The sequence below is a fragment of the Vibrio sp. MEBiC08052 genome (assembly GCF_001506075.1).
GTDB lineage: Bacteria > Pseudomonadota > Gammaproteobacteria > Enterobacterales > Vibrionaceae > Vibrio.
In genome coordinates, this window is sequence record NZ_KQ947475.1 from 1440767 (window position 1) to 1498437 (window position 57671).

Annotated in this window: 52 protein-coding genes (1 of these 52 cut by a window edge); 17 read left to right on the forward strand and 35 right to left on the reverse strand. The window is 46.5% G+C overall.

Features of this window, described 5'->3' with window-relative positions; translation table 11 throughout:
• Positions 1–113 precede the first annotated feature (113 nt).
• From VRK_RS06355 to VRK_RS06400, 10 genes are all read right to left on the reverse strand, one after another.
• The gene (locus VRK_RS06355) at positions 114–929 is read right to left on the reverse strand and encodes a phosphodiesterase (protein ID WP_059120593.1); all 816 of its coding nucleotides are present in this window, start codon (positions 927–929) and stop codon (positions 114–116) included.
• Positions 923–2026 carry an ABC transporter ATP-binding protein gene (locus VRK_RS06360; RefSeq protein ID WP_059120594.1) on the reverse strand — a complete coding sequence of 368 codons (1104 nt, stop codon included), beginning with the start codon at positions 2024–2026 and terminating at the stop codon, positions 923–925. The genes VRK_RS06355 and VRK_RS06360 overlap by 7 nt, the downstream gene beginning before the upstream one ends.
• A 28-nt stretch (positions 2027–2054) precedes the next feature.
• Positions 2055–2840, reverse strand: coding sequence for an ABC transporter permease (locus VRK_RS06365; RefSeq protein WP_059120595.1), 786 nt, complete (start codon positions 2838–2840; stop codon positions 2055–2057).
• 3 nt (positions 2841–2843) lie between these two features.
• Positions 2844–3656 (reverse strand): ABC transporter permease, encoded by an 813-nt coding sequence (locus tag VRK_RS06370; protein WP_059122682.1) that lies wholly within the window; start codon positions 3654–3656, stop codon positions 2844–2846.
• Between the two features lie 40 nt (positions 3657–3696).
• Positions 3697–4701 carry an ABC transporter substrate-binding protein gene (locus VRK_RS06375; RefSeq protein ID WP_059120596.1) on the reverse strand — a complete coding sequence of 335 codons (1005 nt, stop codon included), beginning with the start codon at positions 4699–4701 and terminating at the stop codon, positions 3697–3699.
• A 5-nt stretch (positions 4702–4706) separates the two neighbouring features.
• Entirely contained in the window at positions 4707–5735 is a 1029-nt protein-coding gene (locus VRK_RS06380) for a substrate-binding domain-containing protein (protein ID WP_231735747.1), read from the reverse strand.
• 379 nt (positions 5736–6114) lie between these two features.
• The gene (locus VRK_RS06385; RefSeq protein ID WP_059120598.1) at positions 6115–6465 is read right to left on the reverse strand and encodes a bactofilin family protein; all 351 of its coding nucleotides are present in this window, start codon (positions 6463–6465) and stop codon (positions 6115–6117) included.
• 8 nt (positions 6466–6473) lie between these two features.
• Positions 6474–7427 (reverse strand): M23 family metallopeptidase, encoded by a 954-nt coding sequence (locus VRK_RS06390; RefSeq protein ID WP_059120599.1) that lies wholly within the window; start codon positions 7425–7427, stop codon positions 6474–6476.
• 198 nt (positions 7428–7625) lie between these two features.
• A complete protein-coding gene (locus VRK_RS06395) occupies positions 7626–9053 on the reverse strand; it encodes a S41 family peptidase (protein WP_059120600.1) in 1428 nt (475 codons plus the stop codon).
• Between the two features lie 408 nt (positions 9054–9461).
• Positions 9462–10502: a glycosyltransferase family 9 protein gene (locus tag VRK_RS06400; RefSeq protein WP_059120601.1), complete on the reverse strand. Its 1041-nt coding sequence runs from the start codon at positions 10500–10502 to the stop codon at positions 9462–9464.
• A 462-nt stretch (positions 10503–10964) separates the two neighbouring features.
• Here VRK_RS06400 and VRK_RS06405 point away from each other — a divergent pair, with 462 nt between their 5' ends.
• Both VRK_RS06405 and VRK_RS06410 read left to right on the forward strand, forming a co-directional pair.
• A complete protein-coding gene (locus VRK_RS06405; protein ID WP_059120602.1) occupies positions 10965–11240 on the forward strand; it encodes a DUF134 domain-containing protein in 276 nt (91 codons plus the stop codon).
• A gap of 362 nt (positions 11241–11602) precedes the next feature.
• Complete coding sequence (locus tag VRK_RS06410; protein ID WP_059120603.1) at positions 11603–12139, forward strand: NifB/NifX family molybdenum-iron cluster-binding protein; 537 nt, start codon at positions 11603–11605, stop codon at positions 12137–12139.
• 81 nt (positions 12140–12220) lie between these two features.
• On the opposite strand, the gene VRK_RS06415 is transcribed toward VRK_RS06410, so the two are convergent.
• Both VRK_RS06415 and VRK_RS06420 read right to left on the reverse strand, forming a co-directional pair.
• Positions 12221–14005, reverse strand: a complete 1785-nt coding sequence (locus tag VRK_RS06415; protein ID WP_059120604.1) for an ABC transporter ATP-binding protein — start codon at positions 14003–14005, stop codon at positions 12221–12223.
• Positions 14002–15741 (reverse strand): ABC transporter ATP-binding protein, encoded by a 1740-nt coding sequence (locus VRK_RS06420; RefSeq protein WP_059122683.1) that lies wholly within the window; start codon positions 15739–15741, stop codon positions 14002–14004. Before VRK_RS06420 ends, VRK_RS06415 begins: the two co-directional genes overlap by 4 nt.
• Before the next feature lie 316 nt (positions 15742–16057).
• Between VRK_RS06420 and VRK_RS06425 the strand changes: the two genes are divergently transcribed.
• From VRK_RS06425 to VRK_RS06435, 3 genes are all read left to right on the forward strand, one after another.
• On the forward strand, positions 16058–17116 hold the full coding sequence (locus VRK_RS06425; RefSeq protein ID WP_059122684.1) for an FAD:protein FMN transferase: 1059 nt from the start codon (positions 16058–16060) through the stop codon (positions 17114–17116).
• 104 nt (positions 17117–17220) lie between these two features.
• Positions 17221–17874 carry a potassium channel family protein gene (locus tag VRK_RS06430; RefSeq protein WP_059120605.1) on the forward strand — a complete coding sequence of 218 codons (654 nt, stop codon included), beginning with the start codon at positions 17221–17223 and terminating at the stop codon, positions 17872–17874.
• A 1-nt stretch (position 17875) separates the two neighbouring features.
• Complete coding sequence (locus tag VRK_RS06435; protein WP_059120606.1) at positions 17876–19240, forward strand: TrkH family potassium uptake protein; 1365 nt, start codon at positions 17876–17878, stop codon at positions 19238–19240.
• Here the strand turns inward: VRK_RS06435 and VRK_RS06440 are convergent.
• Positions 19237–20169: a 1-aminocyclopropane-1-carboxylate deaminase/D-cysteine desulfhydrase gene (locus VRK_RS06440; RefSeq protein ID WP_059122685.1), complete on the reverse strand. Its 933-nt coding sequence runs from the start codon at positions 20167–20169 to the stop codon at positions 19237–19239. The two genes, VRK_RS06435 and VRK_RS06440, sit on opposite strands and share 4 nt — an antisense overlap.
• 395 nt (positions 20170–20564) lie before the next feature.
• On the opposite strand from VRK_RS06440, the gene fabV reads away from it, so the two are divergent.
• Entirely contained in the window at positions 20565–21767 is a 1203-nt protein-coding gene (gene fabV, locus VRK_RS06445) for an enoyl-ACP reductase FabV (protein ID WP_059120607.1), read from the forward strand.
• A gap of 116 nt (positions 21768–21883) precedes the next feature.
• On the opposite strand, the gene VRK_RS06450 is transcribed toward fabV, so the two are convergent.
• From VRK_RS06450 to VRK_RS06470, 5 genes are all read right to left on the reverse strand, one after another.
• Positions 21884–23566 (reverse strand): aspartate:alanine antiporter, encoded by a 1683-nt coding sequence (locus VRK_RS06450; RefSeq protein WP_059120608.1) that lies wholly within the window; start codon positions 23564–23566, stop codon positions 21884–21886.
• A 198-nt stretch (positions 23567–23764) separates the two neighbouring features.
• Positions 23765–24031 carry a GrxA family glutaredoxin gene (locus tag VRK_RS06455; RefSeq protein ID WP_038178314.1) on the reverse strand — a complete coding sequence of 89 codons (267 nt, stop codon included), beginning with the start codon at positions 24029–24031 and terminating at the stop codon, positions 23765–23767.
• A 178-nt stretch (positions 24032–24209) separates the two neighbouring features.
• Entirely contained in the window at positions 24210–25064 is an 855-nt protein-coding gene (locus tag VRK_RS06460; protein WP_059120609.1) for a MurR/RpiR family transcriptional regulator, read from the reverse strand.
• 325 nt (positions 25065–25389) lie between these two features.
• Positions 25390–27042, reverse strand: coding sequence for a pyridoxal-dependent aspartate 1-decarboxylase PanP (panP, locus tag VRK_RS06465; protein ID WP_059120610.1), 1653 nt, complete (start codon positions 27040–27042; stop codon positions 25390–25392).
• A gap of 140 nt (positions 27043–27182) precedes the next feature.
• On the reverse strand, positions 27183–28103 hold the full coding sequence (locus VRK_RS06470; protein ID WP_059122686.1) for an HDOD domain-containing protein: 921 nt from the start codon (positions 28101–28103) through the stop codon (positions 27183–27185).
• 318 nt (positions 28104–28421) lie between these two features.
• Between VRK_RS06470 and VRK_RS06475 the strand changes: the two genes are divergently transcribed.
• Positions 28422–29027, forward strand: a complete 606-nt coding sequence (locus VRK_RS06475; RefSeq protein ID WP_059120611.1) for a TfoX/Sxy family DNA transformation protein — start codon at positions 28422–28424, stop codon at positions 29025–29027.
• 68 nt (positions 29028–29095) lie between these two features.
• Here the strand turns inward: VRK_RS06475 and VRK_RS06480 are convergent, their stop codons facing one another.
• The 3 genes from VRK_RS06480 to VRK_RS06490 all read right to left on the reverse strand — a co-directional run bounded on the left by VRK_RS06480 (position 29096) and on the right by VRK_RS06490 (position 32400).
• Positions 29096–29644 (reverse strand): hypothetical protein, encoded by a 549-nt coding sequence (locus VRK_RS06480; RefSeq protein WP_059120612.1) that lies wholly within the window; start codon positions 29642–29644, stop codon positions 29096–29098.
• Between the two features lie 278 nt (positions 29645–29922).
• The gene (locus tag VRK_RS06485; protein ID WP_059120613.1) at positions 29923–30423 is read right to left on the reverse strand and encodes a response regulator; all 501 of its coding nucleotides are present in this window, start codon (positions 30421–30423) and stop codon (positions 29923–29925) included.
• A gap of 24 nt (positions 30424–30447) precedes the next feature.
• The gene (locus VRK_RS06490) at positions 30448–32400 is read right to left on the reverse strand and encodes an ATP-binding protein (protein WP_059120614.1); all 1953 of its coding nucleotides are present in this window, start codon (positions 32398–32400) and stop codon (positions 30448–30450) included.
• 265 nt (positions 32401–32665) lie between these two features.
• Between VRK_RS06490 and VRK_RS06495 the strand changes: the two genes are divergently transcribed.
• On the forward strand, positions 32666–33919 hold the full coding sequence (locus tag VRK_RS06495) for a DUF945 family protein (protein WP_059120615.1): 1254 nt from the start codon (positions 32666–32668) through the stop codon (positions 33917–33919).
• Between the two features lie 159 nt (positions 33920–34078).
• Positions 34079–35173 carry a 3-phosphoserine/phosphohydroxythreonine transaminase gene (gene serC / locus VRK_RS06500; RefSeq protein WP_059120616.1) on the forward strand — a complete coding sequence of 365 codons (1095 nt, stop codon included), beginning with the start codon at positions 34079–34081 and terminating at the stop codon, positions 35171–35173.
• A gap of 60 nt (positions 35174–35233) precedes the next feature.
• Here serC and VRK_RS06505 read toward each other — a convergent pair whose 3' ends face one another.
• The gene (locus VRK_RS06505) at positions 35234–37450 is read right to left on the reverse strand and encodes a YgiQ family radical SAM protein (RefSeq protein ID WP_082671332.1); all 2217 of its coding nucleotides are present in this window, start codon (positions 37448–37450) and stop codon (positions 35234–35236) included.
• Positions 37451–37659: 209 nt separating this feature from the next.
• Between VRK_RS06505 and VRK_RS06510 the strand changes: the two genes are divergently transcribed.
• A complete protein-coding gene (locus VRK_RS06510; protein WP_059122687.1) occupies positions 37660–38340 on the forward strand; it encodes a hypothetical protein in 681 nt (226 codons plus the stop codon).
• An 87-nt stretch (positions 38341–38427) separates the two neighbouring features.
• Complete coding sequence (locus tag VRK_RS06515) at positions 38428–38625, forward strand: DUF4250 domain-containing protein (RefSeq protein WP_059120617.1); 198 nt, start codon at positions 38428–38430, stop codon at positions 38623–38625.
• Between the two features lie 88 nt (positions 38626–38713).
• Here the strand turns inward: VRK_RS06515 and VRK_RS06520 are convergent, their stop codons facing one another.
• On the reverse strand, positions 38714–39184 hold the full coding sequence (locus VRK_RS06520; RefSeq protein WP_059120618.1) for an Lrp/AsnC family transcriptional regulator: 471 nt from the start codon (positions 39182–39184) through the stop codon (positions 38714–38716).
• 193 nt (positions 39185–39377) lie between these two features.
• Between VRK_RS06520 and VRK_RS06525 the strand changes: the two genes are divergently transcribed.
• The 4 genes from VRK_RS06525 (at position 39378) to VRK_RS06540 (ending at position 43446) form a co-directional block, all read left to right on the forward strand.
• Positions 39378–40592: a trans-sulfuration enzyme family protein gene (locus VRK_RS06525; protein WP_059120619.1), complete on the forward strand. Its 1215-nt coding sequence runs from the start codon at positions 39378–39380 to the stop codon at positions 40590–40592.
• Between the two features lie 264 nt (positions 40593–40856).
• On the forward strand, positions 40857–41663 hold the full coding sequence (locus tag VRK_RS06530) for a transporter substrate-binding domain-containing protein (RefSeq protein WP_059120620.1): 807 nt from the start codon (positions 40857–40859) through the stop codon (positions 41661–41663).
• 90 nt (positions 41664–41753) lie between these two features.
• On the forward strand, positions 41754–42698 hold the full coding sequence (locus tag VRK_RS06535; RefSeq protein WP_059120621.1) for an amino acid ABC transporter permease: 945 nt from the start codon (positions 41754–41756) through the stop codon (positions 42696–42698).
• Positions 42699–42720: 22 nt separating this feature from the next.
• Positions 42721–43446: an amino acid ABC transporter ATP-binding protein gene (locus VRK_RS06540; protein WP_082671439.1), complete on the forward strand. Its 726-nt coding sequence runs from the start codon at positions 42721–42723 to the stop codon at positions 43444–43446.
• Between the two features lie 42 nt (positions 43447–43488).
• Here the strand turns inward: VRK_RS06540 and metR are convergent, their stop codons facing one another.
• On the reverse strand, positions 43489–44400 hold the full coding sequence (metR, locus tag VRK_RS06545) for an HTH-type transcriptional regulator MetR (RefSeq protein WP_059120623.1): 912 nt from the start codon (positions 44398–44400) through the stop codon (positions 43489–43491).
• Positions 44401–44692: 292 nt separating this feature from the next.
• Between metR and metE the strand changes: the two genes are divergently transcribed.
• Positions 44693–47008 (forward strand): 5-methyltetrahydropteroyltriglutamate--homocysteine S-methyltransferase, encoded by a 2316-nt coding sequence (metE, locus tag VRK_RS06550; protein WP_059120624.1) that lies wholly within the window; start codon positions 44693–44695, stop codon positions 47006–47008.
• Between the two features lie 87 nt (positions 47009–47095).
• Here metE and VRK_RS06555 read toward each other — a convergent pair whose 3' ends face one another.
• The 4 genes from VRK_RS06555 to VRK_RS06570 all read right to left on the reverse strand — a co-directional run bounded on the left by VRK_RS06555 (position 47096) and on the right by VRK_RS06570 (position 48988).
• Positions 47096–47485, reverse strand: a complete 390-nt coding sequence (locus VRK_RS06555) for a GspS/AspS pilotin family protein (RefSeq protein WP_059122688.1) — start codon at positions 47483–47485, stop codon at positions 47096–47098.
• A 23-nt stretch (positions 47486–47508) separates the two neighbouring features.
• Positions 47509–47805, reverse strand: coding sequence for a YciI family protein (locus VRK_RS06560; RefSeq protein WP_038178332.1), 297 nt, complete (start codon positions 47803–47805; stop codon positions 47509–47511).
• 85 nt (positions 47806–47890) lie between these two features.
• Positions 47891–48292, reverse strand: coding sequence for an acyl-CoA thioester hydrolase YciA (gene yciA, locus VRK_RS06565; RefSeq protein WP_059120625.1), 402 nt, complete (start codon positions 48290–48292; stop codon positions 47891–47893).
• 153 nt (positions 48293–48445) lie between these two features.
• Positions 48446–48988: a septation protein A gene (locus tag VRK_RS06570; protein ID WP_059120626.1), complete on the reverse strand. Its 543-nt coding sequence runs from the start codon at positions 48986–48988 to the stop codon at positions 48446–48448.
• A 463-nt stretch (positions 48989–49451) separates the two neighbouring features.
• Between VRK_RS06570 and VRK_RS06575 the strand changes: the two genes are divergently transcribed.
• Entirely contained in the window at positions 49452–49910 is a 459-nt protein-coding gene (locus VRK_RS06575) for a DUF2846 domain-containing protein (protein ID WP_059120627.1), read from the forward strand.
• A 182-nt stretch (positions 49911–50092) separates the two neighbouring features.
• Here the strand turns inward: VRK_RS06575 and VRK_RS06580 are convergent, their stop codons facing one another.
• From VRK_RS06580 to VRK_RS06610, 7 genes are all read right to left on the reverse strand, one after another.
• A complete protein-coding gene (locus VRK_RS06580) occupies positions 50093–51400 on the reverse strand; it encodes a dicarboxylate/amino acid:cation symporter (protein ID WP_059122689.1) in 1308 nt (435 codons plus the stop codon).
• Between the two features lie 248 nt (positions 51401–51648).
• Positions 51649–52455 (reverse strand): tryptophan synthase subunit alpha, encoded by an 807-nt coding sequence (gene trpA, locus VRK_RS06585; RefSeq protein WP_059120628.1) that lies wholly within the window; start codon positions 52453–52455, stop codon positions 51649–51651.
• The gene (trpB, locus tag VRK_RS06590) at positions 52452–53645 is read right to left on the reverse strand and encodes a tryptophan synthase subunit beta (protein ID WP_059120629.1); all 1194 of its coding nucleotides are present in this window, start codon (positions 53643–53645) and stop codon (positions 52452–52454) included. Before trpB ends, trpA begins: the two co-directional genes overlap by 4 nt.
• Positions 53646–53690: 45 nt before the next feature.
• Positions 53691–55100, reverse strand: coding sequence for a bifunctional indole-3-glycerol-phosphate synthase TrpC/phosphoribosylanthranilate isomerase TrpF (gene trpCF, locus VRK_RS06595; protein WP_059120630.1), 1410 nt, complete (start codon positions 55098–55100; stop codon positions 53691–53693).
• A gap of 3 nt (positions 55101–55103) precedes the next feature.
• A complete protein-coding gene (gene trpD / locus VRK_RS06600) occupies positions 55104–56102 on the reverse strand; it encodes an anthranilate phosphoribosyltransferase (protein WP_059120631.1) in 999 nt (332 codons plus the stop codon).
• 54 nt (positions 56103–56156) lie between these two features.
• The gene (locus VRK_RS06605; RefSeq protein WP_059120632.1) at positions 56157–56741 is read right to left on the reverse strand and encodes an aminodeoxychorismate/anthranilate synthase component II; all 585 of its coding nucleotides are present in this window, start codon (positions 56739–56741) and stop codon (positions 56157–56159) included.
• On the reverse strand, positions 56734–57671 hold the 3' portion of the coding sequence (locus tag VRK_RS06610) for an anthranilate synthase component 1 (RefSeq protein ID WP_059120633.1). It continues 661 nt past the right edge of the window; 938 of the gene's 1599 nt are visible here — the last part of the coding sequence; the start codon falls outside the window, past its right edge; it ends in the stop codon at positions 56734–56736. Before VRK_RS06610 ends, VRK_RS06605 begins: the two co-directional genes overlap by 8 nt.

Here is a 57671-nt window from a genome sequence, read left to right on the forward strand (position 1 = left end):
TACATTGACATCTATCAAAAGGAACTGGGGCGCTTTCGAGGATGCTAATGAAATCGAAGAAAATCATTGCGCACCAAACCTCCATACCCAAAAAACACCCCCCAAAAAACCAACTAATCTATCAAACAATGATTCTCATCGAAAAACGGATAAGGCCCCTCAACCGCATCGATATAACTGATATGGCTGCAAATTCCCTCCGGTTCGAGACGGAACAACTGAATGGCTCCCGGCTCCAGTGAGAAACAAGCGGGCGCTTGGGGATCTAAATCGAGCGTCACGGCATGGCTGTGAGACGGGCCGACCCAGACGGGGATTCGATGCCACGTCGCTACAATCGGGCGATGCACATGGCCGACAACAATCCCGGCCACATGCGGGTGAGATTGTAACACCTCATATAATGCCTCACTGTTTTGCAGATTTTGCACATCCATATGCTGTAACCCGACCGTCATCGGTGGGTGGTGCATAAATAGCAAGGCCGGATGGTGTTGTGTTGCCGAGAGTTGTTCATCAAGCCATCGAAGTGACGTTTGACTCAACATGCCATAAGGCTGACCGGGTACGGAGCTATCCAGCCCAATCAGTTGATAGCCGCCGACATGCTCACTGAAGTTACAAAATACCGGTGTGTCAAACGCGAGCCAGCCTTGCAATGCATCACGCAAATGCGTTCTGTTGTCATGGTTACCCGGAATTACGCGCACCACCGGTTTTAAGCGTTGCAGCTCGGCAACCAGCAGTTGATATTCATCAGGGTGACCAAAATCTGCCAAGTCACCGGTGATGATCACCCGGTCAGGCATCGGCTTGAGCCGGTTGATATGATTAATCGCATGCCGCAGGCAACCTAACGTATCGACCTTTTTATACGCCAGTTTGCCTGACTGCTTAATATGTAAATCGGTTAACTGTGCGATTAACATTCACGGTCTCCAATAAAAACCAAGCGCTCAGGCGCAATGGATAAGTAAACGGATTGCTGCGGCTGATAATGACGACGGGCAAAACAGTCGATCATCAGCAGCTCATCAAGGCTGGCAATTTTGACCTGTACACGGGTGCGATCCCCTAAGAAGGTCCTGTTTTGCACTTCAGCGAGGAGGGTATTGTCTGTTGCTGCATCAAGAATTTGGATATCCTCCGGGCGTACCATCGCGGTGGCCGGTTGCCCCTCACCGAGTTGCGCGCAGTGCGATTCGCTCAAGCGTAGCTGTTGTGTCTGTCCTTGGCCGGAGACATCGCCGAGGATGAAAATATTGCCCTCACGCTTGCCATGAAAGCAGTTGATCTGACCGATAAAGTCCGCCACAAAGTGATTGTTCGGTGTCAGGTAAATCTCTTCCGCACTGCCGATTTGAGCAATTTCACCGTGATCAAGTACGGCAATCCGATCGCCCATCACCATCGCTTCTTCCTGATCATGGGTGACATAAATCGCCGTGATACCTAACCGTTTAAGCATCTGGTGAATGTCAATCCGCAGCCGCTGTTTGAGACGGGCGTCTAAGGCGGAAAGGGGTTCATCAAGCAATAACACCTCCGGCTCAGTGATAATCGCCCGTGCCAGTGCCACGCGCTGGCGTTGTCCGCCGGAGAGCTGGTTGATATCACGCTCTGCATACGGTTCGAGATCGAACATGGTCAGCATTTCCGCAACTTTGGCCTGTCGCTGCGCTTTGCTTTCACCGCGAACCCGCAAGCCATAGCCGATGTTGTCACGGACATTCATATTGGGAAACAGCGCATAAGACTGAAACACCATCCCGACCTGACGGTGCTCGATGGGTTGGTGGGTAACATCCCGCTCGCCAAAATGAATGGTGCCGCCGGGGTCGGCAAACTCTAATCCGGCAATCAGGCGCAGGGTGGTGGTTTTTCCGCAGCCGGAGGGGCCGAGCAGCACTAAAATTTCACCGGCTTCGACGTGTAAATCAAGAGGCTTGAGAGCCAATGTGCCATCAGCAAAGGTCTTCTGAACCTGCTTCAAAGTTATCGCAACACTGGATTTCGCTATATTCATATCAATATCACTTTCATGCAGCTGTCGGTTAACGACGCTGAGTTTTTCGGTTAAACAGTTGAGCCAGAATCAGCAGCGGCAGAATCAGACCCAAAAATATCAGGGTATAGGCAGAACTCACTTCAAGGCGCATCGACGCGTAAGCATCGGCCAGCCCGACCGGCAGCGTTTTGGTGAGTGGGGTATGCAGCATCCAAGTCAGATTAAACTCACCGACAGAGAGGGTCAGCGTCATCAGCACGCCACTGATAATGCCGGTCATACAGTTGGGCACGATGATATGCATAAACCGTTGCGTGAAGCTGGCACCGAGGCTGGCCGCGCCTTCTTCCAGCACGCGAAAGTTGATGCTGGAGAGAATCGCCAGCACCGCCTTGACCATAAACGGCAAAGTAAAAATGACATGCCCGACTAAAATGAACAGCCAACTGGCGCGAAAGTCGTGAAAGCCGCCGTAGACTGAAATCAGCCCCAGTGCGATCGCCATGCCCGGTATGGCAATGGGTAAGGTCAGGCATTCTTCAAACCACAGCGAAAAACGGGTGCGGTAGCGCGCCAGATAGTAGGCGCAAGGCACACCGACCATCACGTTAATCGCGGTGGTGACTAATGCAATTTGTAACGTCAGCCAGACCGTATCGGCATACATTGACCAGACTTGTTCAACCCACTGTAAGGTGAGGCCGCTTTTCAGGCCGACGAAATAGTTCTGGGTTAAACCGGCCATGACCGACATCACCACAGGAATAATCAAAAATGCACACACCAGCAGGGTGAAGACCAGTTGTGCGTAGAAGTAACGATTCTTTTCCATGAGTTAGCCTCCCATATTCAGGGATGTTGCCCCTTTGAGCCGCGCCAGTGCGAGGCATAGCCAAGTTACGGCACCCAAGATCAGGCTTAATGCCGCAGCCATAGCAAAATTGGCGTTCAGGGTAAACTCGGTATAAATGGTCATCGGCAGTACGTTGATGTCGGTTGCCAGCGAAAAGGCGGTGCCGAATGCGCCCATTGAGGTGGCAAAACAGAGCGAGCCGGAGGAAATCAGGCCGGGGGTTAACGCCGGCAGGGTGATGTCCCGCAGGATCTGCCAGCGGCTGGCCCCCAGTGATCGCCCGGCTTCGACTAAGTTGTGATCGAGTTTTTCGGCGGCTCCCATCACGGTCAGCACCACACGCGGAATCGAGAAATAGAGGTAACCGAGAAACAGCCCGGCCATGGTATAAGCAAACACCCAACGCTCACCAACCAGCGCGAGACTCGCCTGAGCGACCATACCTTGGCGACCGGCCAGCATGATGACGAAGAAACCAATCACCACCCCCGGAAATGCCAGCGGGAAACTCAGCATCGCAATCAGGAGCGATTTCCCCCGGAACTGATAACGGGTGAGAAACAGCCCGGAAATGGTGGCAATCACCAGACTGACCAAGGTCACGAGACCCGACAGCACCACGGTTGACAGCAGGCTGCGGTAGTACGTCGGTTGGGTAAAGATGGACCAGTAAGGTTGGCCGGTGCTATCGGCGAGCGATAGCCAGATCAGTTTGCCGACGGGCAGAAGGAAAAAGGTCAGGCTGATCATCAATGCCGGGAGCAGCAACATCAGCCGTGAAAAATCGTGTTTCATCATAAAATGAAGGGTGGCGTTACCACCACCCAGCCTGTGATTATTGAACTTCATTCAGATAACGCTGTGCGAAAGCGTTTTGTGCCTGTGACATCTTGGCAAAATCGACTGCTTGTGCCCGTTGATAGTCGGTATCCGGCAGGAACTTCGCGCGAGTTTTAGCGCTCATCGCCGAAGGGATGATCGGGCGCAGATAGGCATCGGCCCACAACCGCTGACCGGCATCAGAGAGGACGAAGTCGAGTACTTTGCGGCCATTTTCAGGATGGGGTGAGTTTTTCACTTTGCTCATCACGTAAGGAACCACAATGGTACCTTCTTTCGGAATCACGAACTCAACCGGGGCTTTATCGTTATATTTGGCTCGATAGGCGTTAAAGTCGTAGTCGAGCAGAATGGGGATCTCGCCTGAAATCACGCGGGCATAAGAGGTTTGCTTCGGCACAATCGGATGGTTTTTACGCAGTGCCTGAAAATAGTGAATCGCCGGGGTGAAATCATCCATTGTGCCACCCATCGCCTGATTGACCGCCACGGCACTGGCATAACCGACAAATGCACTGGTTGGGTCTAAGTAACCGACCATGCCACGGTATTCCGGTTTGAGCAGATCTTGCCAGGATTGTGGGACCGGCGCGCCATCAAGGGCAGCTTTGTTGACGAAAAAGCCCAGTGTGCCGGAATGAATCGCAAACCAGTTGCCTTGTGGATCTTTCAGACCCGCCGGAATTTTATTCCAATTGTGTGGTTTATAAGGTTCAACCACCCCTTTTTGTGCCGCGATAATGCCAAACGAAACCCCGTAGTAAACGACATCAGCGACCGGGTTATCTTTTTCTGCCACTAACTGAGACAGGGATTGCCCCGAGTTTTTGTTGTCGATGGGAATATTGATGCCCAATTTATCTTTAATCTGTTTTAACTGACCGCCCCAGTTAGCCCATTCAGGGGGGCAGTTATAACAAATGGCATCGGCTGCCTGCGCTGTGCCGGTAACCAAGCCGGTTGCCATCAGCGCTAAGGTGGCAATATGTTTTAATTTCATAACAATCATCCTATTGATTGAATTTGATTCAAGTGAGGTTTATGAACCGGAGCAACTGTCCCTGTAAGACTGAGCTCATAGGGTAGTTCTCGCTGGCGTGGTAAAACGGTGTGGTGTTTCGAGTTTAAAAGTAAATCCACGGCGAGGTGGCCCATCTGTAAGTGGGGAACCTTCACCGTTGCTAAAGCGGGGTAGGTAATTTGTCCGAGTGACATCCCGTCAAATCCCACCACGGAGGTCTGTTCCGGGACGCGTATGCCTGCGTGACGCAGATGGCGGATCAGTTTCAGTGCGATGAGATCATTACTGCAAAACCAAGCACTCGGAGCCTGATGTGAGAATGACTGCTTAAGATCGGTGAACGGGGCGTTCGCCATCGGATCGACTTCCAGTAATGTGAGTAATCGAGCCTGCTGATCCTCAGCAATGCGGGCTTTGAAACCTTCGTAACGGAGTTGGGCCCGGTCAGAACGGTTGAACTGGCCCGCGACCATGCCGAGTTCCCGATGGCCGAGCTTGAGTAAGTGATCGGCGACATCCCAGCCAGCCTGAAAGTTATTAACGTAAACCGTGGCATCATCGGCGGTGAACTGGTTGTGCACCAAACTTAGCGGAAAGTTAAACTCTTTCAACAGCGACAAGGCTTGATTGTTTTGCATACTGGCGACGGTCAGAATCACGCCACTGACCCGCTGACGGATGAAATCGACCACGGCTTGCTGTTCCCGCGCTTGCTGATATTCGGTATCGATAATAATGGTCGAGTAACCAAAGTGGCGCGCTCTTTCTTGAATGCCGGCGACGATCTCCGCAAAGACCGGATTGAGTAAGCTGGGGATCAAAACCCCAATCGTCGGGTTGTGGTTGAGTGCCACACGGGTCGATTTCTGTTTCGGGTGGTAGCCGGTTAAGTGCACGATTTTACCAATTCGCTCACGGGTCTGATGACAGATAAGTCCGGTGCCATTGAAGTAACGCGATATGGTTGCCGGCGATACATTGGCCAGTGCTGCAATATCTTTAATATTCATCATTTCCCTCCCGAGTACAGCAGCAAGGTTAGGAATCACAGGTGACGTATTTATGACAGAAAAACCACAGAAGGCATCATTTTGGCGGAGTGTTTTTATATTTTCGCTGCATTTTCTCTAAAGATGGCGCATGAAACATTCTCGTTTCATTCACAATTTATAGCAGATACAGAAAATCATTGTTGAGATAAATGTTATTAATAATTGTGATTTAAATCACTAATTGTAGGGGGAGAAGGTTCGTCTGGGCAGGATATGGCATGGTTACAAGGGCTTTCAACCTGACAGAACCTGCATCAGCCGATACTGTCAGATCGATGTTGTGTCGTACATACAATGATCACCTGAAGTAATGATCACCTAAAACAAAGATGATACTCGATTAGGATGATGATCCTTGTTGTGTTTTTTTAGTTTGTGGCGCTTTAGACGGTGCGGTTAAACTTTCAGTGGTTTTGGCTCCCTGAAAATCGACGACTTGTTGCTCCGGGGCCGGTTTAGTGACGCCATTGAAGCGCCCGCCTTGTTCAATGCTGATATCGTCGGTATAGAGTGTGCCATCGACACGACCTTTACTTAAGATCTCAATGCGAGTGGCATAGCAGGTGCCTTTGAAACAGCCGTTAATAATGATGTGCTCGGCATAAATTTCACCACTTGCAGAGCCTGATTCACTGATGATGAGTGTCTTATCCGTGTGGATCTGGCCTTCAATCTTACCATCAACTTGCATATTGCTTTCTACTCTGAACTGGCCATTAATGGCGCAGCCTTCAGCGATGAGAGTTGTAACTGAGCACTGACTCTTTGCTCGACGTTGTTTATCAAAGATTCCCATCTTACTCCTCCTACTTTTGTAAATATCGTATCAAAATTATTAATTCCCCAGTTCACAAAGGGTTTGGGATCTAACGAGCGGCCAACAAAGCGAATTTCATAATGTAGGTGTGGCCCGGTACTCAGTCCCGAATTTCCGACGTAACCGATGATATCGCCCTTATTGACGAATTCACCCATTTTGACAGCAAATTTATTCATATGAGAATAAGAACTGGAAAAGCCGAATGAATGTCTCAATCTTAGGTAATTCCCGGAGCCTTTGACCAGACTGGGACGCACGACTTCGACTACACCATCGGCCGGCGCATAAATCGCCGTGTCTTTTGGCGCTGAGAAATCCTGACCGCGGTGGAATTCACTTTTTCCGGTTACCGGATTTATGCGGCGGCCATAATCGGAAGACATTCTGGATTTTTCGACCGGGGAGCCATTCGGGATTTGATTCAGCAAGACCAGACGAACAGAAGAGGTGATTGCTGCGGTATCCAGCCGGGATTCAAGCGTCGCATCGTCCGAGTCATCCACACCGAGCACTTTTTCCAGATCACTCAGGCGATCTGAGACCGTCTGCATTTTTTCTTCCCGATCAAGCAGCTCACTTTGTAAGCCGACCTTGAGTTTTTTGAGTGATGCGACATCTTCAGAAAGAGACATCGACTGATTTTCCAGTTCTCGTTGCTTTGATTTGGCAAAATCCACTTCGTTCATCAGGTAATAGATGATACCGGCAGTACTCACAACGGCTGCCATCAGGATATAACCAGCACTCTTGATACATTTCTGGTACCAACGGCCGACATGGAAGTGACGAGTGCCGTTGATAGAAGATACTGATATAACGAGGTTTTCTTTCATACATCATCAGCATTGGTAAATACAATGTCAGGATTCTATCAGTTTTCTGTCAACGATTGAATTTTCATCAGTGATCTTGAGTGGAAAACTGCAATATTGTACGTATTTAGCCGAAACCATATGCAGAAGCACCGACAGGTATATGGCCTGTCGGTGCTGGTCGATTTAAAAATAATCGTTTGGCGTTGCCAAAAATTTTCAGCGTGATAACTGACGAATTGCCTGAGTCAGTGCACTATCCTGATGGTGGTTGAGATCGTCCAGTGTCAGGGCTGTGGTGGGGATATTCGGCTGTATACCGATGCTTTCGTAGGATTGATACTGCGTATCGATATAAACTTCATTAGATAAACTGATTTGCCAGCCATTGGGCAGGGTTTTCACCAAAGCATCCGATAACGCGCCGCTACTGGTTTCACCCATAAATGTAACTTGTGGCAGCGCTTTCATCATCATGAGGAAGACTTCTCCGGCACTGACGGTTGTACCGCTGACCAGAATCGTGACGGGACGCGTATAAGCGGGCGTATTGCTTGGGGTTGGCAAGTCGAGCCAGTGAGTTTCGCCGTCACCGGCAATAGTTCGGGTAAATTTACCAATAACGCGCTGAGTCACCGGATTAAAACGGCTGGCAAGAGCCAGTGACACGCCATCGGCACCTCCGCCATTGAACCGCATATCAATGATCATGGTCTCTGTATTGCGCATATCCTGCATGGCTTGATCGATGACTTGTGCCATATTACTGACCCATTGATCAGGGTCATCCGGATTTTCACCCGTGTCCAGCAGCATCATATTGGGACGAAGATAACCAATTTTTCCCTGATTGAACGTTCCCCAGACAACACGTTCCGCGCCATATAATGTATCGGCTGAGCTGCCGTTGATGATGCGGACACTACCAGTATCCATCATCTGCTGCTGTGTCAGGGAAATTTGTGCCAGGCGGTCGGCGACGTAGGTGTCAAAATCACTGATTTCGCTTTGATTGAGAAAGCCCTGTTCCAGTACCCGTAAGACACCTTTGGGTGGGGCAGGTGCATATTCATTGTCGCCGTAAGTCAGGACGACATGATCATCGGAAAAACCGCTGAGTGATGCTGTGATGGCATTGAGTAGTTCACTTTCGCTCATGTCATCGCTCAAATCCGGGGCCACTTGTTGATAGACCTGCGCCCAGTCGATGCCGCGTTCCTGAAAGAATGCATAATAATCATGGATGGTCGTCCAGAAGAAATGATAAATCTCAACAGGGGATGCATTTGCATTGAGTCGTTGCCCCGGCTGACACTGTGTTGGTAAGGCGGACAGGCGTTCAAATTGCTGTGCAAAAGGGCGGGCAATCTGGTGGGATGTCAGCGTCATACCGTCATGAGATAACGTCGCGTTGGGAAAGTAGGTTGTTTGCATATCGGTTTTGGTCATGGTTTCTGCCAGCACACACCCTTCGCTGTTGAATTGATATATTTTACTTTCTGTATCATTCAACTGATAAATGTCACCGTATCCCTTATGTTTCCACAGCCCATCAAAATCCACTGAAGCCTGACAGGCAGCAGCTAAGGTGATGGGAGCAATGCAAATAAACCGGTAAGTATATTTTATCCATGAAGCCGAAATCATTATTGAGTCCTGTTTTATAGTAAATATTCGATATGAAAGGTTGGTATAAAAGCGCCTGAGTACGTTAAACCAACCTTCAACCCGAAAATGTGAATCAATGATATAAGGGACAATCAGACACAATTTGATATATTTCAGTCGGTGTACTTTGAGTTGGAAATGACTGGTATGAGATTGATTGAATTATTCAATGACCGCGATGGTGTTTGTCGTGCTTGATATTTGGGTAACTTGATATTTAGGTAAACTGGCCAGCGCTGCTAACAATGCCTTGCAGCGAATTGAACGTGAGATTATCAACATGCAGTCACTGACGGAACCATTATTATGGCTGAACCGGGAAATAGGGCTGAGCTGCAAATAAAACGGGCGAATTCCGAGGACTGCTTGCTTGAAACAAATATGAATTCAGCCGATTACCGTAGACCAGGCATCTTGTAAGTCTTGATCATCAAAAGCGTTTACATTATTTAATTCTTTTGAAAAGAAGGTACAGGATTGAGGACTATTGGGGTGCCATCTGGTGTAAGACGTCATGTCGGGATGATATATCGCGAGTGTTTTTTTCTTTAACCCGGTTGCAATATGTACCGTGGCTGTATCGACGGACACCACGATCTCACTCATATCAATATGGGTCGCCACATCGTCAATAGAGGAACATTGTTCATCACAAAAAACGTTGTCATTAAATTTCTGACAGATGTGGCTGACTAAATCAGATGTACTTGGAGATGAGGATAAAAATACAGAAAATCCATTGCGAGCGAGAATTGGAATAACTCTACAAATGGTTTCTTCATTCATGCTTTTTGATTTATTACTACCAAATGGGTTAAAAAATACAACTTTTCTGTCTTTAAATTGAAGTTCCATTCTCTCTCGGCAACGAGATGACAATGGAATAATATAAGATTCATCATATTCTGTGATATTAAATGATGATAATAGGCTGTTGAATCGTTCAACATAGTGGCCATCATTTTTGAGGCGAAGGTTGTACATTTTCACATCAGGTAATATGCCCGCATTTGATTCAGCCGATATCATTCTCAGGAGAAAGAGATCTTTCATTTTGACGATGTCTTGGGCATTGATCGCAATGTCAACTTTACCTAAGCCTTTGGCTAATCTCATGATCTCGGTATACGAAGGTCGTTTGCTTAATGGATAGACTGTATCGACAAATGGCATTTTTTGATAAAAATCATAGGTATTATTCGAGGAGATGACTTTGATCACGGAATTCGGTATATTTTCCTTAATCGCTTTCATTGCAAATGATGATATGACTGAGTCCCCATATTTGGAGTCATTGCGGATGAATAAGAAAACTTTTATATCATTGCAGTTAAAATCTTCTTTACGAATATCGAAAAGTATTTTTCCCAGCCAGAATCTAAAGTCATCCCGGAATAACTGGAATTTTGATATTAAGCCTTTACTCATTAAATCTCACCATTAAAACAGTTTAAATCATGTATGCTTCAAATTTGTTCTATATCATTATTATTTAAATGCGCAACATATAAATATATATTGATGAAGCAAACTTACATTTTTCATATCTATATCGATGTATTTTTATTCGAAGCACATACAAAAATATCAGTTGATCATATCAGAATGGTCTGTTGATAGTGAAGCTATTTGTATGTCAATCTTAGGACAAATGCTTTGATCCTTATGAAGATTCTCTGATGCCGGATTTGCTCGGCGACACGGTGTTGAACCTGAAGGCATGATGTCTCGTAAGCCACTCATTGGCTGTTCGGGTATTTTGGGGAAAATCTAGCGTATCAACGGATGGTATACCGAGTGGATTGCTGAGAGACGAATTCTTTCGACTTTTACGTTGTTCGATTAAGATGACTGATGATTTGTTGATACATACCTTGAGAGGAGTAATTGATGGGGCGGAATAAAATTCCTCGTGTGATTTGTGGTAAACCTGCGGATAGTTGTTTCAAACCGAACGGTATTCCGATGAGTCAGCTTGAGCATCTTGATTTGGCGGCGGATGAATTTGAAGCGTTACGTCTGGTTGATTTACAGGGAATGCATCAGCAGGATGCGGCTGTTGAAATGGGGGTCTCCCGACAAACGCTGGCCAATTTGGTCAAGGCTGCTCGTTTCAAAGTCGCGGACTGTTTAGTCAATGGTAAAGCCTTGATGATGTGCCATTAATGATTCTCTTCTCCTTTTTCTGACGATCTGCTTTGATGATAAACAACCCGACATGCGCCTTGGCAGTATGTCGGGTTGTTTGTTGTGTGCCCTTGTCACTTTGGCGCGTGATACACCGCTTCGAGTCTACTGTTGAACAATCGCTTTAGTATGCATCTTGTGCTTTTATAATTTGCATATGCCAAAAAATAGAGCTATAAATAGCATATGCTAATTATTTGGGGTGCGAAATCTTCATGCTGCCGGTGACGGAGCAGGGTCGATGAGCATCAAACCACTATCTATTTCGTTCATGATTTATTTTGACTAAACCCATTTTGTCGGTTGGGTTTGATCAACATTCAGTACAGGAGTTATTTCTGATGATTATTGCTATCCCGATGAAAGAAGAGCGTATTGCCAACCATTTTACCAAGGCTGACCATTTTATTTTTATGGATGAGTCCGGTGAGGTTGTCGGACATCAACAAAATCCTGCACAGACTGCCGGTTGTGCGGGGAAGTCGGCATTACTTGCATTACTCCGGAGTGAGCAGGTAGAGCGAGTGATTGTCCGTCATATTGGTCAGCGAATGCTGAGTCGGTTACTCGACAATCAGTTTGCTGTGTTTCAAGCACAAACCAGTCGTCAGAATCTTCAGCAGATCATTCAGACCGAGGATGAATGGCTGCCGCTGACCGATGCAGCGCAGGGGCGTTTATCCGTGAATTATCAAGCTAAGCAACATAAGCAACAACAGGGTGGTTGTTGCGAGCATCAGCATAGAGAGGGAGACCATGCGCATGAGCGCTGTCAGGGACATCGTTGCTGTGAAGCAGGCGTTCAAGAGGGAGATAAGGCTAATAAAAATGATGAACATCAGCATCGACATGGAAAAGGACGTTGCTGTCGCCACTGAATACAGTCTTCATTAATTGGTCAGCGAACGAGAGCGGTTGCTCTCGTTCAGGGCTGAGATGAATTGATTGAAGTGACGCTGTCACTGGGCAGCCTGAGCGACTCGTTTTTCCTGCTGCTGTAATTGATACATAGCACGATACCGGCCTTGTGGTATGGCCATGAGCTGGTGATGGTCGCCTTGTTCGATCAAATGGCCGTGATCCAATACCAGAATCTGATCGGCATGGCGAATGGTGGACAGGCGATGAGCAACCACAATCAGCGTGACCTGACCTTGCAGATCGTTCAGAGCTCGCTGAACAACCTGTTCGGTTTCACTATCGACATTCGCCGTGGCTTCATCAAGTAACAGCACTTTGGGCGAGCCCGCCAAGGCACGGGCGATAATCAGCTGTTGACGTTGCCCGGTCGAGAGCCGAAATCCCCCTTCACCGAGCTGGGTCTGATAACCATCATTCATAGCCATAATCACATCATGCAAATGTGCCTGACGTGCAGCAAGGTGTACCGCTGTCTCGCTTAAATTCCGCCCCATATCGATATTATCAAATATGGTTGTGGCGAGAATAAACGGATCCTGCGGAATAAAACTGACACCTTGGCGTAAGGCGTCATGACTAAAGTCATCAAGGGGATGCCCATCAATACAGATCGTGCCTGACTGAGGCTGGTAAAAATTGAGTAACAAACTCATTAAGGTACTCTTACCACTACCGGTGTGTCCGACGATGGCAAAGAATTGTCCGGCATTGATCTCGACATTGATATCCTGCAAAACCGGATGATTGTTCTGGTACGCAAAACTCAGGTCTTTGATCGTCAGTCTCCCGGCCTCAATCCGGGTACAGGTGCCTTGTTCGGGTTTAGCCGAAGATTCCTGAAGCAGTTCATAGACACGGTTACCGGCAACAATGGCTTGCTGATACAAACCGAAACGTTGGGTAATTTCAATTAACGGCTCTGAGAACCGACCCAGATAGTTAAGGTAAGCGTATAACACCCCGATTTCAGCAACCCCTTGTACCACTTGCAGACCAAAAAACCACACCACACACCCGAGCACAATAATACTGAATAAATTAATTGCCGGACGAAGCAATAAGGATGAAATCGTCACGGTTTTCAGTCGGGTATCGTAGTAATGGGCATTAATCTGATCAAACTGAGACAGTTTTGCCTGCTGTTGGTTGGTCGCCTGAATCACAGTCATACCACTGATGGATTCGTTCATCGTGGCGTTAATGTCTGACCGCAAACGACGGCTGTCGGTGACGTTTTTGACACTAAAGCGTTGATACAAATAAATTAACCCGATGACTGTCGGAAGCAGTAACAGGGCGACCAGCATCAGTTGCATATCCAAAATCGCCATCGCAATCAGAATGCCAATCAGCAGAATGATATTGGTCAGCACATTGGATAAAAACTGCACGTAAATATCTTTAATTGACTCGGTATCATTGGTAATCCGGCTGACCAGTTGCCCGGTACGGGCATAATCGAAATACGACATCGGTAAAGACAGAACGTGCTTAAACACCCGTTTGCGAATATCAAGCACCGCATACAAAGCCATATCCAAAAAACGTAGTGTTTGTCGGTATTTGAGGTAGGTTCCGATGATCGTTGACAGAATAAACAGACTGATAATGCCGGCAATCGGCCAGAACGGATAATGATCCGGCACAATAAAGTCATCGATAAATACTTTGCTCAAGAGTGGACCCAGTACCTCGAATCCCGTCGCAATCACCACCAGAACCAAGGTTTTCACCAATAACGCTTTGTCGGCGAAAACATAACTCATCAATAAGCGTAGCGATCCGGCGTGTTTAGTATCCTGCTTAGTATTTCTTGTATTCATGAGGATACACTCTCCATCGCCTGTTCCATCTGTTGATATGCCGCCATCCGCGAATACCAGCCATCACCCGTGATTAATTGTTGATGTTTTCCTCTTTCAATCACTTCACCATGCGCCATAACAATAATTTCATCTGCGTGTTCAACGGCTGATAATCGGTGACTGACAATGATGAGTGTCTGAGCTTTGCGTTGCCGTAGATGTTGAATGATGATCTTTTCCGTCCGGATATCAACGGCCGAGAGCGCATCATCGAGAATGAGGATCGGGGCATCGCTGATCAGTGCCCGAGCAATAGAAATACGTTGTCGCTGTCCTCCGGATAATGTTACGCCCCGCTCTCCGACAGTGGTCTGATAGCTGTCGGGGAACTGGCGGATGTCATCGTCAATCGCAGCTAATTTGGCGGCTTGATAAACTTCTCCATCGGTGGCTCCGGGGCGTCCCATGCGAATATTCTCCATTATCGTGGCACTGAACAGAAACGCATCCTGAGGGACATAAGCGTAAAGCGCACGGAGTTGAGACAGCGGAATCTGGCGGAGCGGGGTTCCGCCGATTTGTATTTCTCCTTCACCGGATTCCCAGTAGCGCATCAAAAGCTGGAGCAGGGTTGATTTTCCCGCACCGGTTGCACCGACAATGCCGAATACGCGGTTTTCTTTCAAACGGAACGAAATATTTTTCAGGCTGGACTGAGCGGTCTCCGGATAATGAAAGGTGAGATGACTGACGGTCACACGATAACCTTTGGGGGCGAACTGACCATGGTCTTCAATGGTATCGGGTAAATCGAGTAATTCATCAAGACGTTCGATGGCTGCATTGCCGCGTTGCAAAATATTCATTAACCAGCCAAAGGCATACATCGGCCAGATCAACTCCGATAAGTACAGGGTAAAGCTGGTTAATTGTCCGACGGTTAATCGGCCTTCGTGAATTTGCCAGCCTCCGGCAAGTAAGACAATGAGTAACGCGGCACCGAGACTCAACTGAATGATGGGATCAAACAAGGCTTCTGAACGCTGCACTTTATAGGTGCTGCTGGCGGCTTGTTCGGCAATCTGGTCAAATTGTTTGGCTTCGATAGACTCTCTGCCCATCGATTTAATCATGCGAATGCCCGTCATGGCCTGTTGTGTCTGCTCATTCAACGAGGAAAAACGATCAAGTGTGGTTTTGAATTGGTGATGAATCTGGCTGGACAGACGGTAAAATCCGATCCCCATCAATGGAAAGGGGAGGATCGCTAAAGCTGCGAGTTGCCAGTCAATAAAAATAAACATCATCACGAGGACCAGAATAAAGGTCAGCAACCCATCGAAGCCGGATAAAATCCCTTCACCCGCAGCGATTTCAACCGCGTCAATATCATTGGTCGCGCGAGCCATCAGATCACCGGTTGAGTGGTGATTATAGAATGCCTGTCCTTGCCGGGTCAGACGCTGATAAAATTGCTGACGTAAGAGATTGCCCAGCTTATAGGACGTGCCGAATAACATCCGTCGCCAGCCATAACGGAGAAGGTAGACAATAATACTGGCGAGCAATAAGCCGAGTAGGTCGTACTTTGCTTGTGCCATGGTCCGGGTGGCAAGCAGATGGTCAATGGTTTGACCGATAAACCATGGAATGGCTATATTAATCAGTGCGACGATGAAGAGCATGAGTAACGCTAATGTGTAAGTAAACCAATAGCGGCGAAAGAACCATCCCAGGTGTTGAAATAATTGCATGTGATTTTTATCCGGATAAGCGTGTGAGCCTTCATCTTCTCTAGGCAGCTCATATTGAGTATGTTGTATTTTGGTCGGGAACATTCTTACGTAAACCAAGTCACCTTGTCTAGTCAGGTGTCCTGAACTTGCCTCCACTTGGCACGGTATTGTTTATCCGATGACGATGGTTACATGGCCAAAAATAGCGGAGCCCGGTGTGAGTTTTCGCTGTGAAGTCAATGTTTTTGGGGCGTATCCTCAATACTTTGGGTATAGTAATCTTTTCTGCCTGCCGTTAAACTTTGGCCAATTTTTTTATCAATCAGGTTGCTTTATGTTTACCCAAAGAATGTTGTTGAACCGTTTTCGTTGCGTGATTGCGCTGTTGTTCCTTGTTGGGGTTACGGCCTGTAGCCGGACGCCGGAGTTAAAAAAGTTGGAAGGTTATGCTCAGGGAACAACCTATCATATCAGTTGGTGGTCTGAATCGGGCATTTCGGCCGATAAAATTCGTCCGCTGTTTGATCAGCGTCTGGCACAAATTGATAAAGAGTTATCGACTTATCGTGATGATTCTTACATTTCAAAGTTTAACCAGAGTCACTCGACCGAATGGCAACCAGCCTCCGATGATTTCATCGAACTCTTGAAGATTGCACGCCGGGTGAATCAGAAAACCCAAGGATGTTATGACCCGACGGTTGGGCCATTGTTTAATCTGTGGGGATTTCGAAAAAGTGATTTCAAAGTTCCGGATAGTCAGCAAATTGCTGCTGTAAAAGCTGAGCTGGGGCTGGACAAAATTGAGGTAGATGAGCAGGGTAAACGCATTCGTAAAACTTTGCCGCAGGTACAGCTCGATTTTTCTTCGATGGGCGAAGGCTATACGATTGGCAAGCTCAGTGCGATTTTGGAATCTCACGGGATTGTCAATTATCTGGTTGAGTTTGGCGGGGACATGAAAATCAAAGGCCACAAACCGGATGGCTCGAAATGGCGGATTGCCATTGAGCGCCCAATTCATAAAGATGATGATATTCAGCCCTATAAGATTGTGACGATTCAGGACGAACAAGGTGTGACCTTGGATACATCAGGGACTTATCGCCGCTCTTTTGATGCTAATGGTCAATCATATTCTCACATTCTTGATCCGCGAACCGGTGCCTCTGTGACGCACGATTTGGTGTCTGCTTCAGTATTCGGCCAGATTCCCGCAGAAAGTGACGCATGGGCAACTGCAATGTTATGCCTTGGCCCGCAAGCCGGTTATCAGGTCGCCCAACAGGAGAACCTAGAGGTGTTCTTTATCCGTGCAGCACAAGGGAAATTTATTGATCAGCAGAGTCCGGCCCTGGAACACTCAACACGGGTTCTGTTCCATCAGGAATAATCCTGAGAGTGATTTTCGCAAGGAATCATCGGTTTTAGAAATTGCGGTTAATAATCGGGTTAGTAACGGCAAATACAGGGTAACCTGAGGAAGAGGTGAAAAGTATGGCACATTTTACAGTGATTGGTTTAGGGCGGTTTGGCGTTGCAGCAAGTCTGGAGTTGATTCATCTCGGACATACGGTGACCGGTGTGGATCGAAATCCGAAAATCGCTGAGTTGTATGTCGAAGAACTGACACAATCTATCATTTGTGATGTGACGGATGAACACGCACTCAGAGAACTGGAGCTGGCAGCGAGTAATGCCGTGCTCGTTGCGATTGGTGAAGATCTGGAGTCGAGTTTGCTCTGTATTCTGGCGTTAAAGAATCTTGGTGTAAAAGAGATCTGGGTGAAAGCCAGCTCTAAAGCCCATCATACCATTGTGTCAAAACTTGGCGTTGCCCGAATTATTCACCCGGAAGAAGAGATGGGCGTGCGCATTGCACAAGCCCTGAATTATCCGATGGTGAATAATTATCTGTCGATCGGGCATGGGTTATATGTGGTGGATATTGAGGTGAAGTCGGGGCTCCATCATCAGCCGCTCTCGGCCTTGCTGGATAAAACTCAAGGCGATGTGGATGCGATTCTGGTGAAACGCGGCCGGGAGACGTTTACCCGACTGCCTCAAGATTTCCTCTTACAGGAAAACGATACATTTTTGCTGTGCGGAACGAGAGAAGCGTTAGAACAGATTGCGCCAAGGTTGGTGTGACATGGCAGCATGGCATCCGTCTACATCTCCGATAGTCAGAAGACCGAAAGCGAGGCGAAAGATTGCTGCCGCGCCACCGATTATCTTATGTGCCAGTTTTCTGTTGCTGATTTTACTGGGAACATGCTTGCTGAAACTACCGCTGGCAACCGTGACGCCAATCAGTTGGGCACACAGCTTGTTTACTGCCACCTCGGCAGTGACTGTGACCGGACTCTCTGTGGTCGATACAGGAACGGCGTTTACTGTCTTTGGTCAGGTCATCATTGCCATATTGATCCAGTTCGGCGGGTTGGGGCTGATGACATTCGCGGTGGTGACGTTAATTGCATTGGGGGGGAAAATTAATTTCTTGCAGCGGACAGTGATCAGAGAAGCCTTCAATCAGACCGATGCCTCCACATTAGTTTCTACCGCAAAATCCGTTTTATATTTTTCTTTGATCGTCGAATCGATCGGCATGATTATTTTATCGCTTTACTGGTTGCCGGAACTGGGGTGGAAAACCAGCTTATTTCACGGCTTCTTTTACACCATCAGTGCGTTTAACAATGCCGGGTTTGCTCTCGATAGCCGTAGCCTGATGCCGTATGTCTCGGATCCGGTGGTGAATCTGACGATTACCGGGTTGTTTATTATCGGGGGACTGGGATTTTCTGTCTGGCTGGATTTAATTCGCAATCGCCGCTGGGTTCTGCTGACACCGTACAGCAAATTGATGATCTCCGGGACAGTCATCATTAACGCGGTGGCCGTGATTCTGATTTATTGTATTGAATACGATAATCCCCATACGCTGGCACCTTTGAGCGAAGGGGGCAAGTGGCTGGCTTCATGGTTTCAAGCGGTAACACCGAGAACTGCCGGATTCAATACGCTGGCGATCGATCAGCTCAAAGATGCAACCACATCTGTAATGCTGGTGCTGATGTTTATCGGTGGCGGATCGATGAGTACCGCCAGCGGCATTAAAGTGGTGACATTCATTGTTCTGATTCTGGCAACATATGGTTATTTGCGACGAGATGCCGCAATTCAGGTGTTTAAACGAGAAATTCCTAAAGAGACGATTAATAAAGCACTGGCGCTGACCGTTATTTCTATCGGTGTCACTTGGATGGCTATTTTCGGTTTACTGCTGAGCGAACATGCGCCGATGATCGATATTATTTTTGAAGCCATTTCAGCATTGGGAACCGTCGGGCTTTCCCGAGGTTTGACTGCGTCGCTGTCTGAAACCGGTGAGGTAATTATTATGCTGATGATGTTTATCGGCCGGTTAGGGCCACTCACCATCGCTTATTTTCTTGCCAGCCCCAGAACGCATCGTTTGCGTTATCCTGAGACCAAACTCGTTATTGGTTAACGGTTATATTTGTGAGGCGGGGGTAAATCTGCGTATTTGCGCTGGTATCGGGCCTGCATACTGACATTACCCAGTAAACCGCCTTGATGGATATAGATCAGCGGTGTATCAGCATGTTCGGTTAACCAGTTTTGCAGACAGCGCCACATCAGCGGGTCATAGAGTAAATCAAATTCGACTTGGGTTTCGCGACAGAGATTCAGCCAGAGCGTGTAGTTTTCGCGATACAATTTGCCAAAATGATGTTTCTGCGACACAGACAAAATGGTCGGATAGCTGGTGGCTGCCAGCATATCCCACTGTTTCTTCAAGTAAGATTCACCACCGACACAGGCACAGGTCAGCACTTGAATCTGATGAGAGGCAAGGTGTTGATGTAAATAGAGGGCTGTGGTGCCGGTGCCAGAGGGAAGCGCGACGACAGGGCGCTCAATCTGGTGTTTATTGCACCAAGTGATGATTTCATCCCCGAGTGCTGTAATGCCCGGCTGAGCAATATCACTCCGTCCGCCTTCGGGCAAGACCAGGCAACTCTCATCAGGACAACGAACCTGTTGAATATAATCACAAGGGTGCATCGCTGCGGTTGGATGTTGTCCTGTGGGATAGATTGTTGCACCGAGTGCCAGTGCCGCTTTGTAGTTACCCTGCGGATGTCCGGTCAACCACTGAGGAATATGATCAACGTAATATTCAAACTGCCAGCCTCTGAGTTGTGCCAGCGCAGCAAATGAGTAAAGAGAATTGGCTTTCGGAGAACCATAGCTGATCAACGTCTTGATTTGAGGCAGCGGCGCATCAAGCAATGTCATCAATTTGCGGGCTTTGTTGCCTGAAAACTGAGGATGAAGCAAATCATCTCGTTTGAGATAGAAATGCTTGCCGTCAAAGGTGTGCTCGGTCGTCGGGCTATGGGTCAATATATTCATGCAGGCAAGCATAGCTTGAGTTGATCGCTATCACAAGGCGTACTCAAGGCAAAAAAAAGCCAGTACAACCTGTACTGGCTACTATAAATAGGAGTTAACAAGAAAAAGCAGTATTGACAAAAAGTTATCCAACATTTCTGCCAATCTTGTTAAATCAGACTGGTGATGTCACAGATAGTTCCTCATTTTTTCATTTTTTTCGTTTGAATCAGTGATGCCGGTGAGAACGATTGAATAGAATTTATATATTTTTCAATGGAGTAACTCCATTTTTAACGTTCAAAACGGTAAAAAGAGATCCAACCACTCACTTTTTGAGGGGAAATCTTAAGAAATAGGGTGAGATTTAGAGGCGAAACTTTTATTCTTACGGGGTTTTTTAAAGGAAGTTGAATATGATCATCAAACCTAAAATTCGTGGATTTATTTGTACGACAACACATCCAGTCGGGTGTGAAGCGAATGTCAGAGAGCAGATCGCTTATACTCAATCACAAGGAAGCATCGACAATGCGCCTAAGCGCGTACTGGTTGTCGGTTCTTCCAGTGGCTATGGACTTTCATCGCGTATTGCTGCGGCATTTGGTGGTGGTGCGGCAACGATCGGTGTTTTCTTCGAAAAGCAGGGAACCGAGAAGAAACCGGGTACCGCAGGATTTTATAATGCTGCTGCGTTTGATAAATGTGCACATGAAGCCGGCCTCTATGCGAAAAGTATCAATGGTGATGCTTTTTCCCATGAAGCAAAACAGAAAGCAATTGAGCTGATTCGGCAAGATTTGGGTCAGATTGATCTGGTTGTCTATTCTTTGGCATCCCCTGTCAGAAAAATGCCCGATAGTGGCGAATTGGTTCGTTCAGCGCTGAAACCGATTGGTGAAACTTACACTTCAACTGCTGTTGATACCAATCGGGATGTCATTATTGAAGCCAGCATTGAACCGGCAACTGAGCAGGAAATTGAAGACACTGTGACAGTCATGGGCGGCCAGGACTGGGAACTGTGGATCAACGCATTGAACGACGCGGGTGTACTGGCAGACGGCTGTAAAACAGTCGCGTATAGCTATATCGGTACTGAGCTGACTTGGCCAATCTATTGGGACGGTGCGCTGGGTCGTGCGAAGATGGATTTGGACCGTGCTGCAACAGCGCTGAACCAGCAACTGAGCGCAAAACAGGGCTCTGCAAATGTGACTGTATTGAAATCGGTTGTAACGCAAGCCAGTTCTGCAATTCCTGTCATGCCGCTTTACATCTCTATGGTGTTTAAAAAGATGCGTGAAGAAGGGGTTCATGAAGGATGTATGGCGCAGATCTATCGTCTGTTTAGTGAGCGACTGTATCGTGCTGATGGTCAGGCACCGGCCGTGGATGACAACAATCGTCTGCGTCTTGATGACTGGGAACTGAGAGACGATATTCAGCAGCATTGCCGTGAGTTGTGGCCACAGATCACCACGGAAAACCTCAAACAGCTGACAGATTATGAAGCATATAAAGAAGAATTTCTGAAACTGTTTGGTTTTGGTATTGATGGCGTCGATTATGATGCGGATGTGAATCCGGCCGTTGAGTTTGACGTGATTGATATCTGATTTGTTTTCGATTGAGAAGTGAAAAAGCGCCGTAATGGCGCTTTTTTTGATCCGAAATGATGTGCTTATGATAGATGCTGTTGAGCAGCATCGGCACAGGAATAAACCCTGATTCACTAACTCAGTAAAATGATGACGGTTCCTGTCAGGGTCATCAAAATGTTGGCAATGGTATACGTCCCTGCATATCCGAGCGCAGGGATGGTTGATTTCGCATAGTCATTGACGATATCCATTGCCGGTGCGCAGGTTCTTGCTCCGATAATGGCACCAAACAGTAACGCCCGGTTCATTTTCAGAACATAAGCGCCAATGAGGTAAGCAAAAAATACCGGGACGACACTGACCAGAAAAGCCAGACCAATCACTTTGATACCGATTTCTGACAGGTGTTGAAACATACTACCACCGGCACTCAGGCCGATACCAACCATGAAAATCATTAACCCGAGATCTTTGGTCATATTCAGCGCACCTTGTGGGACATAACCAAAGGTTGGGTGATTGGCCCGTAAAAAGCCGAGAGTAATTCCAGAAAGCAATAACCCGACAGCATTACCTAAACCAAAAGAGACTTGACCGAAGGTCATGGTAATCAGACCGAGCGTAATCCCAAAGATGAAAAAGGCGCAAAAAGCCAACAAATCTGCCATTTGACTGTGGATCGAGATGAAACCGATTTTATCTGCGAGCCCTTGTACCCGGCTTTTTTCACCACTGACCTGAAGGAGGTCACCTTTGGTGAGGACTATATCTGAGTCCATTGGCATTTCAATCTGTGCCCGGACCACGCGGTTGAGAAAACAGCCATACTCGGAAAGATTCAGGTCAGACAGCCGTTTGCCGACCATGCTGTCGCTCTTAACCACGATTTCTTCTTCTGAAATGCGCAGGTCAAGCAAGTTGCGGTCAAAGACTTCTTTGCCGTTTCTGAAGCTGGGATCCAGCCTCGCGTGGCTGTCAGGAAAACCGACCAGTGCGATTTCATCGCCTTCTTGCAAAATCGCGTCACCATCCGGATGAGCTAGAATGCCATTACGTCGGATGCGCTCAATGTAACAGCCCGTTTGACGGTAGATCCCCAATTCACGAAGATTACGGCCGTCAATCCAGTCTGTCAGCTCTTTTCCTACCCGATAAGCACGAATAATGGGTAAGTAAACTTTCCGCTGTCCGTTATGGCCTAAGCCGCGCTCCCGGGCAATTTGCTGAGCTGAATCTGAGAGGTTCTGTTTTTGCAGTCTCGGCAGCAGCTTCGCAAACATAATCATACTGATAAGGCCGATAAGATAAGCAATCGCATAGCCGACGGAGACATTTTCCAGTACACGGGACATCTCCATATTACGGGGAATTTCCGCCAGTCCGGAACCTAAGGCATCTTGGGCTCCGACGAGGATCGGTGTTGAGGTCAGTGCGCCAGCCATCATCCCCGCAGACAAGCCGTAATCCAGATGAAGGGCTTTGCCCCCGAAATAAGTGATTAGATTGGCAATGATGAGAACCGTCAGGCTTAAGATCAGGTAGTGCTTTCCATCTCGGAAAAAGATACCGAAAAAGTTTGGTCCCGCTTCGATACCGACGCAATAAATAAACAGCATGAAACCGATGGTGAGCGCTTCTGAATTCAGAGAAAATCCGAGGTGACCCATGAGGAGTGAGGTGACGAGAACTCCGATGGAGTTGCCGACCTGCAGGCTCCCGAAACGAATTTTCCCCAGCGCCAGACCACTCGCCAGAACAACAAAAATAAGCAGAATAGGGTTTTCTTTTAACAGCAAAACAACGTTTATATTCACAACTCGACTCAGGGATGTGGAAAAAGATGGCTGGTAAATTGTATCTGAAATATAAGAAAAAATAAGGGTATTTTTCAGGCTTTTTGGCACAAAGAAGAATTTTAATCTTAACGAGGGGAAGAGGGGAAAGAATCAATGCGCCGGAGCGTCAGAAAAGCAAAACCTGCCAGGATAATTGGCAGGTTAGTCAGGTCGGTATTATTCGTCAAAAAGACCCAGATTTTCTTTAGCATAAGCCTCGAATTCAGTACAGCCACCAATATGAGTCTGGTCGATGAAGATTTGCGGTACGGTTTCAACGGGTTTGCCTACGGTTTTTTCCAAATCAGCTTTGCTGATGCCTTCTGCCTGGATATCCACGTAGCGGAAATTAAAATCGTCACGTTTTGCTTTCAACGTTTCTGCATGTTCTTTTGCCCGAACACAGAATGGGCAGCCGGGACGACCAAAGATCACTACAAACATAACTTTCTCCTTCATGTGTTGTTGGCGTAACTATGCCTGAAGTCACTTCGGAAATAAAGTTACATCTGCCTCTTGTTTTAATAGGTTAAAACGATGTAATCGATGACCTGCCACGGAAAGAAATATGGGCCGCGATGGCCCACATGAGATGGAAATCTTAAGGATATGCTGTTCAGTGTCAGAACTGAGGCAACTTATCGTAGCGAGAATCTTTCAATGCATCTTTGACGCGTTTGAGGTTTTCCCGGAATCCTGAGCCGCGACGTAACGTAAAGCCGGTTGCGAGCACGTCAATCACCGTCATCTGAACCACTCTGCTTGCCATTGGCATATAGACATCGGTATCTTCCGGGACATCCAGACAGATGGAGAGTGAACTGACCTGATCGAGTGGTGAGTCTTTGGCTGTGATTGCGATGACGGTGGCACCATTCTGTTTTGCAAGATGCGCGATCTCAACCTGACTTTTGGTTCGGCCGGTATGAGAGATCAAGACAACCACATCATTATCGGTGCAATTGATGCAGCTCATACGCTGCATGACAATATCTTCAAAACAGGAGATCGGAATATTAAAGCGAATAAACTTATTCTGTGCATCACGCGCGACTGCGGAAGAAGCCCCCAAGCCAAAAAATGAAATTCTCTTGGCTTGAGTCAATAAATCAACGGCACGGTTAATTTGTGCAGCGTCGATGCTGTTTTTAGCAACATCAAGGCAAGCCATGGTTGATTCAAAAATCTTATGCGTGTATGCATCCGGGCCATCATCTTCCTCGACATTACGGTTCACATAGGGTGTTCCATTTGCCAGACTTTGGGCGAGATGAAGTTTAAAGTCCGGAAAACCTTTGGTATCCAAACGACGACAGAAGCGGTTTACCGTGGGCTCACTCACGTCAGCCATTTTGGCAAGGGTTGCAATACTGGAATGAATTGCAGTTTGTGGTGACGCCATGATGACTTCTGCAACTTTGCGTTCAGACTTGCTAAAATTTTCCAGATTTTTTTGAATTTTTTCTAATGTATTCATAGTGTTCACACGGGAAAAGAACATTTCAGGAATTCGACCTGATCACTGGTGATATCGAATCATGATACCCAAAGCATTCAATATTCATCACGAAGTGGGCATGGGAAATGAGTATAAACGTATGCACCGGTAATTCTGTAACATTTCAGGTTATCAAATGATAAGAATATGACAGGCCTCAAACTAAATTTCATATGATCCCTCAATTTTACCGCTAAATCTGAAAAAACAGGATTTCTCCGAGACAAAATGATTCATTTCTTACATCAGTCAGAAATAAAATTTCATCAGATGTGATCGCGTGACCGAAAACGGGAAATGCATATTATATGTTGCCTGACAGAATGCGTTCTGCTGAGCGTTGGATTTGGCGTAGTAATGTGGGTGCTAACGCGGCAATATGTCGCTGTTCTTCCAAAACTGCATGTAAGATATCTTTTGTGGTCAACGGATTGGCGAGTACGGCACGGAACACGATGGTATTGAGATACTGCCAACGTTTCGGTGTCAGTTGCGTCCGGGAAACGAATGATTTGCCGGATTCTCTTTGCTTTTTCTGAATAAATTTTGTCAGTTCATTCAGTTGTTGATTGAGTTGAGCAAGGGTATCACCAGTACTGTGTTGCAAGGCGAGACGAGCTTGTTCGGGGACATAACGATAAGTCAGTAAACACAATTCAGGTTCTGAAACGAGTTCGAAGTCATCCTGTTGACGGATAAGGTCGGCAAAATAAGCTGCTTTTTGAATGCTTTCATTGATCAGCAATTCGTAACCCGCCCGACTGATGATATGCATACATGCATAGACCAACATTGCCATACCGGAGCGAGAACCTTCCAGCGTCCGGCTGCCTAAATCTTTCGATCCTTCACGGAGAATATACTGAGCATGATGCTCAATCGCATGACTTGATGTGGGGGACTTAAACAGCACCATCCCGGCGCCCATCGGGAGGTAGAGTTGTTTATGGGCATCGATTGTCACTGAATCGGCCTGCTCGATGCCGTTGAGCAGATGGCGGTATTGATGCGACATCAGTGTTGCACCGCCCCAGGCTGCATCGACATGGAAATGACACTGTTCCTGCTGACAGATGGCCGCCATTTCCGCCAGCGGGTCGATATTGCCAGTTTCAGTTGTCCCGGCGACACCCACCACTGCAAATGGTAAAATCTGTTGCTGCTTCAGTTGTCGTATCGTGGTTTGGAGTGCATCGGGTTTGATTTTATTGTGTTCATCAGTCGGAATGACCACTAACCCTTGTTGACCGATTCCCAGTAAATCCGCTGCTTTTTTTAACGAATAATGGCCACGTTCTGAAACCAGAATCGCTAACCCTTCATAGCCATAATGTTTCATCGCCCGGAATAGACCTTCTTTTTCGACACCCTGAAATGCGCCCTGAGCTTTGAGAGCATTATTGCGGGCGACCCATAACGCCGTGATGTTGGCGATGGTGCCCCCAGAGCAAAATGCCCCCAGAGAATGGTTGGCACTATGCATCCACTGGGTATAAAAGTCTTCGCTACCTGTATAGATCAGTCGGTGTAACATGCCGATGACCTGACGTTCGAGTGGGGTAAAGGCTTTCGATGTTTCAATTTTGACTAGGTTTTGGTTCAGAGCGATCATGATCTTTGACAACGGCATCAGAAAATAGGGCAGTGCAGATGTCATATGACCGATAAAACTGGGAGCCGAAGTATGGACCGATTGAGCAACAACCTTATCCAGCAAATGCTGGGTATGTTCAGAGACAAACACCGGTTGTTCCGGAATTTGTGAGGATAGAAAATCTTGCTCAATTGCTTTCAGCGGCTTTTCTTCGGAAACGATATGTTCTCGTAAGAACTGATTAAGGTTCTGAGAAATCTCTTCTTCGATTTGGGTCAGCGTGGACCCCGGACCTTCCGGTATGGTAAAAATTCGAAGCAGGCTATCAAAATTGGCTTCCGCTGTTTTGCTTTTTAAAACCATAAAGCTATTAAATCGTGTCGTGGCCTATTCTGGCGGGACAATCTAAACGAAAATGTCGTGAATGTCCCGCATTAATTGTGGGTTTGCCAAACAGCCATTGTCTCAATGATGGCTGTATTGGGTGGCTCAATAATCAGGAGTCAAAATCCAGATGAATGAATGATCGAACGAATCTGAGATTTAAAGTCGTTATCTGATAAGTTACTTAACTCATATAAGACTTCAGCCCCGGTTGCGTTGATTTCTACCTCATGATCGTCAATGCTTTCGTCTTGTTCACGGAACAGCAGTAAGTGGTAAGCAATTTTGGCGACATCAAGATAAGAGACTTCTCTTGGTTTATGCGGTCTCTCTTTGTTCGATGCCACAGAAAGAAAATCCTGATCAAATCCCCATGTTTTGAGGACATGATAGCTGGTCCGGTTACAACGAGATTCAAAAATACGCATTGCCAAGTCATGATCAAGGTAGTTGCCTTGTTCAAGATAGAGGTGGTATTCGTTGAGTAAGCAGAATAACCCGATATCCGCTAATAGACCGACGAGCAACGCTTTATCTGATTCCAGATAAGCATATTCCTGTGGATCCAGATGCTTAAATGCGTTGGTAACCAGAACCATCGTTGCACATAACTTTCTTGAGTTGGTCGCGCTTTGGCGCAAGATTTGATTACAGTCATCCCGAAGATTTACCGAGTATTTCAGTTGTTTCACTGCCTGTGCCGTGACAATGTCTCTGACCCGAAAAATCCCAAGTCTGGATACAGCGGTGTTGATATCGCTATAGGCAATACTTCTGGAATTAAAAATGACGGAATTCGCAATACGCAGGACAACCGCTGTCAAACCCGGATCATCGATCAAACACTCTGCGACATCAGTGACAGTCGTCACTTCATCCAAGCAGAGTTTCTGGATTTCCAGCACGACCTGAGGGATCGGAGGGAGTTCTATCTTTCCGCTTCGTATAGACAATTCAACCATTTGAGCAAATTCGGTTTCAATTGCCTGAAATAAGGCTTGTTGATCACTCGGAAGCCAAAAAAAAGAGACGTGATTCATATTCATCAGATTCGTTGCTATTTACGTTATTTTAGCGTTGCACTGACAGCACCGCAATGAATTATCGGTGAGTTATAAAAAATATCGGTCTTACGTTCAAATTGAGAATACACACGCATATTTATTATATCTGCGTGATTGCTCTGGTTTTGATGGGACTCATTTCACACCCCTTGCCGAGATTTTAGAAATCAATTCGTTATATCTTTTAAACCGACAATAGAGCGATAGCTCGGATGTTCCCGCTATGAATCTCCGAGTTATCGCCTATGAAGTCAGCCTGAAATATACGTATAACGACTACCGAGGCTAGGGTAAATGATAGCAACAAAATTTTTTGATTACTTAATGGAAAGAGAAAACTTTGACACGAAGTCAATATTTGGGGATATCGGGCTATTTTGGCAAGACGCCATGTTTGCTTTAATTAGCACAAATCATATTTATATTCGAGGAGGAGGTGTTCTGGATGAGAAATTAAATGATTTAAATTGCTCAAAATATGTCTTTGTTAAAAAACAAAGTATTTCTAAAGTGAATTATTATGATATTACTGAATTATTTCAATCTGGTTATCCCTATCTGGGAGAGCTTATCAGTCGTTCGAAGGCATTGGCTATTTTTCAGAAAAAGCAAAAATATGCATTATCGAACCGACGCTTGAGAGATTTACCCAATTTACACTTGACCATCGAGCGGATGATGAAGAAATCAGGGATTCCGGATGTTGCCACATTCTTTAAACTGGGTGCTTTGAAAGCCTTTATCAAAGTCAGGCAATTATATGGCACGACGACAGACATCAAACTGTTGTGGAAATTTGTGGGAGCCATTGAAGAAGTACACTGGAAACTGATTCCGGAAAGGCGCAAACAACAGTTATTGAATGAATGCTGTATCCTGATAGAAACAGAGGAGGGATAATATTGAACAGCCAAGTCGCTTAACTTGGCTGTATTAGTCATGAGTAATCAGGAGGTTAATCGTTTAAATCAGTATTTGAAGCGGGCACTTAAGATGATTTGATCATCATATGTGTCATTAAAGCGAGCTTCAGCAGCAACCGAGAACAATTCTGTAGAGTGGAAGCGAGCGTAGGCAGCACCCAACCAATCGTCATCATTATCAATGCTCAGATAACCCACTTTGCCACCGACTTCAAGTTGTGGCCCCAACCACTGGCGAACACCCAGATTCAATTCCATACCGGTATCACTACCTCGGGAGTCATCATAATCAACCATGCGGACTAACATTTCACCTGTGAAATCAGCCCAGTTGTTAATGGGTGCGTGGAAGCCTAAGCCGCCTGTTAGATCGTAATCGCCTTCAAGTTTTGAATCGACTCGTCCTATTACATGCGCATTGGGATGAACTGACATACTAAAACCAGCACCATAAGTATTGGGACTAATACCTATCCGAGCTTCATAGTAGTCATAACTGAAGTTGCTCATCACCGATGGACTGTTTGGATCTACCGCTGCAAATGTATAACCAGAGGCTAGTAACAACACTGTTGCACTAATAATTTTACGCATAACCGAACCTATCTTATTTAGAATCCCTGTAAAATGGCAGTAATTCTGCCTTCAATCAACCCTTTAACACATCATAAACCGGATGAGAGGCATAATGCTACCTTTAGAGTGTCATGCTTTTGTCGTGTGAGTAAATCGTTTGCAAATACGATGCCATAAATAAGAGCCAAAACACACTTCTATTATTGGTGAGGGAACGATAGCCATTGTAAGCAAATGACTATCGAAGACCGCTTAACCATTCTTCAACAGTACTCTAGCTTCATCAGTGCTTCGAATTACTCGCCAAATTCACGACGTCGCTGCGACAGTGCTGCGAGTATTTCCGCTGTATCCAGGATCTTCATCCAAGGTGACAGATCGGTTTCGTTCTGAATCATATACTGAGTGAGTTGGTGTTTAATAGCTTGGCGAAGCGCATCTCCTTGCCAAGGTTTACTGATATAAAAATCCAAACCGGCATGATTGATTGCCGTGACGGTATCATCAAGGCCAGCTTGTCCGGTCAGGAGAACTTTACGTGCCGTTGCAGTTTGTGGGTCGGCATTAAGCTCTATCAGGAATTGAATACCCGTCTGCTCCGGCATGATGTGATCACATAGAATCAGTGCCAGAGGAATATCTTGTTGTTGGCAGTCAGACAGCACTTCTTTTGCCTCCGATACCGACTGTGCTGCCTCGACGACGAAATCATCTTCAAAACAGTCTAGGTCCTGAATCACGCTGTCCAAAATTTCCCGTTCGTCATCAACACAGAGGATCAAATAACGTTGATTCATAGTGTGCTCCTTCATCATCACTATTCATGATTGCATGTGTTCATCAATGCCCGGCTGGATAAGGGGCAGATAAACATCAATCGTTGTGCCTTCGCCCACCTGTGAATTGAGCTGAATCCAGCCTTGATGTTGTTGAATAATCTGTTGACAGACTGAAAGACCGATCCCGAGACCGAAGTTTCCTTCTTTTTTGGTAGTAAAGTTTAGTTCAAAAATCTGATCTTGGAGTTCAGCCGGAATGCCTGTTCCGTTATCGGTTACGGTGACACACAGGTAAGCGCGATGCTGATACTCGACCTGACGGGTGTGTATTTCAATCTTGCCATTGTGTTCAGGAAGAGCGTCGAGTGCATTCGACAGTAGGTTGACCCAGACTTGTTGTAATGCGGTAGGTTGGCCATAAACCGATGAAGTTTCTGCATATTCTTTGATCAGTTGGTGCCTTTTGAGTCGGTTTTCAAAAATGACCAGAGTATCTTCAAGTCCCTCATGAATATTGACGGGAAGATAGCCTTCGTCATCTGCACGCGCATAACTTTTCAGGCCTTTAACCATATCTGTGATCCGTTGAGCGCAGATAAGCACTGACCGCAGCGCATTTCCGGTTTTCATATAATGTTCGAGTTGATGGACGTGCGCTCTGGCCTCGGTCTGTTCTATGCTGAGTTGTTCGATTAAATCACGATCATGATCCAGTTGTAATTTGACCAATTTTTTGGCAAGGCTGCGGTCCGGTAGCTGATTTTCCAGTGCTTTCACCCGTTGTCTCTCTTCTGATGTTGAAAGCGGGGTGACGGTCATGGCACGGTGCAGTAATTCAGTGGCTTGCTCAGTCAATGCCGGTGTGTGTGTCTTGAACACCCATTCAATTTGTTCCGCCAGTGTTTCAGCACCGCGTAGAATTGCTGCGACAGGGTTATTCAATTCATGGGCGACCCCGGCCACGAGTTGACCGAGGACGGCAAGCTTTTCCCGTTCGACTAACTGTTGCTGGGTTGCCTCCAGTGATTCGAGCGTTTTTTGTAATTCAAGTTTTGTGGTAATGCTGCGTTGTAAGCGCCGGTTAAAATGGCGTAAAAGCAAGTTGGTGAACAGTGGCAGCAGTTGACTGTCTGAATGCATTACTTGGGTAAAAACTTCCCGATCCAGTTTAATCACATGGGTTTTAGTGAGTGTCACTGCGGTTGAAAAGGAAGGCTCGCCCGTCACAAATGACATCCCTCCGACCAGATTTCCTTTGGGATGCCGGACGACTTCGCGTTCATGGCCGAGTTCATCTTGCTTAAATAGTGCCACTTCTCCTTGAGTGATAAACCAAAGAAACTGATTTTCTTCTCCTTCCCGGGTGAGCAGGTGATTGGGGGAGTAAGTCCGGCACGCGTGGGTTTCATCTTTTTGCTCAAAGAAGGCATACAGGAGAACGATCACCTTTTCTGCCAGTTCAGTATCACTCATCTGATGATAATCATGAATAAATCCCTGCCGGAAATGTCGCATGGAATTATCGACATGGGCGCGTAAAAGTTGTTTCTGGTCGAGCACTTGGCTGTAGTCTAATAAGTTGTCCGATTCGGTATCGAGAATAAACCGGGTCAACTCTTTGTAGGCGGTTTGGTACAATATTTGGTTCGGTAATGGCTTGGTGAGCGCGTGATCCAATCTTCCTTCATTGACGGCAGAGAGAATGACCTGAATATCTTTTCCCGCGCTAATGAGCACTTTTCTGGCATTCTTGGTGTGGGGCTGTTTGTCAAGCTGAATTAAGAAATCTGCGCCATTGAGCGCATCATGGTGGCAGGCGATCACTAAAGCGACAATTTGTGAACGTTCATGAATAAAATCCAGTGTATACTGCGCGTCGCTGATCGAATCGACACAATATAGATCGAACAGGCCGGTAAACGGGGTCAGTTCATGCTGATACTGTTCCACACTGATCGGGTTGTTATCTAAGCAGATAATCGCGTAGTGGTTCACAAAGCTCTCACAGATAAGAATATCTTTTTGAAACTTTACCAAGGTTTTACGGATGGGGATGAGAGCTAAGTTCTATAATGAGCGGTTTGTCGGTGAAAAGAAATGAAACAGTCTGGATTGCATGATTGATGTGAATCTCATCGATGAATACCATTGAAAGTGTAACAATAAATATTCAAATAACTTTTCTGCTTAAACGGATGTGTATTAGTGATAAGGTTTTTGAGTATGTATGATAGACAATAAACTATAGAGATCCTGTGTTATGAATCAACTTAAAAAAGTAGCAGCGGTTGGCGGTGCGGTCTGCTTGATGGCTTCTTGGCCATTAGTCGTCGGACAGATCGCCGAAAAAGTATTTAAAGACAATATTGCCAATATTGATAATCAGTTAGTGACGGCAAAAGTCCTGAATTATGACCGTGGGTATCTTTCGTCACAGGTTAAAACTGAGATTCAGGTGACTGACCCGGGCTTAAAAGCACAAATGCAGGATGATGATTTACCCACGTCATGGATTTTGAACAGTGACGTGAAACATGGCCTTTTTTCTATTCATGCCGTCACTCAGTTAGTCAATCAGCCGGATAAGCTGATAAAAATCGTGACCCAGACACAGCTCAACGGCAATACCCATTTTGAGGTGGATAGCCAAGTGACGCATTATCAGGGTAATACATGGTCGATGACATTCACACCGATGTCACTGTCTGGTGATGTCACAACGTTAGGTGAAATTGATTATCAGCTGGATATCCCATCTGTGCAGTTTAGTAATGCTGATCTTCAGATTCAGGTGAATAATCTTTATGGCAATGGTCAGGGTAAAAAAGAGAAAGGATTCTGGATTGGTTCTCAAACGCTCCAGGTCGATAAGACCGTGATGTCTGATGACTCTGGTCTGGGAGATTTTACTTTAGAGAATGTTGGGTATCAGAACACCTCATCTATGGATGCCGATCGGACCCGATACGATACTCGTCAACAATTTAACATTGCCAAAATTTCGGCTCAGGATGGTGTAGTTGAACATCTGAATGTGATTTTCTCGATGGGACAGCTTGATGTCGATAGTTTGGCGAAGATCGCTGAAATATTGGAGCATTATGCCGATATCACGCCAACTGATGCGCAAAATTTACAGCAAGCGCTTGATCAACTGGTTTCTAAAGGGTTTTCAATTGCGTTAGAACAGCTGGATATCGGTTTAGCACAAGGACAAATAGAGTCCAAAGTTGATCTGCAATTGCCAGAAGATATGCAACAAACTATGCAAGATCCGCTAGCTGTCGTCAAAAAACTGACAGGGCATGTGGAAAGTCAAGTGCCTAAAGCGGTTGCTGATGCTTTCCCTGTATTGCGGCAAGGCGTCGATGAGCTGGTGACCATGCAAATGATGCAGGAAAATGGTGATGCCTATCAGATGAACGCAACCGTGCAAGATGGCGACCTTGTTTTTGAAAGTGGGAAAAAAGTGCCGCTGATGGCAATATTAATGTCAGCGATGATGCAAATGTAACCACTTTTTATCGTTCAAGCGATTTATTCTGGGTTATTTCAGCACCAGCATTCGAAAAGAGGCAATTCGCCTCTTTTCTGCTTTTTTTGTCACCGGAAAAGTGATATTAATCAAAGCCTCTATTATAAATGCATGATTGACCGTAGGAGCAACGAACCCATGAAGTTAAAGTCTGACACCGTGTATAACTTCAGTGCAGGCCCTGCAGCTTTACCAAAAGCCGTGATGGAACAGGCGCAAGCCGAATTTATCAACTGGAATCAACTGGGCACATCTGTGATGGAAATCAGCCATCGCAGTAAAGAGTTTATTCAAGTTGCCCAAGAGGCAGAGCAGGATCTCCGGGAACTGTTGAACGTTCCTGATAATTATAAAGTCCTGTTTTGTCAGGGTGGTGCCAGAGCACAATTTGCGGCTGTGCCGTTAAACTTATTGGGTCAGTCAACCAAGGCGACTTATATTGATGCCGGATACTGGGCAGAGAGTGCAATTGATGAAGCGAATAAATACTGCGACATCGATTTATTTGATGCTAAAACCGAAATTGACGGACAAATGGCCGTGAAACCAGCCAGTGAATGGCAGGTTGCTCCAGACTCAGCGTATGTTCACTTCTGTCCGAATGAAACCATTGATGGCATTGAGATTAATGACCTGCCAATTACGGATAAACCGATTGTAGCAGACATGTCTTCTAATATTCTGTCTCGGGAAATTGATGTCAGTCAGTACGGTGTGATATATGCCGGCGCCCAGAAAAATATCGGACCGGCCGGGATTACGATTGTCATTGTTCGGGATGATCTGCTGGAACTGGCTCATAAGGTGTTACCGACGGTTCTCAACTATAAAGAACTGGCGGAAAAAGATTCCATGTTCAATACGCCACCAACGTATGCTTGGTACTTGTCTGGTCTGGTGTTTAAATGGCTGAAAAATCAAGGTGGCGTGAAAGCAATTGAGCAGATCAACCGCGAGAAAGCGGAAGCACTTTATGGTTACATTGATCAGTCGCCATTCTACCGTAACACGATTCATCCGAATAACCGTTCTCGAATGAATGTTCCGTTCCAGTTGGCAAACCCTGAACTGGATGGCAAATTCCTTGAACTGGCCAAAGAAAGAGGTTTGGTGGCATTGAAAGGTCACCGTGTCGTGGGCGGTATGCGGGCGTCACTTTATAATGCAATGACACTAGAAGGTGTTCAGGCATTGGTCGCGTTTATGCAAGAATTCGAGGCGGAATACGCATAATACTGAATTTACAGCCGATTGATTGAAAAAACGCAGCAAAATTGCTGCGTTTTTTATGGCTTATGATAATTTGACCCGTTTTGATTTCGCTGGATTTTTGCCTCGTTGCTGCGACTTGGCCGGCTGAGATGGCGTTTTCTGGGATTGATTGCGACCCTCGCGCAATGGCGCAAATCCCGGTTGAGATTTGGTATGTTTGGTCGCAAAACGGTTTACCCCATGTCTGCCGGATTTTCGACGTTGTGCCGGTGTTTGTTTCTGTTGGTCTTCTGCCGGAATCAGGCAGTGTGGGGCGTCACCAATCAGATGTTTTTTGCCCATATCAACCAATGCTTGTCGTATTAACGGCCAGTTATTCGGATCATGATAGCGAAGTAATGCTTTATGCAAACGGCGCTGGCGCTCTCCTTTGGCGACCGGTACAACATCGCGCTTTTTATACTTGACGCGTTTGAGCGGATTCGTCTCTGCATGGTACATCGCTGTGGCGTTACACATCGGGGATGGGTAAAAATTTTGAACCTGATCGCATTCAAAATTATTTTTCTTCAGCCATAGCGCCAGATTCAACATATCCTCATCTTCGGTGCCGGGGTGCGCGGAGATGAAGTAGGGGATCAAATACTGTTTTTTCCCAGCTTCTGCGCTGTACTGTTCGAACATCGCTTTGAACTGCTCGTAAGCGCCCATACCGGGTTTCATCATCAGATCTAATGGCCCTTTTTCGGTATGTTCCGGGGCAATTTTCAGGTAGCCGCCGACGTGGTGCGTCACCAGCTCTTTGACATATTCCGGGGATTCAATGGCTAAATCGTAGCGCACACCAGAAGCAATCAAGACTTTCTTAATCCCTTCGACCTCCCGGGCTGAACGGTAGAGATCAATGGTATGTTTATGATCAGTATTGAGTTTGTGACAGATCCCCGGGAACACACAGGAAGGACGCCGACAATTGGCTTCCGCTTTCGGATCTGAGCAGCCTAAACGATACATGTTGGCCGTCGGCCCGCCGAGGTCAGAAATTGTTCCGGTAAAACCGGGAACTTTGTCGCGAATCTCTTGCAACTCTTCCAGAATCGACTCTTTGGAACGATTCTGAATAATCCGCCCTTCATGTTCAGTGATGGAACAGAAAGAGCAGCCGCCAAAGCATCCGCGCATAATATTGACTGACGTTTTGATCATATCGTAGGCCGGAATCTTCGCTTTTCCGTAACGAGGATGGGGAACGCGGGCATAAGGTAGACCAAAGACAAAATCCATCTCTTCGGTAGAAAGCGGAATCGGTGCCTGATTGACCCATAATTCCCGATCACCATGCTTCTGGATTAAAGCACGGCCTGAGTAAGGGTTGGTTTCCAGATGGAGCACCCGGCTCGCATGAGCATAAAGAATTCGGTCATTGACCAGTTTTTCATACGACGGCAGACGTACCGCAGTCGTTTCAGCATCGTGGCGAGAGGGACGTACCGTAATCGGCTGCGCTTGCGCCTCACTGGTGTTGGTTTCACAGGCGGGTTCGGCCTGATACGGATTGGTCGGCACAAACGGTTTTCCCGGTTTTTCTATCCGCGAAGAGTCGATGATTCGATGGGTGTCCGGCGCTTGAGAGCAGATCACTGCTGTGCCGCGAATACGCGTCATCGACTGAATTGATTCTCCCCGTGCCAGCCGGTGAGCGACTTCGACCAGTGCCCGTTCGGCATTACCAAATAGCAAAAGGTCAGCCTTAGCATCGAATAAGATCGAACGACGAATTTTATCGGACCAATAGTCATAGTGGGCGACGCGACGAAGGCTGGCTTCGATACCACCTAAAATAATCGGTGTCTCTTTATAAGCTTCGCGGCAGCGTTGGGAATAGACCAGCGTGGCGCGATCCGGCCTTTTCCCCCCTTCATTTCCGGGCGTATAGGCATCATCATGACGCAGTTTTTTATCTGACGTGTAACGATTGATCATCGAGTCCATGTTACCGGCAGTGATACCGAAAAACAGGTTTGGCTGCCCCAGCGCCATGAAATCATCTTTGTTGTGCCACGCCGGTTGCGAAATAATACCGACCCGGAATCCTTGCGCTTCGAGCAGACGGCCGATAATCGCCATGCCAAAGCTTGGGTGATCAACATAGGCATCACCGGTGACGATGATGACATCACAGCTATCCCAGCCCAACTGGTCCATTTCTTGTCTGCTGGTTGGCAGAAACGGTGCGTGACCGAAGCACCTGGCCCAATAGGGTTCATAGTGATGAATTGGCGTGATGTTGCTGTGCATATTTTGACCTCATGAATGTGCGGCGGGCATTATAGCGGCAAGTGAGAGGCGCTGCCAGCATCATCAATCCACAAAATAAATCGGGGTATTGATCTATTGCGATAGGATATTATTCACCCGATGTTCCTCGATAGTTCTGCATCATTCGGCTTTCATCCGGCAGCGTTTTTGGTATGATCACGCTATCTAATTTTATGCCAGATTTCGTTATGCTGAACGCTTTTATTGCCGTATTGCTTCCAATGACCGCCGGAGCACAATTTATTCTTACGCTTGTTTTGACCAAAGGGGAAATTTGTCCGGGACAACGGGGGAGAATTCACCGCATTTTACCGCTGCTGTTGGTGCTATGGCTGCTGGTCGCTTCCCAGCATTTATATACGCTTGTGAATGTTGTGCTGATCGGTTATTTCTATTCTCAGGTTAAAACGGGTAAGACGCGAGAGGAAGGGCCACTCAAAATACTCTACCTTGCCAATGGAGTGGCCGGACTGACGCTGTTGTATGCCATTCTGAGCACTCCGAACTGGGTTGCTGCGGTCACGTTAGTCTTGTCATGTTTGTTGTTAGGGGCGATTGCCGCTCATTGGTTACTGACCATTGCCAGAACACGCTTGCAAGCTTTTCATCGTTTGTTACCGGTTATCGGCATTCTGACAGCAATATTACTGACGCTGTGTATTGTTCCACTGGCTGCCAGTATGGATCCGATTCAGTTGCAAAACGTATTGCACTCGATTTTACTCAGTTTTTCTCTGTTAGTGACGGCTGTGATTATCTGGTCATGGCATTTACTGACGACTAAAAATGCGGACAAAGTACAGCTGGGAATTTCCTGTCTGGTGCTTTTAACGGCGATGAGCGGATTCCACCAGTTGTATTTTTATTAAGTTGCTTGTCACGATTTCGCACTACACTTAAATCAGGTTGACTTCATTCAGGCTTACAACCTCAGAATCACCGAAAGGAGGGTAGTGATGGACTTTTCAAATATTGACCGTTTAGACCATTCGATTTTGCTGGGCATCGTCAATGAGAAACTGCGACTCGAATGTGAAAGTTTTGACGATTTGGTGACGACGTATGAGTGTGACTCTCAAGCCGTGCTCGATAAGTTAGGTCATTTGGGTTATCAGTACGATCCGCTGACCAATCAGTTTAAAGCCGATCATTGAGTCGTTTCATTGGTCGAGTGGCAGTCATGATTGATGACCGGTGACAACAGAAAGGCGACTCGGGCCGGATGGTGACATCCAGCCTTTGCTATTCTGATTCACTGACGGGCGTGTAAAATGAACGTTTCGGACTGTCGAGCACCACATGGGTCGTAACCCGGCGGATTTTGGGATTTTCCTGCATCAGTTTTTCGATGAATGCATCATATTCCAGCGCGGTTGCCGCGGTCACCAAGACTATCAGATCAAACTGCCCGGTGACATAATAGATCTGTTGGATATTTTCTTTCTGCTCAGCCCAACTTTTGAAGTGGGACAGTGTCTGGTAGTTGTCCCGTTCGATCTCTAAACCGGCTAAAAAGCTCATATGATTGATCAGATATTGCGGATCAATGATTGCCACTTCCTGTTGAATAACCCCCTCCTGACGTAATTTTTTGATCCGGCGTTGTACGGCGGATGCCGATAATCCAATCTGTTCGGCAATCCGTTCGGTTTGCAGCCGACAGTTACGTTGCATGATATCCAGTATTTTCTTATCAAATAAGTCAAGTTGCATATTTTAAGGTCTCTGATGCGGATTTTCTGCATATTACGATAAAATATGCAGAAAATCATAGTTTGATTCGGTTATTTCTCCGTTCAGCCGCTCTTGTTTACCCGATACTATCGAGTCCGGGATGGTGTGTTATCCAGTACATGCCTGTCTCATTTTCTCACTGCTGTTTTGAACCTTACGGAAGTTTGTATTGATGTCTGAGTCTAAGTCCCCACCGTATTATCCTGAAACACTGGCACTTTCGGCTGGTTTTTTTCCGGATCAGCAAACCGGAGTCACGACCCCCAATATTACAATGTCGGTCAATCACTGTTTTGTACCGGAGGACGGTTCGTTTTCCGCCAACGGGATTGAGGATTTAGCCGATGCGCCTTTTTTGTATGCCGGCTGGACCAATCCGACTGTCCGACAGCTTGAGCAGCGGATTGCAGCACTGGAATGTACTGATGATGCCTATGCAACGATGACAGGAATGGCGGCACTGTCAGCAGTGTTTTTTTCACTGTTACGTGCCGGCGATCATTTGATTATCAGCGATGTCTGCTATGCCGCAGTTTATGAGTTGGCAAGAGACATTTTGCCTGACTATGGGATTGAAGTGACCGCGGTGAATCTGACCGATCTCGATGCGGTGGTGCAGGCAATTCGTCCCAATACCCGGCTGATCCATGCCGAGAGCCCTTGTAACCCTTTATTGCGTCTGACTGATCTGGCGCAACTGGCGCATGTCGCTAAACAGCATCAGGTGTTGCTGTCGGTGGATTCAACCTTTGCGACACCGGTGATTACGCGTCCGGCAGTGCTGGGGGCTGATCTTGTCATTCACTCGCTGACCAAGTTTATCAATGGTCACGGCGATGCATTGGGCGGGTGTGTCGCGGGGAACAAAACTTTGATTGCAAAAATTCGTTCCAGAGCGGCAGCGCATTTTGGGATCACGATCAGCGCACAAAATGCCTGGCTGATTATGCGTGGTATCGAGACCTTGTATCCACGGATGAAAACCATTAGTGATTCGGCGTATCAAATCGCGCAATGGCTGGAGAATCATCCCCGGGTGAAGCAAGTGAATTATCCGGGGCTCACATCTCATCCTCAATATGTGCTGGCGAAGGAACAGATGGCTTATGGAGGCGGGATTATTGTTTTTCAGGTCGATGCGATGGATGACATTGCGCAGCGGTTTGCCAGAGATGCCCGTTTATTTTACTACGCTTATTCTATCGGACACCAGCGGAGTCTGGCGGTCTTACTGAAAACGGCTGACTTGATGACATCGACTTACCGGATGACGGCTGAACAGGAACAACAATTTCGACATTATGCCGGAGAAGGAGTATTGCGGTTGTCGATTGGTCTGGAAAATCCGCACGATCTCATTGAAGAGCTTGATCAGTTACTACGTTAATCGGTTCTTCCCGGTTTATATCACTTTGAAGTCTCTTGGAATAAGGATGTAGCAAGAGATAAAAGGTGTGTATGGACTGTCCGTATGGCTTGATTTTTTTGTAGACAAGGTTGTGATTAATTGTGACGAAAGTATTGAAAAGTGCTACTGTTCTGTCGCAATATGTTAAAGATAACTTTGCTGAATAATTCAGCAAAGTTGACAACACAACATCGCATTTCTTGATGGAAATGGTCACAGATATAAAAATCATAAAGGGACAGTATGAATAAAATATTAAAATCAGCCATTGCTGGGGCGGTACTTGCCTGTTCTGCATTGACGACACAGGTTTATGCAGCATCATCTGCACTGGAAAACATCCTGAATAAAGGAGAACTCAGAGCTTGTTTTGACGCTGGTTATGTGCCGTTTGAAATGAAGACCAAAGATGGTCGTTTTGTCGGTTTCGATTTAGATATGGCAAAACATATGGCACGTTCTATCGGTGTGAAATTTGTACCGGTTAATACCGCATGGGATGGGATCATTCCTGCCTTGCAGACCGACAAATGCGATATCATTATCTCTGGTATGACCATTACACCGGAGCGTAACCTGAAAGTTAACTTTGCCGATCCTTACATTGTTATCGGACAATCGGTACTGATTTCACCTAAACTGGCGGGTAAAATCAAAAATTATCAGGATCTTAATGATCCGAAATATACCTTAACCAGTAAGCTGGGAACCACGGGCGCAGATGCTGCGAAACGTTATATCCCGAAAGCAAAGCTGGATCTTTATGACACTGAAATCGATGCCGTACTTCAAGTCTCGAATGGTAAAGCCGATGCCTATGTGTATGATTTACCGTATAATGCCATTTATGCCGCGCAGCATCCACAGCAGGTAACACATCTGGATACACCGTTTACCTATGAACCACTGGGATGGGCAATTCGTCAGGATGATCCTAATTTCCTTAATTTCCTGAACAATTACCTGCGTCAGGTGAAAGGTGATGGAACTTACCAGCGTATTTATGATAAATGGTTCAAATCTGATAGCTGGCTGAAGGATGTTCAGTAATTTCCTCGCGATTATACTCAATTAATATGAAGTACCGGACTTGGGGTTTCCCTTGTCCGGGTGAGCAGTAAACAGAAGAGAATCATTGTAATGCAGTCAAAATCCAGCCGTTGGATAGGTCATGGAATTTATGCCGTAATTATGGTGTTGCTGGTGGGAGGGATTTATTTCTCCGGCAAAACAATTAATTATAACTGGCATTGGGATCGACTATGGCCCTATATCGTCAATACTGAGATGCAGAATATCCGAGCTCACGGTGATGGTGTGTCTGTTATCGAAGGCAATAAAATCATTGTGAAGTTTGATAACGGAGCTCCCGATCAGGTCATCAAGTCCTATGATGAACGAGTGATTGGTAATGGTGATTTAATTTTCGAAGGGGATACCATCGCCCGGGTCGAAGATTGGAAATTCGGGCCGATAGCCGTCGGGCTCTGGGTGACGGTGAAAATCTCTTTCATCTCACTCTTCTTTGCCATTTTTCTGGGCTTGATTTTCGGGTTGATGCGAGTCGCAAAAAATCAGATTGCCCGGGATCTTTCCCTGACTTATGTTGAGATTATTCGCGGTACACCGTTGTTGGTGCAGATTTTTATCGTGTATTTCTTTATCGGTACCGTATTGGATTTGGATCGATTTACCGCGGGCGTCGTGGCACTGTCTGTATTTACCGGTGCTTATGTTGCAGAAATTATCCGGGCGGGGATTCAGTCAGTATCCAGTGGCCAGATGGAAGCCGCTCGTTCATTAGGAATGACGTACCCGCAGGCCATGCTGTATGTCATACTGCCGCAAGCCTTTAAGAGAACGTTGCCACCGCTCGCCGGGCAGTTTATCAATCTGATTAAGGATTCGTCATTGGTTTCGGTGATTTCAATTACCGATCTGACCAAAGCCGGTCGGGAAGTGGTTGCGGGTAGTTTTGCTCCCTTTGAAGTTTGGTTTACCGTTGCCGCGCTTTATCTGCTTGTCACCGGCTCACTTTCGTGGGCGATCCAACTGTTAGAAAAGAGGTTATCGGCTAGTGACTAATAATCAATATTCCGGTGAAGACATGATTGTTGCCCAAGGGATTGAAAAATTTTATCCCAATGGTTGCCATGCTCTGAAATCTGTCAGTGCGACGGTGAAAAGAGGCGAAGTTGTTGCGATTATCGGACCTTCCGGCTCAGGCAAGTCCACTTTCTTGCGGACACTCAATCAACTTGAAGCCATTAACGAAGGTTCAATTATTGTCGATGGTATCGATATGTATGCGAAATCAACGGATATCAATCAATTACGGCAAAATGTCGGGATGGTGTTTCAAAGTTTTAATTTATTTCCCCATAAGACTGCTTTAGAAAATGTGATGTTGGCACCATTGAAAGTGGCTAAACGTCCGGCGAAAGAGGTTGAAGCCGCTGCGAAAGCGTTAATGAAACGCGTTGGTCTGGCTGAGCGGATGAATAACTATCCTTCTCATCTGTCCGGTGGGCAACAGCAACGCGTGGCGATAGCCCGGGCATTGGCGATGGAGCCGGATTTGATGTTGTTCGATGAACCGACATCAGCGCTTGACCCGGAAATGGTCGGTGAAGTGTTGGATGTGATTAAAGGATTGGCAGCAGAGGGTATGACGATGGTGATCGTGACTCATGAAATGGGATTCGCCAAAGAGGTCGCCGACCGCGTGTTGTTTATGGAAGAAGGTGCCCTGTTGGTTGATGATACGCCTCAGGTGGTGTTTGAATCCCCGCCTCATCCCCGTTTACAGCAATTTCTTGCCAAAATTTTATAATTGAATTTTCCGCCAGTTAACAACTGGCGGAAGTCATTTCTATCAGGCGATTTTTATCCCTTCTAAGTGCGTTTTACACTGTTGCCGTGCTGTGGCAAAGAAAGCCTGTAGATAACGTTTCTCTTTTTCCCCATGTCGTACGGCAGCAAATAGTCGCCGCCATAATCCTTGTCCCAGAGGCTTGCTGGTGATCAGGCGCTGGCGGGAAAATTCGCTGATGGCCCAATTGGGCAGTGCTGCAACCCCTAAGCCGGCTGAAACCATCTGCACCAGCATGAGCGTATTGTCCGCCTGTTTCCATTTCAGCGGTTCTACACCGGCCGGATGAAGAAAGTGTTTATACACATCGAGGCGCTGTTTCGGCACCGGATAAGTCAGCATGGTCTGTCCGGCTAAGTCTGCCGGTTGAATGGCAGCAACGTCAGCTAGCGGATGATTGATTGCGGTCACAAGGCGCATTTCAAAATCAAACAACGGCTCATAATGGACTTCGGAGCGAGGCATAATATCCGAGGTGATCAAGAGATCAAGCTCTCCCGCCAGCAGTGCCGGGAGTGGTTCAAAACCAAATCCGGAAGAAAAGTCCAGCGTCACATCCGGCCAGCCAAGCTGATATTCCTTGAGCGCTGGCATCAGCCATTGAAAACAGGAATGACAGTCGATTGCCATATGCAAACGCCCATTGACATCTTCTTTAAGACTGGCGATTTGATGTTCTGCCTGAGCCATGCGTGGTAATACATCCTCTGCCAGTCGTAGCAAAATCTCACCTTCGGACGTAAATCGAACTGGTCGTGTTTTTCTGAGAAACAGCGGACTGCCAATCCGTGATTCCAGATCTTTAATTTGATGAGACAGGGCCGATTGGGTCAGGTGTAGTGTGGTTGCCGTTGCGGTTAACGAACCGGTATCTCGGAGTGAAATCAATGTTTTGAGATGTTTGATTTCTAACATGAGTTTTCCTCATTCATGATAAATCATGTTGAATATTTTTACTAAATTACGCTGAAACCAAGCACATGTAAACATCTGGACGTCGATATGAGTTAGTTAATTTCAATTTATTTTTATGATTATGAATTTTATTAATGTACCGGTTGAATAATTGGCGTTTGGCAGTGAAATCATTTTGTACGATATTTTAGCCATCCAGACATCTTAAAGTGTCTGGACGATCAGTCAGTATTCCGATCAATCCGTATCAAATATTCACGGCAAACAATAATCAATCAAAAGGATGGTATTCATGGCGACAACCACACATATTCTGGGCTTTCCTCGTATCGGCGGTAAAAGAGAACTCAAATTTGCTTTAGAAGGGTATTGGCGCGGAGAGCTTGATCAGTCTCAGTTGGCAGCAACTGGCACATCGATTCGTCACGAGAACTGGACACTTCAAGCGGACAATCAGCTCAGTTTTGTCACTGTCGGTGATTTTGCTTGGTATGATCATGTATTGAATACGTCTCTGTTATTGGGCCATGTGCCACAACGCCACCGCGATGGTAATCTCGATATTGATACACTGTTTAAAATTGCCCGAGGGCAGTCCCGGAAAGGGTGTGGCTGTCAAGGCGGTAGTGCTGCTTCGGATATGACCAAGTGGTTCAATACCAATTATCATTACATCGTGCCGGAATTTTCAGCCGATGATACGTTTGAGGTGAGCTGGTCACAGCTATTTGATGAAGTCGATGAAGCCATTCAGCAAGGGCATCAGGTGAAGCCGGTATTACTGGGACCATTGAGTTATCTGTATCTGGGGAAATCCGTGACAGAGGGATTTGACCGATTATCGTTATTGCCCCGGCTTACAGTGGCTTATCAAACCATTCTGGAGAAACTGGCAGCACAGGGGGTTGAGTGGGTTCAGATTGATGAGCCAATTTTGGCACTGGAATTAGAGCGAGTATGGCTTGATGCTTTTCAGTCTGCTTATGACCAATTACAAATGAAAAAGAGACAGGGAACAACCAAGCTGTTGCTCACCACTTATTTTGATTCAATTACCGATGTTTTAGACCGTGTAACAGCCTTGCCGGTCGATGGACTGCATATTGATAGTGTCTCTGCGCCGCAGCAGTTGGATGAAGTGGCCGGAAAACTCCCAGCCGATTGGATCCTGTCTGTTGGCGTTATCAATGGACGTAATGTCTGGCGCGCTGATCTGGCGGCACTACTCCAACAGTTGCAACCCTTTAAAGCACAGTTCGGTGATCGATTGTGGGTCGCGAGCTCATGCTCGCTGCTACATAGTCCGGTTGATCTTTCACTGGAGACCGAACTGAGTGAAGCGACGCGCAGTTGGTTTGCCTTTGCCCGTCAAAAAGTGGCCGAGCTGGGATTACTTGGCGCTGCGTTAGATGGTGATATTAAAGCTGCTGAGGCCTGTCAGAACTATAGTCGCCCGATTGAACAGCGCCGGACCTCTCAGCAGGTGAATAAACCGCATGTCCGGGAACGGGTCGAAGCGATTACTGAAGCATTGGCAACAAGAGTGCTGCCTTATACAGAGCGTGCCACATATCAAAAAGAGTCTTTGGGATTACCATTCTTGCCAACGACAACCATTGGTTCTTTCCCTCAGACCAGCGAAATCAGAACATTGCGGAACGATTTTAAGCAGGGACGTTTGTCCGAAAGCGACTATAAAACAGCGTTAAGAGCACATATTCATGAAGCGGTTGAGCGGCAAGAAGCGTTGGGACTGGACGTCTTGGTTCATGGTGAAGCTGAGCGGAATGATATGGTGGAGTATTTCGCGGAGAACTTATCCGGATTCCAGACAACCCGTTTCGGATGGGTACAGAGTTATGGTTCACGCTGTGTCAAACCTGCCATTGTCGTGGCTGATATTGAGCGTGAAAAACCGATAACGGTAGAATGGTCGCAGTATGCTCAATCTCTCACTTCAAAACAGATGAAAGGGATGTTGACTGGCCCTGTTACCATATTATGCTGGACATTCCCTCGGGAAGATATCACCCGTAAAACGATTACTCAGCAACTCGCACTGGCACTGCGTGATGAGGTCGCTGATTTACAAACGGCTGGTATCAATATTATTCAGATTGATGAGCCAGCAATTCGAGAAGGTTTGCCGCTGAAGAAACGTGATCATCAGGCTTATCTGGATTGGGCAGTTCAGTCTTTCCGTATCGCTGCATCCAGTGCTGCGCCACAAACACAGATCCATACGCACATGTGTTACAGTGAATTCAATGAAATTATTGAATCAGTCGCTGCTTTGGATGCTGATGTGATCACCATTGAAACGTCGCGGTCAAATATGGCGCTGCTCGATGCATTTGAGGCCTTTAATTATCCGAATGAGATTGGTCCGGGCGTTTATGATATCCATTCACCGAATATTCCATCTCAGGAGTGGATGGTTGAGCTATTGAAAAAGGCGGCGCAAGCCATTCCGGCAGAGCGGTTATGGGTGAACCCTGATTGTGGTTTGAAAACCAGAGGCTGGCCGGAAACAGATGCCGCATTACGCAATATGGTCGCAGCCGCCAAAACGCTTCGCGAGTGTTGGGAAGAACAGACCGTATCATGATGGTGATTGCCATAAACCAAGGGCCCCGATATCGGGGCCCTTGGTCATTTAACGAAACTAAATTGACGAAGAACTAACTTATTGCTTTTATGGATATTTTTTACAAGTATTATGGTCGATCAATTGATCAATGATTAACTGACCACGGGTATTACGGATTTTTATCCGATAGGCAAGACCCGCATCGAGATTCGATTTGGTTTCTGTATTGGCACAGTAACTCTGAATACTTTGGGTTAAAAGTGACTGTGTTGACTTGGCTTTCGGCGCATCATCGTTATAAATCATCATGATCTCAATGACATTCCCCTTTGAAGAGGCGCGCATGATGGACAGAGGTCCGGACTTAATCGGGAGTTCAGCATGAAGAATACTAGCGCGGTTGGTTGCAAGTAGCTCCAGCTGTTTTTGCTCACTATGACTACTACAACCGATTAAGACAGCACTTAGCCCAACTGCAATACATATTTTTCTTATCATGAAATGCTATTCTCAGATCGTTAAAAAACTTGTTTATAGGGTTTGACGATAACAGACTGGTATACACCGGCTGCGACATAAGGATCGGCATCCGCCCATGCTTTGGCTTCATCCAGAGACGTAAAATCAGCGATCACGGTTGACCCGGTGAATCCGGCTTCTCCCGGATTTTCTGAGTCAATCGCCGGCAGAGGACCCGCGGTGAGTAAGCGCCCTTCATTTTGTAATTGCTGTAATCTTTCCAGATGCTGCGGCCGAACGCCCATCCGCTTCTCTAAAGAGTTTTCCACATCTTGAGAAAATATGACATACCACATATTTATATCCTTATACAAAAGTCGGGTCGTTGGCTCGACTTGGTTCACTCTCCGGCCGATGGCTTTGAGAGAACAATGATTTATCTTATGGATGAAGCTCAATCATTCTCGGACGTCCGTCACTATCGACGGCCACGTAGTTAAATGTGGCTTCACAGACCTGAAACCGTTCACCAATGCCGTGTGCATGAACGGGTTTAACCCAGACTTCAAGCTCAATTGACATTGAGCTACGACCGATTCGGACACACTCGCCATAACAACAAACCACATCCCCGACACTGACGGGTTTCTTAAAAGTAATGCTTGAAACGGAAACCGTGACGATTCTGCCGTGTGAGATTTCTTTTGCCAGAATGCCACCGGCCAAATCCAGCTGTGACATAATCCAGCCGCCAAAAATATCACCGTTAGCATTGGTATCCGCCGGCATCGCAAGCGTTCGTGAAAGGAGCTGGCCTTTCGGGGTATTCACTTCAGATTTCATAATTTCGTACTACATATGTTGAACGCTTTCAGGGGAAGCGTTGATTCATCAATCAAATACAATGAATTCATCCAACTTCGAAACAATAACAGATGGTGCATCGGATTTCACACAGAAGCAAGAAAGAACCGATGCAAGTTCACGTTTTTCGGGTTACTGATGATTGTCTTTATCTTTGGGTAAGCGAGTATAGATGTATGCACCGGTTAGTAAGGTGTAGACCAGCGTTGCGATCAGCAGACCAAAGACTTTGAAATCAACCCAGACATCTAAAGGTAGTCTGAAAGCGATATAGACATTAATCGCTGCACAAGCAACAAAAAAGAGCACCCAAGCCCAGTTAATTTTTGACCAGACATCATCCGAAAGTTGCAGCTCTTTACCCAACATGCCTTTAATGGCCGATCTGCCCATGAGGTGGGTAACGGTCAAGCCGATGGCAAAGACAAGATAGACGATCGTGACTTTCCACTTAATGAAATTGTCATCATGGAGGAAAATCGTCATCCCACCAAATACCGCGACCAGCACAAAAGTAATGACCTGCATTTTTTCGACTTTTTTATACCAAAAGTAGGTAATGGCGATTTGCAGAGCACTGGCAATGATCAGGGCACCTGTTGCCACATAGATATCGTACAGCTTGAACAGTACGAAAAACACAATAAGTGGAATAAAGTCGATCAGTTGTTTCATGGGGATTCAGTCCTTCACTAAAGAGCGGTACAGTCTAACTAAAATTGGCAGGTATCTGAATAGTCAGATCATGTTTTGTCACGATTTCTGACTGGTTTGATACTGATCTGGATATTTGTGGTTGAGTTTGTTTTTACCGGCTGTTCCAGCGAGCGATGGTATCGAAAATAGATGTATAAAAAATAAGCATTATGGAGTCTCTGCACTAGAAATATATTTATACGTGATTTGTTTTATATACTCTCTTACACATCTTGTTGATTATTAAGAGCTAGATCAGATTATCGAATTCATGTTGGTTTCATCAGTAACATATCTATTTATAATGATTTTGCTTGATAAGTCATTCAGTTGAATCCAGAAAAAGTGATATTTAATCAGTAGATAAGAGTGGTGGGATATCGCTGGTTCATCATGACGACAACGAGTGATGTATATATTTTTAACAACAAGGAAATTCATCATGTATAAAAAGCTAGTTGCTATAGCTTGTGCTTCTATTTTATTTGCTGGTTGTGCATCGGTTCCATTGGAAGATGATGCAACAACCAATCAAGCAAAAGCGTTTAACCCGCCCTCTAAAGGTCATGCCGGGTTGTATATTTACCGTTCAGGCGCTTTAGGCGGAGCGTTGAAAAAGGACGTGTGGGTTGATAGTGAGTGTGTCGGTGAAACTGCGCCTGATGTTTTCTTTTATAAGGAAGTTGCCGGTAATCAAGCGCATCAAATTTCGACTGAATCAGAATTTTCTCCGAATGTCTTATCGGTGACAACAGAGAGTGGCGAGAACTACTTTATTAAACAATATATCAAACTGGGTGTATTTGTCGGTGGTGCCGGTCTGGAAGAAGTGAATGCCGAAGAAGCCAAGAAAACCATTCAAAAGCTGAAAATGGCGAAGCCGGGCCACTGTAGTAAATAGTGAACGGATTGAATCACTTTCTTTGATATGCTGAAGCAGGTTCCGTGATGAGCGTTGAACCTGTTTTTTATGGGAGCAGTACAGCGTATTGCGCGACCAGCTTACGTAACAAAAAAGCGATGTAACAAAAAACCACTCACGAATGAGTGGTTTTTGAAGATCAATCTGTAATTAATAAAGCGTTATGCTTCTTGTTCAACAGTCTTTTCTTCTGTTGCCGGTTCTTCAATTAAAGCATCGACAATTACTGCACAGGCTGCATCACCCGTGATATTCAGTGCGGTACGAATCATGTCGAAAATACGATCCAGAGCAAATAACAGCGGCAGACCTTCAATTGGAATCCCAGCTGAAAGTAGGACGGCGACCACAAGGAAAGATGGTCCGGGAACACCAGCCTGACCGACGGCACCAAGTGTTGCTGTCACGATAATGGCAATGTAGGAACCAACACTTAGGTCAATGTTAAATAACTGAGCAAAGAAAATTGCAACCAGTCCGTAGTAAATTGCGTTACCGGACATATTAATCGTGGCACCCAGCGGGAGTACGAACGATGCGGTTGAGTTTCTGACACCAAGGTCGTTTTCAACAGTATCCATGGTCACGGGCAGGGTTGCCATTGACGATGCTGTGGATAGGGCAACAGCTTGAGGTTTTTTCATTGCACCAATGAATTTACGCGCTGACGTTTTGGTAAACACCTGAATCATCAGTGGATAGACAATAAAACCAAAAATCAGAATAGCAGCGACATAGACGACAAAGAGTTTCAGGACAACAGTCAGGGCACTGAAACCAAATGTACCGACTGCTTCTGCCATCAGGCCGAAAACCCCGATTGGCGCAATGACCATCACTTTATTGATCATCCAGACCATTGCATCAACAATCGTGTTGACACCATTGATGATTGGTAAACGTCTTTCTTCACTCTGTTTGGCGAGTGCAACACCGAAGAAGAGGCAGAACACCAGTATTTGTAGAATATTTGCGTTATTCAGTGACTGGAAAACGTTGGTTGGGATCATACCGATAATGGTCGCCCAAAAAGTAGGGAGTTCACCTTTTGACGCATATTCTGAAGAGAACATGCCTTCAACACCGGAAACATCGATTCCGATACCGGGTTGGAAAATATGTCCCATCAAGAGTGCTAAGGCAACTGCCAGTGCAGAAGTGACGGCAAAGTACCCCAGAGTTACGGCACCGACTTTACCTGCGGAATGGCTGTTCCCCAAACCGGCAGAGCCTGAAATCAGTGCAACGGCAACCAATGGAATGACCAGCATCTTAATCAGATTGATAAAGATAGCCCCGAGTGGTGAGAACATTGCGGCGTCATGCCCCATGGCTGCACCGACAATCGAACCCAGAATCATCGCGATGACAACCTGAACACCAATATTTGATAATAAACTCTTTTCTTTTAACACTTCCGTAACCCTTGTGTTATGAATTTGCAATTTCCTAGGATTACCCACTAACATCATTAACATTTGTGGGTAAATATTCCGGTTAGGTTTTTACACTGATATCTTTTCCCGATCAAGGAATCTGTTATCAAAAATCTCAATAGATAGAAAATTTACGCAAACGTTTGGCAAAAGACATCAAGAGTAGGAAAATATGCTGAATCATGTTTCAATTGTAAAATAATTGTTTATGTGAGCGGGTTTGAATAGTCCTATGTGGCATGATTGGCGGTTTCTGCTGTAGAAACCGCCGATTCAACGGATTAGAGCTGTGTAGCTGCTTTCATCGCGGAGACAAACTGATGGAGTTGGGTCAGAAGTGCCGAGGCATCGTGTTGGTTGGATTCGATGATTTTTACTACCGCCGAGCCCGAGATTGCGCCTGCCGCACCTGCAGCCAAAGCCTGTTTGACTTGTTCTGGTTCTGAAATACCAAACCCGAGTAATGCCGGAGGGGCCTGATATTCTTTCAGAGTTTTCAGCAGGTTATCAACGGGCATTCCGGCTTTTGTTTCCACACCGGTGACTCCCGCACGAGAAAGGAGATAAGTATAGCCTTTGCTGTATGATGCAACGGTTTGTAACGTTTGATGATCTGCCGTTGGCGGAGCAATGAAAATCGGTTCAATCCCATACTTTTCTGCTGATCGAATAAAATCTTCACTTTCGTTGGTTGGTACATCGGCGATCAGAACGGAATCGACACCAGCCCGTTGGCAGCGGTGATAAAAGTCGTCAATGCCACGGGTGTAGACCAAGTTGGCATAGACAAGCAGACCAATCGGTAAATCCGGATGGTTTTGCCGAACTTGCGTGATGAGCTCGAAGCAGATATCAGGGGTAGTTTGTGCTTTGAGTGCCCGCATATTCGCTCCCTGAATGGTTGGACCATCAGCGAGCGGATCAGAGAACGGGATACCCAGCTCCAGTGCGTCCGCACCAGCTTCAATCAACGTATTGATAATTTCTAAAGAGAGTGACGGGGTGGGGTCACCAATGGTTACAAAAGGAACAAATGCGCCTTGATTCTTTTCCGTCAGTTGTTGGAAAAGTGTTTGGTAACGATTCATGACAGCACTCCTTTTTCTTCTAATATTTTGTGGACGGTGAAAATATCTTTGTCACCGCGTCCGGATAAGTTCACTACCAGCGTCTGTTCTTTCTCGGGCTCGCTACGCGCCATCTTCAGGGCATGAGCTAAAGCATGAGAGGACTCAAGCGCTGGGATAATGCCTTCATGGAGAGCCAGTTCCTGAAAAGCATCCAATGCTTCGTTATCGGTGATGTTTTCGTATTCAGCTCTGCCGATGGCATTTAAATGAGCATGTTGCGGACCGACTGACGGGAAATCGAGTCCGGCAGAAATAGAGTAAGACTCTTCAATCTGACCGTGTTCATCCTGCATCAATGGCGATTTCATTCCCAGATAAATACCGGTTTTGCCGTATTTCAGTGGGGCACCATGTTGATGGGTCTCTATCCCTTTTCCGCCAGGTTCAACACCGATTAAACGGACATTTTCTTCGTCGATAAAGTCAGCGAAAATGCCAATTGCATTCGAGCCACCGCCGACACAGGCGATGATAGCATCCGGTAATTTCCCTTCCCGTGCCAAAATTTGATGTTTTGTCTCTTCCCCGATGATGCGTTGGAATTCCCGCACAATGGTCGGGAATGGGTGAGGCCCAGCAGCCGTCCCTAATAAATAGTGTGACGTTTCGTAACTTGCAGACCAGTCTCGCATCGCCTCGTTACAAGCATCTTTGAGTGTTGACGATCCAGAGTGGACCGGAATAACGGTTGCACCCATCAAACGCATCCGAAACACATTCGGGCTTTGACGTTCAACGTCTTTGGCACCCATGTAAACTCGGCATTTTAACCCCAGCAGAGCACAGGCAATTGCTGTCGCAACACCATGCTGCCCGGCGCCCGTTTCTGCGATGATTTCATGTTTACCCATCCGTTTGGCCAACAGCGCTTGTCCGAGCACCTGATTGGTTTTATGAGCACCACCGTGCAGCAAATCTTCTCGTTTGAGATATAGCTTAGTCTTGGTGCCTTTGGTCAGGTTGCGAGTCAGAGTCAGCGCCGTCGGACGCCCCGCGTATTCTTGGAGCAGCGACATAAATTCAGCCTGAAATTCAGGGTCTTCTTGCGCGTCAATAAAAGCCTGTTCTAACTGATCGAGTGCCGGAACCAGGAGTTGTGGGACAAACTGGCCACCGAACTCGCCGAAATAGGCGTTAAGTTTAGACATGATTGATTCCTTTTTGTGTTCTGTCAGGTATCGGTATTCCGACGACTAGTAATCTCTGATTTGTTGAAAAACTTGCTGTAATTTATCAGCATCTTTGATGCCGGGAGCCGATTCAACCCCTGAATTAAAATCCAGTCCGTTACACCCGAGAGAAGCTGCTTCTTTAGCATTCTCCGGCGATAACCCCCCGGCAAGCATCACACCTTCAACTTGGGTGAGTTGTTGCCAGTCAAATGTTTGCCCGGTGCCACCGCTTTGTTGGCCGACTTTGGTATCGTATAAATGGCGATCAACATGCTGTGTTAACTGTGCCGGAAGTTGGTCTGAGACTGCATAAGCTTTCCAGATCGAGATATCAGCAGAGAGTGCTTCTCGGAGCTGATTGACGTAGGCTTGATCTTCGTTGCCATGCAACTGTACAGCACTTAACTGCAGTTCATGGGCAATTTGGGCCACATGTTCGACGGCGTGATTTTGAAATACGCCCACATATTTGAGTGGTGCACCGGACATGGTGATGCGAGCCGACTCTGGCGTGATGTAGCGTGGGGAGGCTTCGACAAAAATTAGCCCACCGTAGACGGCACCGGCCCGGTATGCTTGCGCAGCATCATCGGGGCGAGTCAGGCCACAAACCTTGTTTTCACCGAGCACCACACGGCGAACCGCCATTTCCAGATTTTGTTCGGACATCAGAGAACTACCGATCAGGAAGCCCTGAGCATAGGCTGACAGATCCCGGACTTGTCGGTGTGTATAAATGCCGGACTCCGAAATAATCGTGGTGCCTTTCGGTAACTTTGGCGCCAGCGCTTTGGTTCGGCTCAGGTCAGTCGTTAAATCTCTTAAATTACGGTTGTTGATACCGATGACTTTTGCTTTGAGTGCGACTGCCCGTTCCAGCTCGGCCTCGTTACTGACTTCGGTTAAAATCCCCATGTTGAGCTGATGGGCAACCTGCGCCAGTTCCTGATAAGTTTCATCGTCTAAAACGGAAAGCATCAGTAGAATGGCATCCGCACCATAGTGGCGGGCCAGATAAACCTGATAAGTATCGACCATGAAATCTTTACACAGAACCGGTTGGGTGACCTGATTGCGAACCCGAGGAATAAACTCAAAATTTCCCTGAAAGTACTTTTCGTCTGTCAGAATAGAAATCGCATTGGCATACTGTTTATAGACTGATGCGATATAGTCCAGATCAAAAACGTCGCGGATCAGCCCTTTGGACGGTGATGCCTTTTTGCATTCGAGAATGAAAGCTGCTTTTCCAGTATTCAACGCATCATAAAAACTTCGGTCTGAAGGTTTGAGTAAACTCTTAAAGCTTGCTAATGGCTGATTCTGTTGACGTTGTTCAAGCCAGAGGTGTTTATCGCGCACAATCTTTACGAGTACTTCTGCCATTTCCGTATGTTTTGTGGTGATGTGTTCTGATAACTGTGTTGTCATGTATTAGCTCCGCTGTGCAAGTTGTCGGACTCGCTGGAATGCCTGTCCTGATTTCATGATATCAATTGCTTGTTGGGCATTGGCTTTTAAATCTTCGCGGCCGAACAGACGAAGTAGTAGTGCAACATTCACTGCGACTGCCGCCATTTGTGCCTCTGTTCCTTTGCCCGTCAACAGATTTTCAATCAGTTGACGGTTTTCTTCAGGCGTTCCCCCCTGAATGGCTGATAAAGGATACGTTTTTAATCCGAAGTCTTCAGGTGTTAAGAGATATTCAGTGATCGTTTGATCTCGTATTTCTGCCACTAGTGTCGGGCCGTGAATGGCGACTTCATCCAGCCCGGAACCATGAACCACCGCAGCGCGCTTCATGCCCATTTTTAGCATGGTCTGAGCAATCGGATGAATGAGATCTGGATCATAAACCCCCATCAGTTCGATATTTGGCCGTGCCGGATTGATAAGCGGGCCGAGAATATTGAAAATCGTTCGGGTTTTGAGGGTTTGACGCACAGGCATTGCGTGCCGGACGCCACCATGGTACTGCGGGGCAAACAGAAAAGCGACCCCCAGTTCGTCCAGTGCTTCCCGGGTTGCCTGAGGCGTCATTGCCAGATCAATACCGAATGCATCCAGCAGGTCAGAAGATCCGGATTTGCTCGATACGCCCCGGTTACCATGCTTCGCAACTTTGACACCGCAGGCCGCTGCAACAAATGCTGAGGTAGTCGAAATATTAAAGGTATTGGCGCCGTCGCCACCAGTGCCGACAATATCGGCAAAATCGTAGTCGGGGCGAGGGAATGGTGTCGCGTTATCCAGCAATGCCTGTACGGCTCCGGAAATTTCTTCGGGCGTTTCACCTTTGAGCTTCAGTGCCGTTAACATTGCGGCCATCAGAATGGGTGCCATTTCACCCTGAATAATTTGACTAAAGAGGGTATGGGCTTCTTCCTGAGATAATGAAACCTGTGAGAACAGTTTTTCAATGATTGGTTGCATGTGGTCCTTTCCCCTTCTCTTGATACTTTATAGTTTGGTCAATGATGTTTCGGCTTAGTTCTCTTGAAGTGCCCATTCAATCGTATTTGCCAATAGTTTCGCGCCATAAGTTGTCATGATCGATTCCGGATGAAATTGAAATCCGCAAACTTTGTGTTGTTCATGAATCACAGACATGGTTAAACCATCCACTTCAGCGGTCACGGTCAATGCTTCCGGTATCTCTAAGGCAACCAAAGAGTGATATCTTGCAACCGTCATCGGTGACGGTAAACCGTGATAAACCGTGTGTGCTTGATGTGCCATCAGCGAGACTTTGCCGTGGACGATTTCTCCCGCACCGGCAACCCGGCCGCCATAGGCTTCAACAATCGCCTGATGACCCAGACAGATACCGATAACGGGCACCTGACCGATAACCTGTTGTAACAGTTCCGGCATACAGCCGGCTTCGGAAGGCGCACCCGGACCCGGTGAAAGGACAACGACAGGATCTTTAGTCCGGTTGATCGTCGCCATGATCTGAGCCGTTTCGATATTGTTTCGATAAATGGTGACTTGATGGCCGAGTGAACGGAATTGATCAACCAGGTTGTAGGTAAATGAATCAAAATTGTCGATAAAAATGAGATTAGCCATGACGTTTTTCTCCCTGTGGGCGGTCTGATGCCTGATGAGCCATCTGAATTGCAGCAATGACGGCTTGGGCTTTCCCTCTGGTTTCATCAGCCTCTGCCTGTGGGTCAGAATCGTAAACGACACCGGCACCAGCCTGAACGCTGGCAATCCCATCTTCGATATAGGCTGAGCGAATCACGATACAAGTATCAAGATCACCTTCACCTGTCATATAACCGACTGCGCCGCCGTAGCTGCCCCGGCGCTCTTGTTCAACTGCACGAATTAATTGCATCGCCCGGATCTTCGGCGCACCGGTCAATGTTCCCATATTCATACAGGCCTGATAGGCGTGTAGGGCGTCCAAATCATGTCTCAGTTGACCCACAACCCGCGAAACCAAATGCATCACATGGCTGTAACGGTCGGTTTTAAGGAGATCAGCCAGATGGCGAGTACCGGCTTCAGATATTCTGGCAACGTCATTGCGGGCTAAATCAACCAGCATCATGTGTTCAGCGTTCTCTTTTTTATCATTGCGAAGATCCAATTCCAGCCGGCCATCGAGATCGAAATTGATGGAACCGTCTGGATTTTTTCCGCGTGGACGAGTGCCTGCGATCGGATAGATTTCAATTTGATTGGTCTCACTGGCATATTTGAGCGCGCTTTCCGGAGAGGCCCCAAACAGCGTAAATTTTTCATCCTGAATATAAAACATATAAGGACTTGGGTTGGTCTCTTTGAGTTTTTTATAAGCGGTTAACGGTGACGGACATGGCAGAATAAAACGTCGTGAGGGAACAACCTGAAAGATATCCCCTTGGACAATATATTGTTTCAGATTGTCCACCACGTCACAGAACTCAGCATCACTCATCGAGGGGGTTGCTGTCACATCATTGCATACTACCGCCGGAGGGAGCGGCTGAATGTCCTGACATTGTTGAA

Coding starts and splice junctions, on each gene's coding strand:
- VRK_RS06355 (WP_059120593.1), bottom strand. CDS start 929: ATGTTAATCGCACAGTTAACCGATTTACATATTAAGCAGTCAGGCAAA.
- VRK_RS06360 (WP_059120594.1), bottom strand. CDS start 2,026: ATGAATATAGCGAAATCCAGTGTTGCGATAACTTTGAAGCAGGTTCAG.
- VRK_RS06365 (WP_059120595.1), bottom strand. CDS start 2,840: ATGGAAAAGAATCGTTACTTCTACGCACAACTGGTCTTCACCCTGCTG.
- VRK_RS06370 (WP_059122682.1), bottom strand. CDS start 3,656: ATGAAACACGATTTTTCACGGCTGATGTTGCTGCTCCCGGCATTGATG.
- VRK_RS06375 (WP_059120596.1), bottom strand. CDS start 4,701: ATGAAATTAAAACATATTGCCACCTTAGCGCTGATGGCAACCGGCTTG.
- VRK_RS06380 (WP_231735747.1), bottom strand. CDS start 5,735: ATGATGAATATTAAAGATATTGCAGCACTGGCCAATGTATCGCCGGCA.
- VRK_RS06385 (WP_059120598.1), bottom strand. CDS start 6,465: ATGCAAGTTGATGGTAAGATTGAAGGCCAGATCCACACGGATAAGACA.
- VRK_RS06390 (WP_059120599.1), bottom strand. CDS start 7,427: ATGAAAGAAAACCTCGTTATATCAGTATCTTCTATCAACGGCACTCGT.
- VRK_RS06395 (WP_059120600.1), bottom strand. CDS start 9,053: ATGATTTCGGCTTCATGGATAAAATATACTTACCGGTTTATTTGCATT.
- VRK_RS06400 (WP_059120601.1), bottom strand. CDS start 10,502: ATGAGTAAAGGCTTAATATCAAAATTCCAGTTATTCCGGGATGACTTT.
- VRK_RS06405 (WP_059120602.1), top strand. CDS start 10,965: ATGGGGCGGAATAAAATTCCTCGTGTGATTTGTGGTAAACCTGCGGAT.
- VRK_RS06410 (WP_059120603.1), top strand. CDS start 11,603: ATGATTATTGCTATCCCGATGAAAGAAGAGCGTATTGCCAACCATTTT.
- VRK_RS06415 (WP_059120604.1), bottom strand. CDS start 14,005: ATGAATACAAGAAATACTAAGCAGGATACTAAACACGCCGGATCGCTA.
- VRK_RS06420 (WP_059122683.1), bottom strand. CDS start 15,741: ATGCAATTATTTCAACACCTGGGATGGTTCTTTCGCCGCTATTGGTTT.
- VRK_RS06425 (WP_059122684.1), top strand. CDS start 16,058: ATGTTTACCCAAAGAATGTTGTTGAACCGTTTTCGTTGCGTGATTGCG.
- VRK_RS06430 (WP_059120605.1), top strand. CDS start 17,221: ATGGCACATTTTACAGTGATTGGTTTAGGGCGGTTTGGCGTTGCAGCA.
- VRK_RS06435 (WP_059120606.1), top strand. CDS start 17,876: ATGGCAGCATGGCATCCGTCTACATCTCCGATAGTCAGAAGACCGAAA.
- VRK_RS06440 (WP_059122685.1), bottom strand. CDS start 20,169: ATGAATATATTGACCCATAGCCCGACGACCGAGCACACCTTTGACGGC.
- fabV (WP_059120607.1), top strand. CDS start 20,565: ATGATCATCAAACCTAAAATTCGTGGATTTATTTGTACGACAACACAT.
- VRK_RS06455 (WP_038178314.1), bottom strand. CDS start 24,031: ATGTTTGTAGTGATCTTTGGTCGTCCCGGCTGCCCATTCTGTGTTCGG.
- VRK_RS06460 (WP_059120609.1), bottom strand. CDS start 25,064: ATGAATACATTAGAAAAAATTCAAAAAAATCTGGAAAATTTTAGCAAG.
- panP (WP_059120610.1), bottom strand. CDS start 27,042: ATGGTTTTAAAAAGCAAAACAGCGGAAGCCAATTTTGATAGCCTGCTT.
- VRK_RS06470 (WP_059122686.1), bottom strand. CDS start 28,103: ATGAATCACGTCTCTTTTTTTTGGCTTCCGAGTGATCAACAAGCCTTA.
- VRK_RS06475 (WP_059120611.1), top strand. CDS start 28,422: ATGATAGCAACAAAATTTTTTGATTACTTAATGGAAAGAGAAAACTTT.
- VRK_RS06480 (WP_059120612.1), bottom strand. CDS start 29,644: ATGCGTAAAATTATTAGTGCAACAGTGTTGTTACTAGCCTCTGGTTAT.
- VRK_RS06485 (WP_059120613.1), bottom strand. CDS start 30,423: ATGAATCAACGTTATTTGATCCTCTGTGTTGATGACGAACGGGAAATT.
- VRK_RS06495 (WP_059120615.1), top strand. CDS start 32,666: ATGAATCAACTTAAAAAAGTAGCAGCGGTTGGCGGTGCGGTCTGCTTG.
- serC (WP_059120616.1), top strand. CDS start 34,079: ATGAAGTTAAAGTCTGACACCGTGTATAACTTCAGTGCAGGCCCTGCA.
- VRK_RS06505 (WP_082671332.1), bottom strand. CDS start 37,450: ATGCACAGCAACATCACGCCAATTCATCACTATGAACCCTATTGGGCC.
- VRK_RS06510 (WP_059122687.1), top strand. CDS start 37,660: ATGCTGAACGCTTTTATTGCCGTATTGCTTCCAATGACCGCCGGAGCA.
- VRK_RS06515 (WP_059120617.1), top strand. CDS start 38,428: ATGGACTTTTCAAATATTGACCGTTTAGACCATTCGATTTTGCTGGGC.
- VRK_RS06520 (WP_059120618.1), bottom strand. CDS start 39,184: ATGCAACTTGACTTATTTGATAAGAAAATACTGGATATCATGCAACGT.
- VRK_RS06525 (WP_059120619.1), top strand. CDS start 39,378: ATGTCTGAGTCTAAGTCCCCACCGTATTATCCTGAAACACTGGCACTT.
- VRK_RS06530 (WP_059120620.1), top strand. CDS start 40,857: ATGAATAAAATATTAAAATCAGCCATTGCTGGGGCGGTACTTGCCTGT.
- VRK_RS06535 (WP_059120621.1), top strand. CDS start 41,754: ATGCAGTCAAAATCCAGCCGTTGGATAGGTCATGGAATTTATGCCGTA.
- VRK_RS06540 (WP_082671439.1), top strand. CDS start 42,721: ATGATTGTTGCCCAAGGGATTGAAAAATTTTATCCCAATGGTTGCCAT.
- metR (WP_059120623.1), bottom strand. CDS start 44,400: ATGTTAGAAATCAAACATCTCAAAACATTGATTTCACTCCGAGATACC.
- metE (WP_059120624.1), top strand. CDS start 44,693: ATGGCGACAACCACACATATTCTGGGCTTTCCTCGTATCGGCGGTAAA.
- VRK_RS06560 (WP_038178332.1), bottom strand. CDS start 47,805: ATGTGGTATGTCATATTTTCTCAAGATGTGGAAAACTCTTTAGAGAAG.
- yciA (WP_059120625.1), bottom strand. CDS start 48,292: ATGAAATCTGAAGTGAATACCCCGAAAGGCCAGCTCCTTTCACGAACG.
- VRK_RS06570 (WP_059120626.1), bottom strand. CDS start 48,988: ATGAAACAACTGATCGACTTTATTCCACTTATTGTGTTTTTCGTACTG.
- VRK_RS06575 (WP_059120627.1), top strand. CDS start 49,452: ATGTATAAAAAGCTAGTTGCTATAGCTTGTGCTTCTATTTTATTTGCT.
- VRK_RS06580 (WP_059122689.1), bottom strand. CDS start 51,400: ATGTTAGTGGGTAATCCTAGGAAATTGCAAATTCATAACACAAGGGTT.
- trpA (WP_059120628.1), bottom strand. CDS start 52,455: ATGAATCGTTACCAAACACTTTTCCAACAACTGACGGAAAAGAATCAA.
- trpB (WP_059120629.1), bottom strand. CDS start 53,645: ATGTCTAAACTTAACGCCTATTTCGGCGAGTTCGGTGGCCAGTTTGTC.
- trpCF (WP_059120630.1), bottom strand. CDS start 55,100: ATGACAACACAGTTATCAGAACACATCACCACAAAACATACGGAAATG.
- trpD (WP_059120631.1), bottom strand. CDS start 56,102: ATGCAACCAATCATTGAAAAACTGTTCTCACAGGTTTCATTATCTCAG.
- VRK_RS06605 (WP_059120632.1), bottom strand. CDS start 56,741: ATGGCTAATCTCATTTTTATCGACAATTTTGATTCATTTACCTACAAC.